The organism is Streptomyces sp. NPDC048659 (genome assembly GCF_040650575.1).
GTDB lineage: Bacteria > Actinomycetota > Actinomycetes > Streptomycetales > Streptomycetaceae > Streptomyces.
The window spans coordinates 56,245-112,898 of record NZ_JBEZHM010000019.1 but is presented as its reverse complement, the minus strand read 5'-3'; the positions used below and the strand labels follow the sequence as shown (position 1 = coordinate 112,898).

Sequence of the window (56,654 nt, the reverse complement as noted above, 5' to 3'; positions counted from 1 at the left end):
GGGTGTCGGCGGGTGCTCTCGCCGGAGCCTCGTCCCGCGCGTCCGCCGGATCGCGGTCGAGCGTGCCCGACGGCCTCCCGTCCTGTGCGTCCGCCGGGCCCGTGCCGTGAGTGCCGTGCGGGGTGTGGGCGGGCGCACCCGCCGGACTCTCGTCCCGGGCGTCCGGATCGTGGTTGAGCGTGCCCGCCGACCCGTCGTCCTGGGGGCCGGCCGGGTCGCCGTCCCCCGTGGCCGCCTCCCGCGCGCCCGCCGGACTGTCGTCGGGCCCTGACGGCTCGCCGCCGCGCGTGTCCGCCGGCCCGCCGCCCCGCGCCCCCGCCGGGCCCGTGCCGTGCATGCCGTGCGGGGTGTCGGCGGGCGTTCCCGCCCGAGCCTCGTCCCGCGCCCCCGTCGAGCCCGTGCCGTGCATGCCGTGCGGGGTGTCGGCGGGCGTTCCCGCCCGAGCCTCGTCCCGCGCGTCCGCCGGATCGCGGTCGAGCGTGCCCGCCGGCCCCCCGTCCCGCGCCCCCGCCGGACCCGCGCCGTGCGTGCCGCCCAGGGCGTCCCCGGGCGCCCCCTCCGCACCCTCCCCCCGCCCGTCCCGCCCGAACGCCAGGACCTCCTCCGCCGCCTCCGCCGTCCCCAGCAGCCGGGCCCGCAGGAGCAGCGCGCCCGTCAGTCGCCGGGCCTCCGCGTCGCCCGACACCGCGTGCAGTGCGCGGAGCCGGGCGATCGGCTCCGCGCAGGCGTCCGGGTCGCCCAGGGCGTACGCGGCGCGGGCCCGTGCGGCCCACGCTTCGCCGGGCTCGCCCGCCGCCTCGTACGCCTCGGCCGCCGCGCGGAACAGCGCCGCCGTCTCGGCCGGGTCGCCGGGGTGGGCCATCGCGCGGTGGTCGGCCAGCTCGGCAGCGCCCTTCGCGTCGGGTGTCAGCCGGCCCTCCGCCACCGCCCGGTCCGCCGCCGCCCACGCCGCCGCGGCCTCCGGGCGCCGCTCGGCCGTCAGCCGCCGGGCCTCGGCCAGCGGATCCCGCGCCTCCGGTGGGGCGGGCGGCACCGGGGCGGGCCGCCCGGCCGCCCGGACGCCCAGCGGCAGCCGCCCCAGCAGCGGCCGCGCCGCCATCCGCTCCCGTACCAGCGTGCTCACCCGGTCCGAGCCGTTGCGCGCGTCGAAGCGCGCGGCCAGCGCCTCCGCGCCGTCCCGCGCGTGCCGCGCCAGCGCCGCCGCCGTCCAGCCGTCCGCGGGCTCCGCGTCCGCCGGCCCCGGCACCTGCTGCCCGCCCAGCCCGAGCGCGACCAGCCGGTCCATCAGCAGCGCCGTCACGGCCAGGAAGTCCAGCTCGCTGTCCGGGTCGCCGTGGTCCGTCAGATACGCCGGGCGCTCCGCCAGCAGCTCCAGCGCCCGCGCCTCGTTCCCGGTCAGCGCGCAGAACTCGATGTGCAGCGCCATCGCGCCGCGCATGCTCTCCATCGGCCGCACCAGCCGGTGCCCGCGCAGGTGGTTCGCCCGCGCCCGCTCCGCCCGCCCCAGCCGCAGCAGCGGCAGCAGCGAGGAGGCGAGCACCGCGTGCGGCTCGTGGGCGCAGGAGTGCTCGCCCTCCAGGACCGGCGCCCAGGCCGCCAGCGCCGCCTCGTCGTCGCCGAGCTCGGCCTGCCACAGCCCCTGCCCGTGCAGCTCGCAGGCGTGGCAGTCGGCCATGTCGTCGCGCTCCGCCGCCAGCCAGGCCGCGTACGCGCGCCCGGCCCGGTCCAGGTCGCCGATGTGCCGCGCCACCCGGAACTCGCCCTGCCGCACGGCCCGTTCGGAGTGCCCGGCGAGCCGGTAGCGGTGCTCCATCTCGCCCAGCCACTTCTCGATCGAGGCGAGCGGGATGTGCGGCTGGTCCAGCATCCCGCTGGAGACCCACTTGAAGACCCAGTGCAGCGCGTACGTCTCGTAGGCGTCGAAGTCGCCCGGATTCCGGTCCCACATCGCCAGCAGCCGGGAGAAGGGCACGAACATCTTCGCCTTCTCCGAGCTGTAGTTGTACACCTGCAACTGGTGCCCGAGCGCCTCGATCACCGCGAGCGGCTCGCCGATCCGCTCCGCGTCCGCCAGCAGCCGCTCCGCGCGCGCGTTGCGCTCCGCGCCCTCGGGCCGGGTGTGGTTGTCCCGCATGGCCTCGCGCAGGGCCTGGAACTCCGGACTCGTCATGCCCCGGTCCCCCCGTCCGCGCCGTGCCCGGTGCCCCATTCGAGGAGGCCGAGGAAGGTGCGGTTGAGGAGGGCGTTGTCGGCGGGGCGGAGGGGGCGTTGGGCCATGAGGAGGGCTTGTCCGTAGAGGGCTTCGACGGCCGTCGTCGTCAGCCGCGGGTCGTCCAGGGCGGCGATGCGGCGGACGAGGGGGCTGTGGTGGTTGAGGACGAGGCGGGCGCGGGGCGCGCTGCCGCGCAGGGAGCCGAGGATGCCGGCCCACAGGGCGTCGGCCTGCTCCTCGGCCTCCGCGCGGGCCTGCTCGTGCCGGGCCGATCGGTCGTCCAGGTGCAGGGCGGGGACCGTCACCGGGTGGAAGGACCGCAGCGACACGTCGCAGCCCAGCGCGTCCAGCGTCGCCCGCGCCACCGTCAGGAAGCCCGTTAGGGCCAGCTCCCGCGCGGGATCGACCGCGTCCAGGTGCGCCGTCACGGTGTCCGCGTCGAGCTCGGCCACCACCGTCCCCGGCCGCACCCCGGGCAGCCGCTCGACCAGCTCGGAGTCGTAGGTGTAGCCGCCGTTGACGACGCCGATGCCCTGGGCGGCGGCGATGGCGGCGACCTGGCGGAACTCCTCGACGGTGCGGGTGAAGTGGACGACGGGGTGGCGGCGGGCGAAGGCGTCGAGGGAGAGCTGGCCGTCGGTCGTCTCGAAGGGCAGCCAGGGCAGCATCGCGGCCAGGATCCCGTCGTCGTGCCGGGCCAGCGACTTCACCCCCAGGTGGTGCACGGCCAGGAACTGCCCGAGCCGCTCCGGCGCCCCGGCGGCCAGCCCGGTCAGCCAGTCGCGGATCGCGTCGCCGAGCGCGTCCCGTACGCCCGCCAGGGCCTCGTCCTCGTAGAGGGCCTCGCGGGAGGCGGTGGGGCGGAGGGTGTCGGTGTCCAGGACGCAGCGCACGAAGAACGCCCAGTCGGGCAGCAGCCCGTCGGCCTTCTCGGTGAGCAGCATCCCCTTCAGGTGCACCCGGTGCCCGGCCCGCTGCGCCGGACTCACCGCCGACGGCAGCACGTACGCCACTCCCCGTACGCCCGCCAGCGGGAGGTCCAGGTCGATGACGTCCAGCGGCGCGAACCCGAACAGGCCCTCACAGTGTGCGGCGAGTGCGGTGCGGCGGGTGGTGGGGGTGGGGTGGGTGCGGTTCCAGGGGGCGGGGTGGTCGGTGACGGGGTGGTTGTCGACGTGGATGGGGTGGGGGAGGAGGGAGGCGTAGTGGCGGGCGAGGGTGAGGACGCGGTCGTGGGTGAGCCAGTCGGTGGTGCCGGGGCGGGCGGTGAGGTGGACGGTGGTGCCGGGTTCGGGGTGGGTGTCGTCCGGGAGTGTGGTGACGGTGTAGGAGCCGTCGTCGTGGGCGTGCCATTCGACGGGGGGTGCGTGGGGGGTGCGGGCGGAGCGGGAGGTGACGCGGATGTCGGCGGCGACGACGAAGCAGGCGAGGAGTCCGATGCCGAACTGGCCGAGGAATTCGGTGCGGGCGGTTTCGAGTCCGTGGGTGGTGTCGCGTTTGGAGCTGTTGCCGATGGTGGCGAGGAGGCTGTGGACGTCGTGTTCGGTGAGGCCGATGCCGGTGTCGGTGACGCGCAGGGTGGTGGTGCCGGTGGCGGGGTCGGTGTGGGTGTCGATGCGGACGCGGGCGGGGGCGTCGGGGTCCAGGGCGTGGCGGGCGGTGAGCGCGTCCACGGCGTTCTGGAGGAGCTCGCGGAGGTAGACCCGGGGGCTGGAGTACAGGTGGTGGGAGAGCAGGTCCACCAGGCCACGCAGATCGACCTGGAACGTGTGCGGTGTCTGGTCAGCAGTCATCGTCGCTGCGCCGGTGGGGGGACGGGCGACGGCGCGGGTCGGGCGATCCCGGCGTCCGGTGATCGCGGGGGAGGAGCGGAAGAGCGGCCATCCTAGGCGCGCCGGAGCCGACGTGACCAACGGGTTTGCGCGGCCTGTGCGACGACTGTCGGTGCCGTGGTGTGCAATGGACCGCGTGCTTGTGTCCGACGAACCACCGCAGCAGCCGTCCGGAGCCGCCGCCCGACCGCAGAAGGAGGAGCCGTGCGGCTCGAAGACCCGCTGAAGACCCTGCTCGGCGCCGCCACCGCCAAGGTGATGGCCGAGCACATGGACCTGCGCACGGTGGGCGACCTGCTCCACCACTACCCCCGGAAGTACGCCGAGCGCGGCGAGCTCACCGCGCTCTCCGACCTGCCGCTCGACGAGCACGTCACCGTGGTCGCCCAGGTCGCCGACGCCCGCGTGCACACCTTCAACAAGGGCGGCCGCGGCAAGGGCCAGCGCCTGGAGGTCACCATCACCGACGGCAGCGGCCGGATGCAGCTGGTCTTCTTCGGCCGCACGGTGCACTTCCACCAGAAGGAGCTGCTGCCCGGCCGGCGCGCCATGTTCGCCGGCAAGGTCGGCCTCTTCAACCGCAGGCTCCAGCTCGCCCACCCCGAGTACAAGCTGCTCGACGCCGAGAGCGGCACCGACACCGTCAAGGCGTTCGCGAGCGAGCTGCTGCCGCTCTACCCGGCCTGCAAGCAGCTGGAGTCCTGGACCATCGAGCAGTCCGTGGCCATCGCCCTGGACTCCATGGCCGCCACCGGCTGGTCCGGCCTCGCCGACCCGCTGCCGCCCGCCCTGCGCGAGGGCCGCGGCCTCACCGACCTCGCCGACGCCCTCGTCAAGGTCCACCGCCCGCGCACCAAGGCCGACATCGCCGACGCCCGCGACCGCCTCAAGTGGGACGAGGCGTTCGTCCTCCAGGTCGCCCTCGCCCGCCGCCGCCACGCCGACACCCAGCTCCCGGCCGTCCCCCGCCGCCCGGCCCCCGGCGGCCTGCTCGACGCGTTCGACGCGAAGCTCCCCTTCACCCTCACCGAGGGCCAGCGGAAGGTCTCCCGGGAGATCTTCGACGACCTCGCCACCGACCACCCCATGCACCGGCTCCTCCAGGGAGAGGTCGGCTCGGGCAAGACCATGGTCGCCCTCCGCGCCATGCTCGCCGTCGTCGACGCCGGGGGACAGGCCGCGATGCTCGCGCCCACCGAGGTGCTCGCCCAGCAGCACCACCGGTCGGTCACCGAGATGATGGGCGAGCTCGCCGAGGGCGGGATGCTCGGCGGGGCCGAGCACGCCACCAAGGTCGTGCTGCTCACCGGGTCGATGGGCGCCGCCGGACGGCGGCAGGCACTCCTCGACCTGATCACCGGCGAGGCCGGGATCGTCATCGGCACCCACGCCCTCATCGAGGACAAGGTGCGCTTCGACGACCTGGGCCTCGTCGTCGTCGACGAGCAGCACCGCTTCGGCGTCGAGCAGCGCGACGCCCTGCGCGGCAAGGGCAAGCAGCCCCCGCACCTTCTGGTGATGACGGCCACGCCGATCCCCCGGACGGTCGCCATGACCGTCTTCGGCGACCTGGAGACCTCCGTCCTCGACCAGCTGCCCGCCGGGCGCTCCCCGATCGCCAGCCATGTCGTCCCCGCCGCCGACAAGCCGCACTTCCTCGCCCGCGCCTGGGAGCGGGTCCGCGAGGAGGTCGAGGGCGGCCACCAGGCGTACGTGGTGTGCCCCAGGATCGGCGACGAGGAGGACCAGAAGGGGAAGGGCAAAGGCAAGGCGAGCCCCGAGGACGAGGCCGAGAAGCGCCCGCCGCTCGCCGTCCTGGAGGTCGCCGAGCAGCTGCGCGCCGGACCGCTCGCCGGGCTCCGCGTCGAGGTGCTGCACGGCAGGATGCACCCCGACGACAAGGACGACGTCATGCGCCGCTTCGCCGCCGCCGAGGTGGACGTGCTGGTCGCCACCACCGTCATCGAGGTCGGCGTGAACGTGCCGAACGCCACCGCGATGGTGATCATGGACGCCGACCGCTTCGGCGTCTCCCAGCTCCACCAGCTCCGCGGCCGGGTCGGCCGTGGCTCCGCCGCCGGCCTGTGCCTGCTGGTCACCGAGATGCCCGAGGCCAGCCCCGCCCGCCAGCGCCTCGGCGCCGTCGCCGCCACCCTCGACGGCTTCGAGCTCTCCCGTATCGACCTCGAACAGCGCCGTGAGGGCGACGTCCTCGGCCAGGCCCAGTCCGGGGTGCGCTCCTCGCTGCGGATGCTCACCGTCATCGACGACGAGGAGGTCATCGCCGCCGCCCGCGAGGAGGCCACCGCCCTCGTCCTCGCCGACCCCGACCTCACCGCCCACCCCGAGCTCCGCACCGCCCTCGACGCGCTGCTCGACAAGGACCGCGAGGAGTACCTGGAGAAGGGCTGAGCGGCGTGCGGCCCGTCCGGCGCCTCCCGGCGGGTCCGGCCCGCCCGCGCATCCCGTGGCGGCCATAAGCTGGTGCGTACAGCATCAGCTTATGGATGACGAGGAACGCAGATGACCCGCGTGATCGCCGGCAGCGCCGGCGGACGCCGACTCGCCGTGCCCCCGGGCAACGGCACCCGCCCCACCTCCGACCGGGCGCGGGAGGGCCTCTTCTCCACCTGGGAGTCGTTCCACGGCATCGAGGGGGCGCGCGTCGCCGACCTGTACGCGGGCTCCGGCGCCGTCGGCCTCGAAGCGCTCTCCCGGGGCGCCTCGCACGCCCTGCTGGTCGAGGCCGACCCGCGCGCCGCCCGGACCGTCCGCGAGAACATCGCCTCGCTCGGGCTGCCCGGCGCCGAGCTGCGCGCCGGCAAGACCGAGCAGATCGCGGCGGGCCCGGCCCCCGCCGAGCCGTACGACCTGGTCTTCCTCGACCCCCCGTACGCGGTCGAGGACACGGAACTCCGGGAGATCCTGCTCACACTCCGCTCGGGGGGCTGGATCGCCGACGAGGCGCTCGTCACCGTGGAGCGCAGCACCCGGGGCGGCGAATTCGGCTGGCCGGACGGCTTCGCACCGCTGCGGGCCCGTCGCTACGGCGAGGGAACGTTTTGGTACGGTCGCGCCGCCTCTACGTGCGAAGACGCACGATGACCGGACCGGAGAGCGAGGGACCCACGTTGCGCCGCGCCGTCTGTCCGGGGTCATTCGACCCCATCACCAATGGACATCTCGACATCATCGCCCGCGCGTCCAAGCTGTACGACGTCGTGCACGTCGCGGTGATGATCAACCAGTCGAAGCAGGGCCTGTTCACCGTCGAGGAGCGGATCGAGCTGATCCGCGAGGTGACCGCCGGCTTCGGCAACGTCGAGGTCGAGTCCTTCCACGGCCTGCTCGTCGACTTCTGCAAGCAGCGGGACATCCCGGCCATCGTCAAGGGGCTGCGGGCGGTCAGCGACTTCGACTACGAGCTCCAGATGGCGCAGATGAACAACGGGCTCTCGGGTGTCGAGACCCTGTTCGTGCCGACCAACCCGACGTACAGCTTCCTGTCGTCCTCGCTGGTCAAGGAGGTCGCGGCCTGGGGCGGCGACGTCTCCCACCTGGTGCCCCCGGCGGTCCTCGGCCGGCTCACCGAACGGCTCGCCGAGCGGCGCGCGGGCCGGTGACCGGCGGCCACCGCCACTGACGCTCCGTCACCAGGTGCCGGACGGGGTCCGACTGGCCTTACAGTCGTCCCGTCCGTCTCCATCCAGCTGTAGAGAGTGGCGAGCACCGGTGGACGTGCAGAAGAAGCTCGACGAGATCGTCGCGACGGTCCAGAGCGCCCGCTCCATGCCCATGTCGGCGTCCTGCGTGATCAACCGGGCCGAGCTGCTCGCCCTGCTCGAAGAGGTGCGCGAGGCCCTGCCCGGCTCGCTCGCCCAGGCGCAGGAGCTGATCGGTGGCCGGGAGCAGCTGGTCGAGCAGGCCCGCCAGGAGGCCGAGCGGATCATCGAGGCGGCGCACGCCGAGCGCGGCTCGATCGTCTCCGACAGCCAGGTCGCCCGGCAGTCCCAGGGCGAGGCCGACCGCATCCTCGCCGAGGCCCGCCGCGAGGCCGAGGAGGTCCGCGCCGAGGCCGACGACTACGTCGACTCCAAGCTGGCCAACTTCGAGGTCGTGCTCAACAAGACCATCGGCTCCGTCGACCGGGGCCGCGAGAAGCTGCTCGGCCGGGGCCCGGGGCTGGACGCGGACGGGTACGCCGACGAGGACGCCCCCGAGTACAGCGCGGACCCGCAGACGCTGATCCACCGCGCGGACGCGTACGTGGACGCCAAGCTGGGCGCCTTCGAGGCGGTCCTCGCCAAGACCCTGGAGGCGGTCGGCCGGGGCCGGCAGAAGCTGCACGGCCGGATCGCCACCGACGACCTCGCCGAGCACATGGCCGCGCAGGACGCCGCCGGGACCTCGCTGCGCACCAGCGACGCCGACTACCTCGCCGGACTCGCCGAGCTGGCCGACCCCGAGCCCGCCCGGATCCCGCAGCAGGCCCCGCCGCAGCAGCCGCAGCACGACCCGCACGACCCCTACGGCTACGCGGCCCAGCAGCAGGTGCCCCAGCAGGTCCAGCCCGTCCAGGTGCCGCAGCCCGACCCGCACGACCCGTACGGCTACGCGGCCCAGCAGCAGGACCCGTACGCGTACCAGCAGCCGGTCGCCGACCCGTACGGCTACCAGCAGCAGTACGGCTACGAGCAGCAGCAGCCCCACCAGCCCCAGCAGCCCGCGCACCAGCCGGGGGCCGCCGCGCTCGACGAGACCAGCTTCTTCGACACGAGCATGATCGATCTGGAGCAGCTGCGCCGCTACGAGCAGGGGCACTGAGTCCGGACCGACCCGGATTGGGCCCTGAGCGAAGCGTCCAGTATCCTGGCTCTTCGGTCGCGCGTATTCCGCGATCCTCGCTGCCCTCGATCGGCAGCCCCCCTCACGAACGATCCGAAAGCAGGAAGAGCCCTGAGCACGCGCCTTGACCACCGCGACCCCCTCGTGTTCGACACGCACGAGCTGGGGCGGCGTCCTGGCGCCCTCCAGCGGATCTCCCGCACGGTCGACGCCCCCAGGGACCTGGGTGTCGCGGGGGTCATCGGAGTGCCCGAGGGCGCGCCGGTGGAGATCGAGCTCCGACTCGAGTCGGTCATGGAAGGGGTGCTTGTCACAGGCACCGCCCGTGCATCGGCCGAGGGGGAGTGCGTAAGGTGTCTGGAGTCCGTCGAGCTTGAGCTCGACGCCGACTTCCAGGAGATGTTCTCGTACCCCGACTCCGACGACCGGGGCCGCTCTCGGGCGGCCGCGGACGACGAAGCCGAGGCCGACGAGGACATGATCCCCCTCGAGGACGGCTTGTTCGACCTCGAACCCGTGCTGCGCGATGCGGTGGTGCTCGCACTGCCGATGCAGCCGGTGTGCCGGGAGGACTGTGAAGGTCTGTGTTCCACCTGTGGAATCAACCTGAACGAGAACCCGGACCACCACCATGAGGCCGTCGACATTCGTTGGGCGGCTCTGCAGGGACTCGCCGGTTCGCAGGGAACCGATGAGAAGGACAACATGAGCGGCTCCTCTGACGGTGACGTCCGAAGCGCCGCCGAGAAGCAGGAGAAGTAGCCGTGGCTGTTCCGAAGCGGAAGATGTCGCGCAGCAACACGCGCCACCGCCGGTCGCAGTGGAAGGCTGCGGTCCCCACCCTGGTTTCGTGTGAGCGTTGCCAGGAGCCGAAGCTGCAGCACATCGCGTGCCCGAGCTGCGGCACCTACAACAAGCGCCAGGTCCTCTCGGTCTGAGTGGCTGGTGAGAGGCACGATGTCTGACCACGTCAACACAGCCTCGTCCCACACGCTTCTGGAAGGGCGGCTCGGGTATCACCTCGAGTCCGCCCTTCTGGTGCGTGCGCTCACCCACCGTTCGTACGCGTACGAGAACGGCGGTCTGCCCACCAACGAGCGGCTGGAGTTCCTCGGGGACTCCGTGCTCGGCCTGGTGGTCACGGACACGCTCTATCGCACCCACCCCGATCTGCCCGAAGGCCAGCTGGCCAAGCTGCGGGCCGCGGTGGTCAATTCGCGTGCGCTGGCGGAGGTGGGCCGCGGCCTCGACCTCGGCTCCTTCATCCGGCTCGGCCGGGGCGAAGAGGGCACGGGCGGCCGGGACAAGGCGTCGATCCTCGCCGACACCCTCGAAGCGGTGATCGGCGCGGTCTATCTCGACCAGGGTCTCGAAGCGGCGTCCGAGCTGGTGCACCGGCTCTTCGACCCGCTCATCGAGAAGTCCTCGAACCTCGGCGCCGGCCTGGACTGGAAGACCAGTCTCCAGGAGCTGACCGCGGCCGAGGGCCTGGGTGTGCCGGAATACCTCGTCAGCGAGGAGGGTCCGGACCACGAGAAGGTCTTCACGGCTGCCGCCCGCGTCGGTGGTGTCTCGTACGGCACCGGCACCGGCCGCAGCAAGAAGGAAGCGGAACAGCAGGCGGCGGAGTCCGCGTGGCGCGCCATCCGCGCGGCCGCGGACGAGCGTGCGGCGGCCGAGGCCGCCGCGCACACCGCGCAGACCTCCGGCGACGGAGGGGAGGGGGCCACCGGCTCCCCTTCCGCCAAGGACCAGGCCCCGGCCTGAGCCCTCGCTTCCCGAGCGCTTCGCGAAGCCCCCGCCCCCTTTCCGGGGACGGGGGCTTCGTCGTACCCGGGCGGTTGTAGGCTGCGGACATCAGCCGCAGGACCGTTCCGGAGGAGTGCCGTGCCCGAGTTGCCCGAGGTCGAGGTCGTACGACGCGGTCTTGAGCGGTGGGTCGCCGGCCGGACCGTCGCCGGGGTCGAGGTCCTGCACCCGCGCGCCGTGCGGCGCCACGCGGAGGGCGGCACGGACTTCGCCGCCCGGCTCCGGGGGCAGCGCTTCGGCACCGCCCGGCGGCGCGGCAAGTACCTGTGGCTGCCGCTGGAGGGCGCCGACGCCTCCGTGCTCGGCCACCTGGGGATGAGCGGGCAGCTGCTCGTGCAGCCCGAGGACGCGGCGGACGAGAAGCACCTGCGGATCCGGGTCCGGTTCGCCGACGCGGCCGGCACCGAGCTGCGCTTCGTCGACCAGCGGACCTTCGGCGGGCTCTCGCTGCACGACACCGTCCCGGGCAGCGCGGACGGGCTGCCCGACGTCATCGCGCATATCGCGCGCGACCCGCTGGACCCGCTCTTCGACGACGCGGCCTTCCAGACCGCGCTGCGGCTGCGGCGGACCACGGTCAAGCGGGCGCTGCTGGACCAGTCGCTGATCAGCGGCGTCGGCAACATCTACGCCGACGAGGCGCTGTGGCGCTCGAAGCTGCACTACGACCGGCCGACCGCCACCCTCACCCGGCCCCGCTCGGCGGAGCTGCTCGGGCACGTCCGGGACGTGATGAACGCGGCCCTCGCGGCCGGCGGCACCAGCTTCGACTCGCTGTACGTCAACGTGAACGGCGAGTCCGGCTACTTCGACCGCTCGCTCGACGCCTACGGGCGCGAGGGCGAGCCCTGCCACCGCTGCGGCACCCCGATGCGCCGCCGCGCCTGGATGAACCGGTCCAGCTACTTCTGCCCGCGCTGCCAGCGCCCGCCGCGCCTCACACCGTGACGGCGCGCTCCGCGTCGTAGCTCTCCCGGGCGGCCAGCACCTGGTCCATCCGGCCCTCGACCAGGTGGATCAGGCCCAGCAGCCGCTCGGCCACCTCGTGGCCCAGCGGGGTGAGCCGGTAGTCCACGCGGGGCGGGTTGGTCGGCTGCGCCTCGCGGTGCACCAGTCCGTCGCGCTCCAGCGCGTGCAGCGTCTGGGACAGCATCTTCTCGCTGACGCCGTCCACGCGGCGGCGCAGCTCGTTGAAGCGGAAGCTGCCCTCGTGCAGCGCGCCCAGGGTCAGGCTGCCCCAGCGGCCGGTCACGTGCTCCAGGGTGGCCCGGGACGGGCACGCCTTGGCGAAGACGTCATAGGCGAGGTCGTCGGCGTCGGTCATGCACCCACCGTACTCCCGCACAGCGCTTACGGCCATGTAAGCGCTGTGTACTGGTATGCGCACACTAGGGGTTTGCGCTATCTAAAAGTTAGTGCTCTACTTCTGGTGTCCCCGGGCGGTGTCCCCACCCCCCGACCCCGTTGTTCGAGGAGTCCCCTGTGACCACGCCCGTCGTCGCCATCGCCTACCACTCCGGCTACGGCCACACCGCCGTCATCGCCGAGGCCGTCCGGGACGGCGCCGCCGACGCCGGCGCCACCGTCCACCTGATCAAGGTCGACGGGATCACCGACGCCGAGTGGGAGCTGCTCGACGCCTCCGACGCGATCGTCTTCGGCTCCCCGACCTACATGGGCACCGCCTCCGGCGCCTTCCACCAGTTCGCCGAGGCCAGCTCGAAGCGCTGGTTCGCCGACGCGTGGCTGGACAAGCTGGCGGCGGGTTTCACCAACTCCGGCTCCAAGAGCGGTGACAAGCTGCACACCCTGCAGTTCTTCCAGACCCTCGCCGGCCAGCACGGCATGACCTGGGTCAACCTGGGCCTGAAGCCCGGCTGGAACAGCAGCACCGCGTCCGAGAACGACATCAACCGCCTCGGCTTCTTCTCCGGCGCCGCCGCCCAGACCCCCAGCGACCTGGGCCCCGAGGCCGTCCACAAGGCCGACGTCGCCACCGCCGAGCACCTCGGCCGCCGCGTCGCCGAGACCGCCCGCGTCTTCGCACTCGGCAAGGCCGCTGCCTGAGCCCCGCCCGCATCGGAAAGGCCCCGTCACCGCAAGGGTGACGGGGCCTTTCCCGTACGCGCTGAGTGCCCGGAGTCCGCTCAGAAGCCGAAGTCCTGGGTCCACCACGGACCGCCGTCCGCGAGGTGGACCCCCACGCCCAGCGTCCGGTAGTCGCAGTTCAGGATGTTCGCCCGGTGTCCGTCGCTCGCCATCCAGGACTTCATGACCGCGGCGGCGTCCACCTGCCCGCGGGCGATGTTCTCGGCGCCCAGGCCGCTCACCCCCGCCTTCTCGGCGCGGGCCCACGGGGTCAGGCCGTCGGGGTCGGTGTGGTCGAAGAAGTTCCGGGCGGCCATGTCGGCGCTGAAGGCGCCCGCCAGCGCGGCCAGCTCCGCGTCGGAGCGCACCGGGACGCAGCCCACCTTGGCGCGCTCGGCGTTCACCAGCCGCACGACCTCCGCCTCGGCGGCCGTCTCGCGGCCCGCCACGGGGCGCGCTGAGGCCGTCGGCGCGGCGGCGGGGGTGCTCGGGGCCGCGCTCGGGCGGACCGTCCGCACCGGCGCCGGCTCCGCGGGCTTCGGGCTCGGCTTCGCGGAAGCCTTCGGGGCGGGCTTGGGCGCGGCCTTGGGGGCGGCCGACTTCGGCGCAGGCGTCGCCGGGGTCTTCGGGGCCGCCGGGGGAGCGGACGGGGAGACAGCCTTGCCGTTCCCGGCGCCGGTCCCGGTGCCCTGGGAGGCGGGGCGGTCGGCGGGGCTCGCCGAGGCGCCGCCCTGCGTCGTCAGGCTCGGCGCCTCGCGCGCCTGCACCTGCTCCTTGCCGCCCGCACCCGTGCCGCCGGCCGTGACGGTGTCGCCGCCGGGCAGCAGCCCCGTCGCGACCGCGACCGCGCCGAGAGCGACCGCGGCGGAGACGCCGAGGAGCCCGGTGCGTACCGGCGCGCCGCGTCGCGCGCCCCGATGGCGTCCCATTCGCCCTGCCTCCCTGACCCGACACTTTCGACAGCACGCTTTGCTGATCTTTGCGTCTGTGTGGTTTCGTTCGTCGGGACTGTACGCCATGGCCGGAGGGGCCGACGTGCCCCTTCCGTGATCCGCCCGTTAGCGTTCAGCCATGGATGACGACGTACGGATGACCGCCTGGGTGCGCGGCCGGGTACAGGGAGTGGGCTTCCGCTGGTTCACCAGGGCAAACGCGCTGGAGATCGGCGGGCTGGTGGGCTTCGCCCTGAACCTCGACGACGGCCGGGTGCAGGTCGTGGCCGAGGGCCCGAGTGAGAATTGCCACCGTCTGCTCGACTGGCTCCGGTCCGGCGACACGCCCGGGCGCGTGGACGGGGTGACTGAGATCTGGGACACGCCCAGGGGCGGATACGAGACCTTCGCGATCCGCTGAGACCCCCTCGGCGGGCACTCCCGGACGCCCCTCACGACGGCCCGGAAGGGGCGCGCGGGGGGCGCTCAGGGCGTACGCGCGAAGGCCCTCCAGAAGCGGAAACCCCCTGGTGGTTGCCAATGAGGGCTTGCCGTGCCAGGCTGCGCGGGTAAGGATGATCTCCACGCCCCTCGGGTACCGAGCAGTGAGGCGCCGCCACCCTTCGCGTGTGGCCGCGGACCCCCCGGTAGCCCTGGATACGGGGTGTGATCGTGTTGACCGTCAAACTTTTTGGTGAGACTCTGGAAGCCCCGCGCATCCCAGCTGTTCGACCGTGAGAACCGGCACGACAAAGAGCATGGTCGGCACCGCGGGTGCGAATCCCTCACGACCCACACCGCATTCGGTCGGTCACTCAGTGTGGAGGACCATCCATCATGGCAAAGGCGCTTCTCGGTTACGTCGGCGGCTCCGACCCGCGACTCCTCGCCGAGATGCGACGGCTTCAGCAGCGAGTCCAGGACCTCGAGTCCGAGCTGGTTCGGATCCAGTCCGAGAACGACTCGCTCGCTGCCGCCGCCGCACAGCACGGAGACTCGCTGCTGGACAGCATCGACCTCGACGTACCCAAGGCGGAGCCCGCGCTCACCTGACGCCCCGTGCCGGGGCCCGGTGGGAGACACTCTCGCCAGCACGGCCAGATATGCAAGGGGCGCCCAGGCGTCCCTTCTTTCTTGGGGCTTTCCCGGCGGCTTCTCCGGCGGACTTTCCCGCGGCTCTTCTTTCGGCGTCCCCGCGCGGGGCACCGACTCCTCGTGTCATCCCCCGACCCCCGCCGTCCCCCGTGTCACATTCCTTGGGGGAGGGTGTGCCCCGCACGTTCACGGGTGAAACACGAGACCCCGGGTAGAGTCCGCTGGCGTGCACCTCAAGGCCCTGACGCTCCGCGGTTTCAAATCGTTCGCATCCGCCACCACGTTGCGGTTCGAACCCGGGATCACCTGCGTCGTCGGCCCCAACGGCTCGGGCAAGTCCAATGTCGTGGACGCCCTGTCCTGGGTGATGGGCGAGCAGGGCGCCAAGTCGCTGCGCGGCGGCAAGATGGAGGACGTCATCTTCGCCGGCACCACCGGGCGGCCCCCGCTCGGCCGCGCCGAGGTGTCGCTGACCATCGACAACGCGGACGGCGCGCTGCCCATCGACTACGCCGAGGTCACGATCACCCGGATCATGTTCCGGGGCGGCAGCAGCGAGTACCAGATCAACGGCGACACCTGCCGGCTGCTCGACATCCAGGACCTGCTCTCCGACTCCGGCATCGGCCGCGAGATGCACGTCATCGTCGGCCAGGGACAGCTCGACTCCGTCCTGCACGCCGACCCCATGGGCCGCCGCGCCTTCATCGAGGAGGCCGCCGGCGTCCTCAAGCACCGCAAGCGCAAGGAGAAGGCGCTGCGGAAGCTGGACGCGATGCAGGCCAACCTGGCCCGCGTCCAGGACCTCGCCGACGAACTGCGCCGCCAGCTCAAGCCGCTCGGCCGGCAGGCCGCCGTCGCCCGCCGGGCCGCCGTCATCCAGGCCGAGCTGCGCGACGCCCGCCTGCGGCTGCTCTCCGACGACCTCGTCCGCCTGCGCGAGGCGCTGCGCGCCGAGGTCGCCGACGAGGCCGCCCTGCTCGCCCGCAAGGAGTCCGCCGAGGCGGCCCTGAAGGCGGCGCTCGCGCAGGAGGCCGCCCTCGAAGAGGAGGTGCGCCGCCTCGCGCCCCGGCTCCAGCGCGCCCAGCAGAGCTGGTACGAACTCTCCCGGCTGGCCGAGCGGGTCCGCGGCACCGTCTCGCTCGCCGACGCCCGGGTCACCAGCGCCACCGGCCGGCCCGCCGACGAGGAGCGGCGCGGCCGCGACCCCGAGGACCTGGAGCGCGAGGCCGCCCGGATCCGCGAGCAGGAGGCCGAGCTGACGGCCGCTCTGGAGGCCGCCGAGCGCGCCCTGGAGGACACCGTCGCCCACCGCGCCGAACTCGAACGCGCCCTCGCCGTCGAGGAACGGCGCCTCAAGGACGCGGCCCGCGCCCTCGCCGACCGCCGCGAGGGCCTGGCCCGGCTGCACGGGCAGGTCGGCGCCGCCCGCTCCCGGGCCGCCTCCGCCCAGGCCGAGATCGACCGGCTGGCCGCCGCCCGCGACGAGGCGGCGGAGCGCGCGGTCGCCGCGCAGGAGGAGTACGAGGAGCTCAGGGCCGAGGTCGACGGGCTGGACGCCGGGGACACCGAGCTGGGGGAGCGCCACGAGGCCGCCCGCGAGGAGCTCGCGGCGGCCGAGACCGCGCTCGCCGCCGCCCGCGAGGCCGTCGGCGCCGCCGAACGCGCCCGCGCCGCCGCCGGGGCCCGCCGCGACGCCCTCGCGCTCGGGCTGCGCCGCAAGGACGGCACCGGCGCGCTGCGCGCCACCGGACTCGACGGGCTCCTCGGCCCCGCCGCCGAGCTGCTGACCGTCGCCCCCGGCTACGAGGTCCCGGTCGCCGCCGCCCTCGGCGCCGCCGCCGACGCCCTCGCCGTCAGCGGCCCCGGGACCGCCGCCGAGGCCCTGCGGCTGCTCCGCAAGCAGGACGCGGGCCGGGCCTCGCTGCTGCTCGCGGGCGCCCCCGGGCCGGGCGTCCCGGACGCGCCGCCGCCCCCGGGCGCCCGGCCCGCCGCCCCGCTGGTCTCGGGCCCCGACTCCCTCCTGGGCGCCGTGCGCCGGCTGCTCGCGGACGTCGTCGTGGTCGCCGACCTCGACGCGGCCGTCGCGCTGGTCCGCGCCCGCCCCGACCTGACGGCCGTCACCGCCGACGGGGACCTGCTCGGCGCCCACCTCGCCCAGGGCGGCGCGGCCGGCGCGCCCAGCCTCCTGGAGGTGCGGGCCTCGGTCGACGAGGCGGCGGCCGAGCTGGCGGAGCTGGAGGTGCGCTGCGCGGAGCTGACGGCCGGACAGGAGGCCGCCTCCGTACGCCGGAGCGAGTGCGCGCGCCTGGTGGAGGAGCTGGCCGAGCGGCGCCGGGACGTAGACCGGGAGAAGTCGGCGGTCGCCCAGCGGCTCGGCCGGCTCGCCGGACAGGCCAGGGGCGCCGCGGGGGAGGCCGAGCGGACCGCCGCCGCGGCCGCGCGCGCGGCGGAGGCGCTGGAGCGGGCCCTGGCGGAGGCGGAGGAGCTGGCCGAACGCCTGCTCGTCGCCGAGGAGGCGTCCCCGGGCGACGGCACGGACGAGGAGCCGGACGGCTCGGTCCGCGACCGGCTCGCCATCGACGGCTCCAACGCCCGCCAGACCGAGATGGAGGCCCGCCTCCAGGTCCGCACCCACGAGGAGCGGGTCAAGGGGCTGGCCGGGCGCGCCGACTCGCTGGACCGGGCCGCCCGAGCCGAACGCGAGGCGCGCGCCCGCGCGGAGCAGCGCCGGGCCCGGCTGCGCCACGAGGCCGAGGTCGCCGCGGCCGTCGCCTCGGGCAGCCGCCAGCTCCTCGCGCACGTGGAGGTCTCGCTGGGCCTCGCCGAGCGGGAGCGCGCCCTGGCGGAGGCGGCGAAGGGCGCCCGCGAGGAGGGGCTCGGGGCGGCCCGTACCCAGGGCCGCGACCTGAAGCAGGAGCTCGACAAGCTTACCGACTCGGTGCACCGGGGCGAGGTCCTGGGTGCCGAGAAGCGGCTGCGGATCGAGCAGTTGGAGAGCCGGTCGCTGGAGGAGCTGGGCGTGGAGCCGGCCGCGCTGATCGAGGAGTACGGTCCCCACCAGCCCGTACCGCCGTCGCCGCCGGCCGAGGGCGAGGCGGTGGCCGAGGGTGCCGAGGGTCCCGAGGACCCGGGTGCGCGGCCCCGCCCGTTCGTGCGTTCGGAGCAGGAGAAGCGGCTGAAGGCCGCCGAGCGGGCCTACCAGCAGCTCGGCAAGGTCAATCCGCTCGCCCTGGAGGAGTTCGCGGCCCTGGAGGAGCGGCACCGCTTCCTCTCCGAGCAGCTGGCGGACCTGAAGAAGACCCGGACCGACCTCCTCCAGGTGGTGAAGGAGGTGGACCTTCGGGTCGAGCAGGTCTTCACCGAGGCGTACCGGGACACGGCCCGCGAGTTCGAGGGGGTGTTCTCGCGCCTCTTCCCCGGCGGCGAGGGGCGGCTGGTGCTCACCGACCCGGACGACATGCTCCGTACCGGCATCGACGTGGAGGCCCGCCCGCCGGGCAAGAAGGTCAAGCGGCTGTCGCTGCTGTCCGGCGGCGAGCGCTCGCTGACGGCGGTGGCGCTGCTGGTCGCCATCTTCAAGGCGAGGCCCAGCCCGTTCTACGTGATGGACGAGGTCGAGGCCGCGCTGGACGACACCAACCTCCAGCGGCTGATCCGGATCATGCGGGAGCTCCAGGAGTCCTCGCAGCTGATCGTGATCACGCACCAGAAGCGCACGATGGAGGTCGCCGACGCGCTGTACGGGGTCTCCATGCAGGGCGACGGGGTCTCGAAGGTGATCAGCCAGCGGTTGCGCTGAACCGGTGAACGGGCCCCGGTTGAAGTGGTGGACGGCGGGAAGGTGTGCGCCACTGGAAGCCCCGGAAACCCCGGATGTCCGGCCGAGCACCGGCGGTCCGGGGCGCCCGGCGGAAGGACCGCCCTCCCGAGGAGCCCATGTGACCAGCACCGAACAGGCGCCCCCGCCGTCGTCCGAAGGGCGGCCGGCCCCGCCGGAGCACATCGGACACATCATCTTCATCACGGCCTCGGCCGCGATGGGCGGCTTCCTCTTCGGCTACGACAGCTCCGTCATCAACGGCGCCGTCGAGGCCATCCGCGACCGCTACGACATCGGCTCCGCGGCCCTGGCCCAGGTCATCGCCATCGCCCTGATCGGCTGCGCGATCGGCGCCGCCACCGCGGGCCGGATCGCCGACCGCATCGGCCGCATCCACTGCATGCGGATCGCCGCCGTGCTCTTCACCATCAGCGCCGTCGGCTCCGCGCTGCCCTTCGCCCTGTGGGACCTGGCCTTCTGGCGGATCATCGGCGGCTTCGCCATCGGCATGGCCTCGGTGATCGGCCCCGCCTACATCGCGGAGGTCGCCCCCGCCGCGTACCGGGGCCGCCTCGGCTCCTTCCAGCAGGCCGCGATCGTCATCGGCATCGCCATCTCCCAGCTGGTCAACTACGGCATCCTCCAGCTCGCCGACGGCGACCAGCGCGGCAAGATCGGCGGCCTGGAGGCGTGGCAGTGGATGCTGGGCGTGATGGTCGTGCCCGCCCTCCTCTACGGCCTGCTCTCCTTCGCCATCCCCGAGTCGCCGCGCTTCCTGATCTCCGTGGGCCGGATCGACCGCGCCAAGGAGGTGCTCGCCGAGGTCGAGAGCAAGGACGTGGACCTGGACCAGCGGGTCGCCGAGATCGACCGGGCCATGCGCAGCGAGCACAAGTCCACCTTCAAGGACCTGATGGTGCCCGGCACCCGGTTCAGGCTGCTGCCGATCGTCTGGGTCGGCATCGGGCTCTCCGTCTTCCAGCAGCTCGTCGGCATCAACGTCGCCTTCTACTACTCGGCGACGCTCTGGCAGTCCGTCGGCATCGACCCGTCGAGCTCGTTCTTCTACTCGTTCACCACGTCGATCGTGAACATCGTCGGCACCGTGATCGCGATGGTCCTGGTCGACCGGGTCGGCCGCAAGCCGCTCGCCCTCGTCGGCTCCTGCGGCATGGCGGTCGCCCTCGCCTTCGAGGCGTGGGCGTTCTCCGCCGACCTCGTCGACGGCAAACTGCCCACCACCCAGGGCGCGGTGGCGCTCGTCGCCGCCCACGTCTTCGTGCTCTTCTTCGCCCTCTCGTGGGGCGTGGTCGTCTGGGTCTTCCTCGGCGAGATGTTCCCCAACCGGATCCGGGCCGCCGCCCTCGGCGTCGCCGCCTCCGCGCAGTGGATCGCCAACTGGGCCATCACCGCCAGCTTCCCGTCCCTGGCGGACTGGAACCTGTCCGGCACGTACGTCATCTACACGGTCTTCGCCGTGCTCTCGATCCCCTTCGTGCTGCGGTTCGTCAAGGAGACCAAGGGCAAGGCGCTGGAGGAGATGGGCTGAGCCGGGCCCCGGCCGCCCCCGCTATCCCTTGAGCCGGGGCAGCACGCTCTCGCCGAACAGGCGGACGCTCCGCCAGCCCTCCTCGACCGGCATCCCGCCGCACAGCGGGTGCAGCACCAGGCTGTCCAGCTCCCGCCCGAGCGCCACGCACTCGTCCGGGGTCACCACCCGGTAGACCCCCTCCGCGCGCAGCTCCGCCACGCTCCCGGCGCCCGAGCGGACCGCCGAGCGGATGTCCTTCGACTGCCAGGAGGCGTAGGTGCGGGCCTCGTGCAGGAAGTGCTCCCCGTACGCGGCCCAGGTCCGGTCCGGGTCCTCGGAGACGTGCAGCAGCGGGGTCTCGCGCGCGGGCATCATCACCCAGCCCTCGGTGCCGTGCGCGGCGCACTGGTCCTGGTAGTACGTCTCCAGCTCCGGCAGGTGCGCGCTGGGGAAGAACGGCAGCCCCAGCCGCGCCGCCCGCCGCGCCGCCGCCTTCGAGGAGCCGCCGACCAGCAGCATCGGGTGCGGCCGGGTGAAGGGCCGCGGGGTGATCCGTACCGTACGGCCCTGGTACGTGAAGGGCTCGCCCGACCACGCGGTCAGCAGGGTCTCCAGGAGCAGGTCCTGGAGCCTGCCGCGGCGCCCCCAGTCGACCCCGCGCTCCTCGTACTCCTCCGGGCGGTAGCCGATGCCCGCGACCGTCACGAGCCGGCCCGCGCTCAGCAGGTCCAGGACCGCGATCTCCTCCGCGAGCCGCAGCGGGTCGTGCAGCGGGCCGATGATCGCCGAGACGGTGACGGCGATCCGCCGCGTGGCGCCGAAGACGGCCCCGGCGAAGGCGAAGGGGGAGGGGAGCCAGTTGTTGGCGGCCCCGTGGTGCTCCTCGGTCTGCACGGTGTCGACGCCGTGCGCGTCGGCGTGCGCCGCCATCTCGACGGCCGCCCGGTAGCGGGCCGAGAGGGAGACGGGGTCCGCGTGCGGGTCGACGAGGTTGAACCGGACGACGGTGAACGGCATGGGAAGTCCCCCTCCACGGGTGCGTCGGAGGGGGACGTTAGCTGACGTTGCGTCAGATGGAAACGGGCGTGCGCCGCTCGTCGGGCTCCTCGCCGGCCACCGGGGCGGGCCGCGCCGCGCGCTCCCGGGGCAGCACCGCGTACAGCACACCGGCCACCACGATCGTCGCCGCCCAGCCCAGGCCGTTGCGCCCGATCCAGGAGCCGGCCAGCGGACCGGAGAACCAGTCGACCTTGGTGAACAGCAGGCCCGCCACCAGGGCCACGCCCCAGGCCGTCATCGCCTGCCAGGCGAAGCCGCCCCGGTACCAGTAGGCGCTGGTCCGGGTGGTGTCCATCAGCGCCGCCGCGTCATAGCTCCGGCGGGTCAGCATGTCCACGCCGAAGACACCGATCCACGCCGAGAACGCCACCGCGAGCAGCGTCAGGAAGGAGATGAACGAGCCGATGAAGCTGGTCGCCACCACCATCAGCAGGAAGCCGAAGACCAGGCTGATCACCGCGTTCACGCTGACCGCCGCGGCCCGCGAGACCTTGATGCCGAGGGTCTGCGCGGTGAAGCCCGCCGAGTACATCGACATCGAGTTGATCAGCAGCATCCCGATCAGCGCGATCAGCAGGTACGGCACCGAGATCCAGGTGGGCAGCAGCTCGCCGATGAAGGAGACCGGGTCCTGCGCCGAGGCCAGGTCCGGCGTCGAGACCGCCATCACCGCGCCCATCAGCACCATCGGCAGCACCACGATCCCCGCGCCGCCGACCGTCGTGCCGACCAGGCCCTTCGAGGAGGCGTTCCGCGGCAGGTAGCGGGTGAAGTCGGGACCGGAGGGCACCCAGCTGATGCCGCCCGCCGCGATGGTGCCCACACCGGCCACCAGCATCGCCGTCGAGCCGGCCGGCTTGGCGAAGACCGCCGACCAGTCCGTGTTCGCCACCAGATAGACCAGGACCAGCACCGAGAAGGCGCCGAAGAGATACGTCGACCACTTGCTGCAGACCCGCAGCGCGTTGATCCCGAGCCCGGAGACCAGGAAGGTGCAGGACACGAAGAGCAGCAGCGTCACCACGATGAGCGCCGTGTTCGACTTCACACCGAAGAGCAGGTCCAGCACGGTCAGCACCGCGTACGCGCCGGTGACCGCGTTGATGGTCTCCCAGCCCCAGCGGGCCACCCAGATCAGCGCGCCGGGGAACAGGTTCCCGCGCTGCCCGAACACCGCGCGGGACAGCGCCATGCCGGGCGCCCCGCCGCGCTTGCCCGCGATCGAGATCAGCCCGACGATCCCGTACGAGAGGACCGGCGCCGCCGCCGCGACGAACAGCACCTGCCAGAAGTTCAGGCCGTTGAAGACGATCAGACCCGCGCCCATGGTGAGCAGCAGCACACTGATGTTGGCGGCGACCCAGGTGGGGAACAGCTCGCGGACCCGGCCGGAGCGCTCGGCGTCGGGGACGGGTTCGAGGCCGCGGCTCTCCATCGTGGCGCCGCTCTGCGCGCCTTCGGTCTCGGCGGCGTGGGGCATGGGGACACTCCGTACAAATGTGGGGGACCCACCCAGACTACGTGCTCCTCGAACAGTGCTCCCGTGGCCGATACTGGTCAGGTTATGGAACTCATCCTTGCTGTAGTCATCGCTCTGGTCGTCGCGGTCGCCGTGACCAGCGGACTCGTGATCAGCGGTCGCAAGAAGAAGCAGCTGCCGCCCGCCGAGCCGCCGTCCACCACGCCGACCATCACCGCTCCGCCCGCCGAACCGCACGTCGGCGACGAGGCGGAGACGCCGCGGGAAGAACCACGCCGCACCGTCGAAGAGGTCACCCTCCCCGCCCCCGAGACCGCCGAGGCCCCGGCCGCCGAGGCACCCGAGATCGAGGTGCCCGAGCCGACCGCCGGCCGCCTGGTGCGGCTGCGGGCCCGGCTCGCCCGCTCCCAGAACTCGCTCGGCAAGGGGCTGCTCACGCTCCTGTCCCGCGAGCACTTGGACGAGGACACCTGGGAGGAGATCGAGGAGACCCTCCTCACCGCCGACGTCGGCGTCGCCCCCACCCAGGAGCTCGTCGAGCGGCTGCGCGAGCGGGTGAAGGTGCTCGGCACCCGCACCCCCGACGAGCTGCGCGGGCTGCTCCGCGAGGAGCTCGTCGCCCTGCTCGGCGCCGAGGTGGACCGCTCGGTGAGGACCGAGAGCCCCGAGGACGTCCCCGGCGTCGTGATGGTCGTGGGTGTCAACGGCACCGGCAAGACCACCACCACCGGCAAGCTGGCCCGGGTGCTCGTCGCCGACGGCAAGTCCGTCGTCCTCGGCGCCGCCGACACCTTCCGCGCCGCCGCCGCCGACCAGCTCCAGACCTGGGGCGACCGGGTCGGCGCGCGCACCGTGCGCGGCCCGGAGGGCGGCGACCCGGCGTCGATCGCCTACGACGCGGTCAAGGAGGGCATCGCCGAGAAGGCGGACGTCGTCCTCATCGACACCGCCGGCCGGCTGCACACCAAGACCGGCCTCATGGACGAGCTCGGCAAGGTCAAGCGGGTCGTCGAGAAGCACGGCCCGCTCGACGAGATCCTCCTCGTCCTCGACGCCACCACCGGCCAGAACGGGCTGATCCAGGCCCGCGTCTTCGCCGAGGTGGTCGACATCACCGGCATCGTGCTGACCAAGCTGGACGGCACCGCCAAGGGCGGCATCGTCATCGCGGTCCAGCGCGAGCTGGGCGTCCCGGTCAAGCTGATCGGCCTGGGCGAGGGCCCCGACGACCTGGCCCCGTTCGAGCCGGGCGCCTTCGTGGACGCCCTGATCGGCGACTGACCCGCCGCACCCGCTCACCACGAAGGCCCCCGCCGATCCGGCGGGGGCCTTCGTCGTACGGACGGGGGAGGGGGCGGTACGGGGGAGGGGCGGGCGGTCAGAAGTGGGTGCGGTGGCAGATGTACGCGAGGGTCCCGAGCAGCAGCCGGGCCTGCGGCGGGGCGCCCGCCGTGTCCAGCGTCGGCGGACGCAGCCAGCGCACCGGCCCGAGCCCGCCCAGGTCCGAGGGCGGGGCGGTGACGTAGGAGCCCGGGCCCAGGCAGTGCAGGTCCAGATCGGCGTCGTCCCAGCCCATCCGGTAGAGCAGCCGGGGCAGCTCGGCCGCGGCGCCGGGGGCGACGAAGAACCGCGCCCGGCCCGTCGGCGTCACGCTCACCGGGCCCAGCGGCAGCCCCATGCGCTCCAGCCGGACCAGCGCCCGGCGGCCCGCCGCCTCGGCGACCTCGATCACGTCGAAGGCCCGGCCGACCGGCAGCAGCACCGCCGCGCCCGGGTACTCCGACCACGCCTTGGTCGCGACGTCGAGGCCCGCGCCCGCCGGGACCGGCTCGGCGAAGGAGAGCGGATGCGCCCCCGGCGCCGTACAGCCGAGGTCGCCGCAGGAGCAGCGGCCCGCGACCGCCCTCGCTCCCGGGACGACGTCCCAGCCCCACAGTCCGGTGTACTCGGCCACCGCTGTGCACTCCGTGGTCCGTGCGCGCCGACGTGAGCCGGAACGCATCTCACGAATGCCGCCGATCGTGAAGCCCATGCCCCCTCCAACGGGTCGGACGCGCCGGTGGTTACGGACCGGGTGGTCTCCGTCACGCTCCGCTTCCCCGAGGGGCGCGCGGTGGCGCGGGGGGTGGTGCGCACCGTTGCGCGCGCCTGCCCGCGCTCCGGTTCGCCTCGCCGGTTCCGTCGCATGTCAAGTGAATCGCGTTCCGCGCGGGGGGAGTTCATTCGAAGGGGTGGCGAATGGTGGCGTTTCTTGAATCGCCATGCCGGTCCGGGTGATCGTAGGATTACCTTCGGTACGCGAACCCGGGGCGGGTCGCACCCACGGGTATGCCGGGGGCAAGCCGGTTTTCCGTTCGAAGGAGTACAAACCCCGGACGGGAGCCGTGAAACACGGCATTCTGGCAGGGGTTCGCAGGACGACATCAGGTGGATGGGGGCGTTCCAGTGGGCGGCAACGGCGCGGACGGTACGACTGCCGGCAAGCGCCCGAACGAACAGCTGAGCTCGTGGTTCGTGCGCAGTGGCTGGTCGAAGGGCGAGCTGGCGCGCCAAGTGAACCGCCGGGCCCGCCAGATGGGCGCGCACCACATCTCCACCGACACCTCCCGGGTGCGCCGCTGGCTCGACGGCGAGCAGCCCCGCGAACCCATCCCGCGGATCCTCTCCGAGCTGTTCTCCGAGCGCTTCGGCTCCGTCGTCGCCGTCGAGGACCTCGGCCTGCGCACCGCCCACCAGTCGCCCTCCGTCTCCGGCGTCGACCTGCCCTGGGCCGGACCCCAGACCGTCTCGCTGCTCAGCGAGTTCTCCCGCAGCGACCTGATGCTCGCCCGCCGGGGCTTCCTCGGCTCCTCGCTCTCGCTCGCCGCCGGGCCCTCGCTCATCGAGCCCATGCAGCGCTGGCTGGTGCCCACCCCGGCCGGCGAGCCGCAGCCCGGACCCGCCCCCGACGAGCGGCGCGCGCACCGGCTCTCCCCGGTCGAGCTCGACCTGCTGGAGTCCACCACCGCGATGTTCCGCCAGTGGGACGCCCAGTGCGGCGGCGGACTGCGCCGCAAGGCCGTCGTCGGGCAGCTCCACGAGGTCACCGACCTGCTCCAGGAGCCACAGCCCGCCGCCACCTCCCAGCGCCTCTTCAAGTGCGCCGCCGAACTGGCCGAGCTGGCCGGCTGGATGAGCTACGACGTGGGCCTCCAGCCCACCGCCCAGAAGTACTTCGTGCTCGCCCTGCACGCCGCCAAGGAAGCCGGCGACAAGCCCCTCGGCTCGTACATCCTGTCCTCGATGAGCCGCCAGATGATCCACCTCGGCAGACCCGACGACGCGCTCGAACTCATCCACCTCGCCCAGTACGGCAGCCGGGACTGCGCCACCCCCCGCACCCAGGCCATGCTGTATGCGATGGAGGCCCGCGCCTACGCCAACATGGGCCAGCCCTCCAAGTGCAAGCGGGCCGTGCGCATGGCCGAGGACACCTTCTCCGACGTCGGCCTCGACGGCGAGCCCGAGCCCGACTGGATCCGCTTCTTCTCCGAAGCCGAGCTCAACGGCGAGAACTCCCACTCCTACCGCGACCTCGCCTACGTCGCCGGCCGCTCCCCGACCTACGCCTCGCTCGCCGAGCCCGTCATGGAGCGGGCCGTCGACCTCTTCGAGAAGGACCCCGAGCACCAGCGCAGCTACGCCCTCAACCTCATCGGCATGGCCACCGTCCACCTCCTCAAGCGCGAGCCCGAGCAGTCCGTCGTCCTCGCCGAGAAGGCCCTGGGTGTCGCCCGCAAGGTCCGCTCCGAGCGGGTCAACACCCGGCTCCGCAAGACCGTCGACACGGCCGCCCGCGACTTCGGCCACGTCGCCGAGGTCCGCCACCTCACCGACCGGCTCACCGCGCTGCTCCCCGAGACCGCCGAGGCCGTCTGAGCCCCGCCGCGCGGCACCCCACCGACCCCGGCCGCGCCGGCCGTCCCGTACAACCCGACTCGGCTCCCCCGCCGCAAGGTCATACGGACGCCGGCGCGGCCGGTCCGTTTCCCGGGCCCGCTCCTGGGCCCCGCGTGGCCCCGGAAGGCCCGGCCCGCGCCGGAGAGTACGCCCGTAACCGCACCGTGACTCCGGCGTTCACGGTCGCGTAACACTCCCCACCCCTTCGTCACCGCCGCGAAACATCGAGCGGCATCGGCGGAAACCGGCCTGCGCGAATCTCTGGCGCATAACCGGCCACCCCTCACGGCCAAGCCGCTCCGGCCCCGCCCCGCACAGGCCGCATTCGACGACGAGGAGACGCCGATGGCATCAGCCATCACGACCCTGGCGGCAGACGCGCCCGCGCTGTCCGCCGCCAACACCGGGTTCATGCTCATCTGCTCCGCCCTGGTCATGCTGATGACCCCGGCCCTCGCCTTCTTCTACGGAGGCATGGTCCGCGTCAAGTCCACCCTCAACATGCTGATGATGAGCTTCATCAGCCTCGGGATCGTCACGATCCTGTGGGTGCTCTACGGCTTCAGCATCGCCTTCGGCACCGACTCCGCCTCGCTCGTCGGCTGGTCCTCCGACTACGTCGGCCTCAGCGGCATCGGCCTCACCGAACTCTGGGACGGCTACACCATCCCGGTGTACGTCTTCGCCGTCTTCCAGCTCATGTTCGCCATCATCACCCCCGCCCTGATCAGCGGCGCCCTCGCCGACCGGGTGAAGTTCACCGCCTGGGCCCTCTTCGTCACCCTCTGGGTCACGATCGTCTACTTCCCCGTCGCCCACTGGGTCTGGGGCTCCGGCGGCTGGCTCTTCGAGATGGGCGTCATCGACTTCGCCGGCGGCACCGCCGTCCACATCAACGCGGGCGCGGCGGCCCTCGGCGTCATCCTCGTCATCGGCAAGCGCGTCGGCTTCAAGAAGGACCCGATGCGTCCGCACAGCCTCCCGCTGGTCATGCTCGGCGCCGGACTGCTCTGGTTCGGCTGGTTCGGCTTCAACGCCGGCTCCTGGCTCGGCAACGACGACGGCGTCGGCGCCGTGATGTTCGTCAACACCCAGGTCGCCACCGCCGCCGCCATGCTCGCCTGGCTCGCCTACGAGAAGCTCCGCCACGGCTCCTTCACCACCCTCGGCGCCGCCTCCGGCGCGGTCGCCGGCCTCGTCGCCATCACCCCCTCCGGCGGCTCCTGCTCCCCGCTCGGCGCCATCGCCATCGGCGCCGTCGCCGGACTCCTGTGCGCCATGGCCGTCGGCCTCAAGTACAAGTTCGGCTACGACGACTCCCTCGACGTCGTCGGCGTCCACCTCGTCGGCGGCGTCGCCGGCTCCCTCCTCGTCGGCTTCTTCGCCACCGGCGGCGTCCAGTCCGACGCCAAGGGCCTCTTCTACGGCGGCGGCCTCGACCAGCTCGGCAAGCAGGCCATCGGCGTCTTCTCCGTCCTCGCCTACTCTCTGATCGCCTCCGCGGTCCTCGCCCTGATCATCGACAAGACGATGGGGATGCGGGTCCCCGAGGACGACGAGGTCTCCGGCATCGACCTGGTCGAGCACGCCGAGACCGCGTACGACTTCAGCGGAGCGGGCGGCGGCAGCTCCGCGCGCGGCACCGCCGTGCCCGCCCCGGCCCCGACGGAGAACAAGAAGGTGGACGCATGAAGCTCATCACCGCGGTCGTGAAGCCGCACCGGCTCGACGAGATCAAGGACGCCCTCCAGGCATTCGGCGTCCACGGCCTCACCGTCACCGAGGCCAGCGGCTACGGCCGCCAGCGCGGCCACACCGAGGTCTACCGCGGCGCCGAGTACACCGTCGACCTCGTCCCCAAGATCCGCATCGAGGTCCTGGTGGAGGACGAGGACGCCGAACAGCTCATCGACGTCGTCGTCAAGGCCGCCCGTACCGGCAAGATCGGTGACGGAAAGGTGTGGAGCGTCCCGGTCGAGACCGCCGTACGGGTCCGCACCGGCGAACGCGGCCCGGACGCCCTGTAGGACGACCGGACGACGACGCGAAAAGGAGCCGCCGGGTGACCAGCCTCGACCTCAACACGGAAACCGACGACACGGGACCCAGCGGCTACGCGGCGGCCCGGCTGCGCCTTCTCACCGAGAAGACGCGGTCCGGGCCGCCGCGCCGTTCCGGGCTCTCCCGCCTCACCGACGCCTGGCTGGCCGCGCTCCTCGCCGCCGGCCTCGGCTCCGCCGGACGCCCGCCACGAGGGGTGGCACTCGTCGCCGTCGGCGGCTACGGGCGCGGCGAACTCTCCCCCCGCAGCGACCTCGACCTGCTGCTCCTGCACGACGGCGGCGCCGAACCCGGCGCCGTCGCCGCCCTCGCCGACCGGGTCTGGTACCCCGTCTGGGACCTCGGCCTCGCCCTCGACCACTCCGTCCGCACCCCCGCCGAGGCCCGCAAGGCCGCCGCCGACGACCTCAAGGTCCAGCTCGGCCTCCTCGACGCCCGCACCGTCGCCGGGGACGCGGGCCTCGTCACCGCCCTGCGCACCACCGTCCTCGCCGACTGGCGCAACCAGGCCGCCCGGCGGCTCCCCGAACTCGACGCCCTCTGCCGGGAGCGCGCCGAACGCAGCGGCGAGCTCCAGTACCTCCTCGAACCCGACCTCAAGGAGGCCCGCGGCGGACTGCGCGACGCCCAGGCCCTGCGCGCCGTCGCCGCCTCCTGGCTCGCCGACGCCCCCCGCGAAGGACTCGACGACGCCCGCCGCCGCCTCCTCGACGCGCGCGACGCCCTCCACCTCGCCACCGGCCGCGCCACCGACCGCCTCGCCCTCCAGGAACAGGACGCCGTCGCCGCCGAACTCGGCCTCCTCGACGCCGACACCCTGCTCCGCGAGGTGTACGAGGCCGCCCGCACCGTCTCGTACGCCTCCGACGTCACCTGGCGCGAGGTCAACCGGGTCCTCAAGGCCCGCGCCGGACGCCCCCGGCTGCGCGGCCTGCTCGGCGGGCGCGGGGCCCGGCCCGGCGGCGCGAAACCCGGGACGGCGGCCGAGCGCACCCCGCTCGCCGAAGGTGTCGTCGAGATGGACGGCGAGGCCGTCCTCGCCCTCGGCGCCCGCCCCGAACGCGACCCCGTCCTCCCGCTGCGCGCCGCCGCGGCCGCCGCCCAGGCCGGACTCCCGCTCTCCCCGCACGCCGTCCGCCGCCTCGCCGCCACCGCCGCGCCGCTGCCCACCCCCTGGCCCGCCGAGGCCCGCGAGGAGCTCGTCACCCTGCTCGGCGCGGGCGAGCCCACCGTCCCCGTCTGGGAGGCCCTGGAGGCCGAAGGGCTGGTCACCCGGCTGCTGCCCGACTGGGAACGGGTCCGCTGCCGCCCCCAGCGCAACCCCGTCCACACCTGGACCGTCGACCGGCACCTCGTCGAGACCGCCGTCCGCGCCGCCTCCCTCACCCGCCGCGTCCACCGCCCCGACCTGCTGCTCGTCGCCGCCCTCCTGCACGACATCGGCAAGGGGTGGCCCGGCGACCACGCCGTCGCCGGGGAGACCATCGCCCGCGACGTCGCCGCCCGGATCGGCTTCGACCCCGCCGACACGACCGTCCTCGCCACCGTCGTCCGCCACCACCTGCTGCTCGTCGAGACCGCCACCCGGCGCGACCTCGACGACCCCGCCACCGTCCAGTCCGTCGCCGCCGCCGTCGGCACCCTCGGCGCCCTGGAGCTCCTGCACGCCCTCACCGAGGCCGACGCCCTCGCCACCGGCCCCGCCGCCTGGTCCGCCTGGCGCGCCTCTCTGGTCGCCGACCTCGTCAAACGCGTCACCGGAGTCCTCGCGGGGGAGGAGCCGCCCGACCCCGAGGCCGCCGCGCCCAGCGCCGAACAGGAACGGCTCGCCATCGAGGCGCTGCGCACCGGCGACCCCGTCCTCGCCCTGCGCACCGAGCCCGTCGTCGCCGGGCCCGGGGAGCCCGAGCCGGTCGGCGTCGAACTCCTCGTCGCCCTGCCCGAACGGCCCGGCGTGCTGCCCGCCGTCGCCGGGGTCCTCGCCCTGCACCGGCTCACCGTCCGCGCCGCCGAGCTGCGCGCCGTCGCCCTGCCCGCCGAGCTCGGCAAGGGACCCGTCCTCGTCCTCGACTGGCGGGTCGCCGCCGCGTACGGCTCGCTGCCCGAGGCCCACCGGCTCCGCGCCGACCTCGTCCGCGCCCTGGACGGCTCCCTCGACGTGCCCGCCCGGCTCGCCGAACGGGACGCCGCCTACCCGCGCCGCCGCGGGGTCGCCGCCCCGCCGCCCCGGGTCACCGTCGCCGCCGCCGGCTCCCGGCTCGCCACCGTCCTGGAGGTCCGCGCCCAGGACGCCCCGGGCCTGCTCCACCGCATCGGGCGCGCCCTGGAGGGCGCCGAGGTCCGGGTCCGCAGCGCCCACGTCTCGACCCTGGGCGCCAACGCCGTCGACACCCTGTACGTGACCAGGCCGGACGGCTCCCTCCTCGGCTCGGAGGAGGCGGCGGGGCTGGCGAAGACGCTGGAGGACGCGCTGCGCTGACAGCGTGACCTGCGGTCTCGCGGCTCGTTGAGCACTGCGTGCTCCCCATGCGCGCGGGGATGTTCCTGAGGAGCTTGTGGGCATCCTCGGCGGCGACACCTGCTCCCCATGCCCGTGGGGATCGCGCTCCTTCGCCCGCCGGATGTGGCGGGCGAAGGAACGTACGTTGAGCGGCCGGATACCCTGGAGGGCAGTCCCCCCGCCCGCTCCCGACACCGAGGATCCGCGACCACCGTGTTCGATACCCTCTCCGACCGCCTCGCAGCGACTTTCAAGAACCTCCGCGGCAAGGGTCGCCTGTCCGAGGCGGACATCGACGCCACCGCGCGCGAGATCCGTATCGCCCTCCTTGAGGCCGATGTCGCCCTGCCGGTCGTCCGTGCGTTCATCAAGAGCGTCAAGGAGCGGGCGCTCGGCGCCGAAGTCTCCAAGGCGCTCAACCCGGGCCAGCAGGTCATCAAGATCGTCAATGACGAGCTGATCACGATCCTCGGCGGCGAGACCCGCCGCCTGCGGTTCGCCAAGACCGCGCCGACCGTGATCATGCTCGCCGGTCTGCAGGGTGCCGGTAAGACCACCCTCGCCGGAAAGCTCGGTCTCTGGCTCAAGGGCCAGGGCCACTCCCCACTGCTCGTCGCCTGTGACCTCCAGCGCCCCAACGCCGTCACCCAGCTCTCGGTCGTCGCCGACCGCGCGGGTGTCGGTTTCTACGGCCCGCAGCCCGGCAACGGGGTGGGCGACCCGGTCCAGGTCGCCAAGGACTCGATCGAGTACGCGCGCGGCAAGCAGTACGACATCGTCATCGTCGACACCGCCGGCCGCCTCGGCATCGACCAGGAGCTGATGCAGCAGGCCGCGGACATCAGGGACGCGACCTCGCCCGACGAGATCCTCTTCGTCGTCGACGCCATGATCGGTCAGGACGCTGTCAACACGGCCGAGGCGTTCCGTGACGGCGTCGGCTTCGACGGCGTGGTGCTCTCCAAGCTGGACGGCGACGCCCGAGGCGGTGCGGCGCTCTCCATCGCGCACGTCACCGGCAAGCAGATCATGTTCGCCTCCAATGGCGAGAAGCTGGACGACTTCGACGCGTTCCACCCGGACCGCATGGCGTCCCGCATCCTCGGGATGGGCGACATCATGTCGCTCATCGAGAAGGCCGAGCAGACCTTCAGCCAGGAAGAGGCCGCCAAGATGGCCTCCAAGCTGGCGTCCAAGAAGGGCCAGGAGTTCACGCTCGACGACTTCATGGCGCAGATGGAGCAGGTCCGCAAGATGGGCTCCATCTCCAAGCTCCTCGGGATGCTCCCCGGCATGGGGCAGATGAAGGAGCAGATCGCCAACATCGACGAGCGCGAGGTCGACCGCGTCGGCGCCATCATCAAGTCGATGACCCCGGCCGAGCGCCAGGACCCCACGATCATCAACGGCTCGCGCCGCGCCCGTATCGCCAAGGGCTCCGGCGTCGAGGTCAGCGCGGTCAAGGGCCTGGTCGAGCGGTTCTTCGAGGCCCGCAAGATGATGTCCCGCATGGCCCAGGGCGGCGGGATGCCGGGCATGCCCGGGATGCCCGGCATGGGCGGCGGCCCCGGCCGCCAGAAGAAGCAGGTCAAGCAGGCCAAGGGCAAGCGCAAGAGCGGCAACCCGATGAAGCGCAAGGCCGACGAGCAGGCCGCCGCGGAGCGCCGCGAGCAGGGCCAGGCGGGCGGCGCCTTCGGGCTGCCGGCGGCGGGCCAGGGCCCGGCCGACTTCGAGCTGCCCGACGAGTTCAAGAAGTTCATGGGCTGAGTGCCCCAAGAGGAGGGGCCCGTGGCGGTGCGAAACCGCCGCGGGCCCCTTTTCATCCCCCCGGTCCACCCGTAATGCCGGGAATGACCCGCTCTTCGATACTGGGGCCACTGCCCGCCCCGAGGAGAGCACGTGGCCAACCCCGTACCCCCGCGCGACCGGACCGACCAGCCCTGGCGCTCGGAAGGGGCCCCGCCCACCCCGCCGCCGAAGAAGCGGATGCCCGGCGGCTGGGGCAGCCTCATCCTCACCGCGCTCGCCGTCTACCTGATCACCAACCTGGTGCTCGGCTTCTTCAACGAGGGCGACGGCCCGACCATCTCGTACACCGAGTTCGACAAGCAGGTCGCGGCCGGAAACGTCACCAAGATCTACTCCAAGGGCGACGCCATCCAGGGGCAGCTGAAGAACAAACAGCCCGTCCCCGACGGCGAGGGCGACTACACCAAGTTCCAGACCCAGCGCCCCGCCTTCGCCGACGACGACCTGTGGGCGCAGCTCACCAAGCAGAAGGTCACCGTCACCGCCAAACCGGTCGTCGAGGAGCGCAGCTTCCTCGCCAACCTGCTCATCTCGCTCGCCCCCATGCTGCTGCTCGTCGTCCTGTGGGTGTTCATCGCCCGCCGGATGAGCGCCGGCATGGGCGGCGCGGGCGGGATGCTCGGCCGCAAGGCCCCGCCCAAGCCCGTCGAGCTGGAGGGCGTCAAGCGCACCACCTTCGCCGACGTCGCCGGCATCGACGAGGTCGAGGGCGAGCTCAACGACGTCGTCGACTTCCTCAAGAACCCCGGCGCCTACCGCGCCATGGGCGCCAAGATGCCCCGCGGCGTGCTCCTCGCCGGGCCGCCCGGAACGGGCAAGACGCTGCTCGCCCGCGCGGTCGCGGGGGAGGCCGGGGTGCCCTTCTTCTCCGCCTCCGCCTCCGAGTTCATCGAGATGATCGTCGGCGTCGGCGCCTCCCGCGTCCGCGAACTCTTCGCCGAGGCCCGCAAGGTCGCCCCCGCGATCATCTTCATCGACGAGATCGACACCATCGGGCGGGCCCGCGGCGGCGGCGCCGGGATGGGCGGCCACGACGAGCGCGAGCAGACCCTCAACCAGATCCTCACCGAGATGGACGGCTTCACCGGCTCCGAGGGCGTCATCGTCATCGCCGCCACCAACCGGGCCGACGTCCTCGACCCCGCCCTCACCCGCCCCGGCCGCTTCGACCGGGTCGTGCACGTCAACCCGCCCGACCGCGCGGGCCGCGAGGCCATCCTGAAGATCCACACCCGGGAGATCCCGCTCGCGCGGAACGTGGACCTCCAGCAGGTCGCCAGGACCACCCCCGGCATGACCGGCGCCGAACTCGCCAACCTCGCCAACGAGGCCGCCCTGCTCGCCGTCAAGCGCCAGCAGAAGGCCGTCACCCAGACCGACCTCTCCGACGCCCTGGAGAAGGTCCAGCTCGGCGCCGAACGGCCGCTGGTGATGCCCGCCGAGGAGCGCCGCCGCACCGCCTACCACGAGAGCGGCCACGCCCTGCTCGGGATGCTCCAGCCCGGCGCCGACCCCGTCCGCAAGATCACCATCGTCCCGCGCGGACGCGCCCTCGGCGTCACCCTCTCGACCCCCGACGCCGACAAGTACGCCTACACCGAGGAGTACCTGCGCGGCCGGATCATCGGCGCCCTCGGCGGCATGGCCGCCGAACAGGTCGTCTACGGGGTCATCACCACCGGGGCCGAGAGCGACCTGGAGCAGGTCACCAACATCGCGCGCGGGATGGCGGGCCGCTGGGGCATGAGCGAGCGCGTCGGCCGGCTCACCGCGATCCCCGCCGACGCCCAGCAGGCGTACGGACTCTCCGCCGCGCCCGCCACCCTCGACACCGTCGACGCGGAGATGCGCAGGATCGTCGACGAGTGCTACGAGAGCGCCCTGCGCCTGCTCCGCGAGCACCGCGACAAGCTGGACGCCCTCGCCGAGGCGCTCCTCGCCAACGAGACCCTGGAGGAGGACGCGGCCTACCGGGCGGCCGGAATCCCGCGCCTCAAGAAGGAGCAGTAGCCCTCCCGCGCGGGAGCCGCGCGAGCCCGCGCGCCCGCGCGCGGGGCGCGCCGCTACGGCAGCCGGGCGACCACGTACCGGAAGTCGTTCGGCATCCACACCGTGCCGTCCGCGCGGGCGTACGGCTCCAGCACCTCCAGGAGCTCCTTCTCCACCCGCTCCGGGGCGGCCTCCCGCACCGCCGCGTCGAAGTCGCCGGTCGACAGCAGCCCGCGCACCGCGCTGTCCCGGCTCGCGTAGCCGAACGGGCAGGCCACCCGGCCCGAGCCCTCCCAGCGCAGCCCCGCCGCCGCGACGAAGCCGTCCAGGTCCTCGCGCCGCGGCGGACGCCGGCCGGTCAGCCGCGCCGCGACGCGCAGCACCGACGCCGTGGCGCAGCGCTCCGGCGGCCCCCAGCCCGCCACCACGACCGCCGCGCCCGGCTGCGCCGGAAGGGTGAAGCCGCCCGCCCGCGCGGCGAGCGCCCCCGTCCCGTGGAAGGCCGTGATCACGTCGTACGGTGCTCCCCGCGGCGGCCCGGCCGCGCTCACCGTGCCCTCCGGCAGGCGCTCGCGCGCCAGCGCCAGGCGCGCGAGGTCCTCGTCCACGCCGGCCACCCGCGCGCCGCGCGCCGCCGCCATCAGGAGGGCGAGACCGGAGCCGCAGCCCAGGCCGAGCACCGAGGAGCGGGAGTCCACGCCGAGCCGGTCGTACACCGCCTCGTAGAGCGGTGCGAGCATCCGTTCCTGGATCTCGGCCCAGTCGCGCGCGGGGTGGTGCGGGACGAGCGTAGGTGTCATGGAAAGCGCCCCAATCGGTGCCTGGACGACAACCCCCCGTAGTCAGGGAACTGCGCATCCAGGCCCGCGTCCAGTGCTCGCGCCGTACGACTTCCGGACAGGGCCGGGGGCGGTTTCCCGACGGGCGGGGGCCGGTGCCCGACTTCGGGCAGGGGCCCGGTACTGTCCCTCCCACCAGCCCCCGGCGCGTGTGCCGACACCGTGCGCCGGGGCGTATGCGCCGCTACGCACCGGCTTGGCGGGCCTTGGCGGGCAAGCAGGGCAACTGACGGGTACGTGCAAATTATTTGGGATGCCCCGGAATGGAACCCGGAAGGGATCCGGCTCGTTGTACCCGACGTGAGCACGACACCCCCTGTTCTCGCCGCAGAGCTGGCACAGGCGTGGGCCGACATTCAGCGGTACCACCCCGAGCTGCCCGACCTTGCCGCGCCCGAGTCCCTGATCGGTGAGTCCTCGTCCGCCTGTGGCGCCGAGCTCTCCTTCGAGCGACTGCTCCATGAGGCAGTCCACGGCATCGCCGCCGCCCGAGGTGTCCGCGACACCTCCCGGGCCGGCCGCTATCACAACCGCAGATTCCTCGCGATCGCCGAGGAGCTGGGCCTCGACCATCCCGAGGAGCCGCACGCCAGCAGCGGCTTCTCCCTGGTCACGCTGAACGCGGAGGCCAAGCGCCGCTACCGCCCGACCATGGAGCGGCTCCAGCGCGCGCTCAAGGCGCACACGGTCGCGACCGCCGCCGACACCAAGCGCTCCTTCCGCGGACCGGCCGCCCGGCACGGCTCCTCGGGCGGCGGCGTGCGGGTCAAGGCCGTCTGCGACTGCGGGCGCAACGTGCGCGTCGTCCCGTCCGTGCTCGCCCAGGCGCCGATCGTCTGCGGCGGCTGCGGCAAGCCCTTCCGCATCCCGGAAGCGGTGGGCGCCGCGAGCTGACCTCGCGGTCTGTGGCACAATGGTCAGCTGTACTCGACAGTCGCACAGGACCCCTCTCTCCTCCGGCTGACGCGTCCTCCGGGCCCCTCGGGTTCCGCAACCCCACGTGGCATCCGCAGGTGCCCCACCACGTCAAGACCAGGAGACACCACTCCAGTGGCAGTCAAGATCAAGCTCAAGCGCCTCGGCAAGATCCGCCAGCCGCACTACCGCATCGTCGTCGCCGACTCGCGCACCCGTCGTGACGGTCGCGCGATCGAGGAGATCGGCCTCTACCACCCGACGTACAACCCGTCGCGTATCGAGGTCGACTCCGAGCGTGCGCAGTACTGGCTGTCCGTCGGCGCCCAGCCGACCGAGCCGGTTCTCGCCATCCTGAAGCTCACCGGCGACTGGCAGAAGGCCAAGGGCCTGCCGGCTCCGGAGAAGCCGCTGCTCGCCCCGGCGACCAAGGAAGCCAAGCGCGCCACGTTCGACGAGTTCGCGAAGGCGCTCGAGGGCGGCGACGCCAAGGGTGAGGCCATCACCCCGAAGGCCAAGAAGGCTGACAAGAAGGCGGACGAGGCCGAGGCCGAGTCCACCGAGTCGACCGAGGCCTGACATGCTCGAGGAGGCTCTCGAGCACCTCGTGAAGGGCATCGTCGACAACCCTGACGATGTGCAGGTCGCCTCGCGCAACCTGCGTCGCGGCCGTGTGCTCGAGGTTCGGGTCCATCCCGATGACCTCGGCAAGGTGATCGGCCGCAACGGCCGCACCGCGCGTGCGCTGCGTACCGTCGTGGGCGCCATCGGCGGCCGTGGCATCCGCGTCGACCTCGTCGACGTGGACCAGGTGCGCTGAGAAGAGAACACCGGCACGGGCCGGGGAGGGCCTAGCGCCCGCCCCGGCCCGTTGTCGTTGGCACGGACAAGCACAGGCAAGCACAGGCAAGCACGGACAGGCACAGACAGGAGAGAGTGGAGAAGTGCAGCTGGTAGTCGCGCGGATCGGCCGCGCCCACGGCATCAAGGGCGAGGTCACCGTCGAAGTGCGGACCGACGAGCCCGAGCTCAGGCTCGGCCCCGGCGCCGTCCTGCTCACCGATCCGGCCGCCACCGGGCCGCTCACCATCGAGACCGGCCGGGTGCACAGCGGCCGTCTCCTGCTGCGCTTCGAGGGCGTCAAGGACCGCACCGCGGCCGAGGCCCTGCGCAACACCCTCCTCATCGCCGAGATCGACCCGGAGGAGCTGCCGGAGGAGGAGGACGAGTACTACGACCACCAGCTCATGGACCTCGACGTCGTCCTCGCCGACGGCACCGAGGTCGGCGTGATCACCGAGATCTCCCACCTGCCGTCCCAGGACCTCTTCATCGTGGAGCGGCCCGACGGCAGCGAGGTGATGATCCCGTTCGTCTCCGAGATCGTCACCGAGATCGACCTGGAGAACCAGCGGGCCGTGATCGCCCCGCCGCCCGGCCTGATCGACGACCGCGCGGAGATCGCCTCCGGCCGCGAGGACGCCGAAGAGCCCGACGAGTCCGACGCGTCCGACGAGTCCGGGGACCGCGCATGAGGCTCGACGTCGTCACGATCTTCCCCGAGTACCTCGAACCGCTGAACGTCTCCCTGGTCGGCAAGGCCCGCGCCAACGGCAGGCTGGACGTGCACGTCCACCACCTGCGCGACTGGACCTACGACCGGCACAACACCGTCGACGACACCCCGTACGGCGGCGGCCCCGGCATGGTCATGAAGACGGACCCCTGGGGCGACGCGCTCGACCAGACCCTCGCCGACGGCTACGAGGCCGGCGCCCGCGGCCCGGTCCTCGTCGTGCCCACCCCCAGCGGGCGGCCCTTCACCCAGGAGCTCGCCGTCGAGCTCTCCGAGCGGCCCTGGCTGGTCTTCACCCCGGCCCGCTACGAGGGCATCGACCGGCGCGTGATCGACGAGTACGCCACCCGGATGCCCGTCTACGAGGTCTCCATCGGCGACTACGTGCTGGCCGGCGGCGAGGCCGCCGTGCTGGTCGTCACCGAGGCCGTCGCCCGGCTGCTGCCCGGCGTCCTCGGCAACGCCGAGTCGCACCGGGACGACTCCTTCGCCCCCGGCGCCATGGCCAACCTGCTGGAGGGCCCCGTCTACACCAAGCCCCCGGAGTGGCGCGGCCGGGGCATCCCCGACGTCCTGCTCAGCGGGCACCACGGGAAGATCGCGCGCTGGCGGCGCGACGAGGCGTTCCGGCGCACCGCCGCCAACCGGCCGGACCTCATCGAGCGCTGCGATCCCGCCGCCTTCGACAAGAAGGACCGCGAGATCCTCTCGATGATGGGCTGGGCCCCCGAGCCCGGCGGCCGATTTTGGCGCAGGCCCCAGGACGTGGAAGAATAGGCCGCTGTCGTACGTCCGGCGCGCGCCCCTGCCACAGGGGGACGACGCCCGCCAGAGACGCGCGACGCTCTCCATTCGTTCGTACGTACCGCTGATGACCTGTGGCATCAGCGAGGAAAGAGACCTCCATGGCCTCCCTGCTCGACCAGGTCAACGCCGGTTCGCTGCGTTCCGACGTTCCCGCCTTCCGTCCCGGTGACACCGTGAACGTCCACGTTCGCGTCATCGAGGGCAACCGCTCGCGTATCCAGCAGTTCAAGGGCGTCGTCATCCGCCGCCAGGGCTCCGGCGTCTCCGAGACCTTCACCGTCCGCAAGGTCTCCTTCTCCGTCGGCGTCGAGCGCACCTTCCCGGTGAACAGCCCGATCTTCGAGAAGATCGAGCTCGTCACCCGCGGTGACGTCCGTCGCGCGAAGCTGTACTACCTCCGTGAGCTGCGCGGCAAGGCCGCGAAGATCAAGGAGAAGCGCGACCGCTGACCCTCGGTCCACAGGGTGGCGGGATAAGCTCTGCCCCCGATGGACACCGAAGCACAGCACACGGAGCGCGATCGCTCCTCCGAACAGGAGGAGCGGTCGCGCTCCGCGCGCGTTTCCGGGGCCTTCGCGGGCGCCGGTGTGCTCACCTGGCGCCGCACCGGGCTGATCGGCGCCGCCTGCATGGTCTTCCTGCTGGTCTTCAGCCATTTCGTGCTCCAGCCGTTCCTGATCCCCAGCGGCTCCATGGAGCCCACCCTCCGGGTCGGCGACCGGATCCTGGTGAACAAGCTGGCGTACCGTTTCGGCGACGAGCCGCGCCGCGGTGACGTCGTCGTCTTCGACGGCACCGGCTCCTTCGTACGCGAGCAGCCCGGCGGCAATCCGGTGACCGGGTTGCTGCACGGGGCCGCCGCCGCGCTCGGCCTGGCCGAACCCGCCGAGACCGACTTCGTGAAGCGGGTCGTCGGCACCGGCGGCGACCGGGTGGTCTGCTGCGACAAGGACGGCCGGATCAGCGTCAACGGCGTCCCCGTCCAGGAGCGGTACGTGATGCTGGGCGACCAGCCGTCCAAGGTGCCCTTCGACATCGTCGTACCGCCCGGCACCCTGTGGGTCATGGGCGACCACCGCAGCCAGTCCAGCGACTCCCGCGACCACCTCGGGCAGCCCGGCGGCGGCATGGTCCCGGTCGACAAGGTCATCGGCCGCGCCGACTGGATCGGCTGGCCCTTCGCCCGCTGGTCCACGGTCCCCGCGACCGACGCCTTCGCGGCCGTGCCCGGCTGGGCTGACGGAGGGGCCGGCGGGGCCGGCGGGCACGCGGGGAGTTCCGGGCGCGGCCATGGGTAGGCGCGGCAGGGCGCCCGGCGAGGGCGGCCACGGCGCGGTCGCCGGGCCCGCCGGTGCCGACCGCCCCACCGAGGAGGCGGCGGACGGCGGCGGCGCCGCGCCGCCCGGGCGCGCCGAGCGGCGCCGGCTGGCCCGCCGGGTGAAGCGGCGCCGGCAGCGCTCCGCGATCAAGGAGATCCCGCTCCTGGCCACCGTCGCGGTGCTGATCGCGCTGGTCCTCAAGACCTTTCTCGTCCAGGCGTTCGTGATCCCGTCCGGGTCGATGGAGCAGACGATCCGGATCGACGACCGGGTGCTGGTCGACAAGCTCACGCCCTGGTTCGGCTCCCGGCCGCAGCGCGGCGACGTCGTGGTCTTCAAGGACCCGGGCGGCTGGCTCCAGCAGGAGGCCGGGCCGCCGGCCGACGACCCGGTGGGCGTCAAGCAGGTGAAGCAGGCCCTGACCTTCATCGGGCTGCTGCCCTCGGCCGACGAGCGGGACCTCATCAAACGGGTCGTCGCGGTCGGCGGTGACACGGTGAAGTGCTGCGGCGCGGACGGGCGGATCACCGTCAACGGCGTACCGTTGGACGAACCGTATCTGCACCCCGGGAACGCGCCTTCGACGATCCCCTTCGAAGTGAAGGTCCCGCAGGGGAGGATCTTCGTCATGGGCGATCACCGCGCCAACTCGGCCGACTCGCGCTACCACCTCGACGACGAGGACCACGGCACGGTCTCCGAGGACCAGGTCGTGGGCCGTGCCGTCGTCATCGCCTGGCCCGTCGGTCACTGGCGGCGGCTGGAGGAGCGCTCGGTCTTCGCCACCGTGCCTTCCGCGCCCGGAGGCGGCGTGGTGGACGGGGTCGAATCGAGGGGTCTGTCGCATAGTGTGTCCCAGCGCGATCTGAACGGATTGCCCGGGCTCCCGACCCCTGCGGAACTCCCGCTCGTTATGGGAGTGGTGGGCCTGTCCCTGTTCCGGGACGGGCGATTGCACGGATTGAGGAGTGGATGTGGGGGATTTGGCCGTCGGCGCACGATCCGGACACGACGAGCCCGAGAAGAGGCCCGACGGGGCCGCCCATCAGGTGGCGGCCATGACGGATGACTCCTCGGGCCGCCGGGACGCTGACCCGGGCTCAGGTCAGGGCCCGGACCAGGGCGCCACCCCGACCGGCGACAACGCCGACGGTGCCGGTGACGGTCGCGCCGGTGACGGCGGGGACGGCGCGGGTCACGGCGGCAGGAAGCCGAAGCCGCAGCGCTCCTTCTGGAAGGAGCTGCCGCTGCTCGTCGGCATCGCCCTGATCCTCGCGCTGCTGATCAAGACCTTCCTGGTGCAGGCGTTCTCGATCCCCTCGGACTCGATGATGAACACCCTGCAGCGCGGTGACCGGGTGCTCGTCGACAAGCTGACCCCGTGGTTCGGCTCGGAGCCGGAGCGTGGCGAGGTCGTCGTCTTCCACGACCCGGGTGGCTGGCTGGAGGAGGGCAAGACGCCCGAGCCCAACGTGGTGCAGAAGGTCCTCAGCTTCATCGGCCTGATGCCGTCCGCCGAGGAGAAGGACCTGATCAAGCGGGTCATCGCGGTCGGCGGCGACACGGTCTCCTGCAAGGAGGGCGGCAAGGTCACCGTCAACGGCAAGGAGCTCGACGAGACGGCGTACCTGTACCCCGGCTCGGTGCCCTGCGAGCCCGTGTTCGGCCCGATCAAGGTCCCCGAGGGCCGCATCTGGGTCATGGGCGACAACCGGCAGAACTCCCTGGACTCCCGCTACCACCAGGAGCTCCCGGGCGGCGGCACCGTCTCCAACGACGAGGTCGTCGGCCGCGCGGTCGTCATCGCCTGGCCGGTGACCCGCTGGGCCACCCTGCCGGTCCCCGGCACCTTCGACCAGCCCGGCCTCAGCCAGGCGCTGGCGGTCGCCCCGGGCGCGGCGGGTGTCGCGGGCGCGCTGCCGCTGGTGCTGTGGCGCCGCAAGAAGCGCGCCGCACGTCATACCGCGGAGTAGTGACCCGCGGGTAGGGTGCCCTCCCGGACCGTCGCACGGACGGTCCGCGGACCCCTGAGGTGCCCATGAGCGTCAAAACGCGTAGCGACGGCCGCGGCCGTCTCGGCAGTGTGCTGTCGGGACTGGCCGTGGCCGTCGGCTGTGTGCTCTTCCTCGGCGGCTTCGCGCTCGGCGCCGTGCTCTACCAGCCCTTCACCGTGCCCAGCGACTCCATGACCCCGACCCTCGCGGTCGGCTCCAAAGTGCTCGCGGAGCGGATCGACGGCTCCGACGTGCGGCGCGGCGACGTCGTCGTCTTCCGCGACCCGCTCTGGGGCGACGTGACCATGGTCAAGCGGGTGGTGGGTGTCGGCGGCGACACCGTCACCGGCGCCGACGACGGGCGGCTGCTGGTCAACGGCAAGCCGGTCGAGGAACCGTATCTGCCGAAGGGGCAGCCCGCCTCGAACTACGCCTTCTCCACCACCCTGCCGCCCGGGAAGCTGTTCCTCCTCGGCGACGAGCGGCGCAACTCGGTGGACTCGCGGGCCCACCTCCAGGACTCCGGGCACGGCGCCGTGCCCGTCTCCGCCGTGGTCGGCCGGGTCGACGCCGTCGCCTGGCCCTCGCCCGCGGTGCTGGAGCGGCCCGCCGGCTTCGCGGCGCTGCCCGGCGGCGTCTCCGCGCCGGGACCGGTCGTGCCGCTCTTCTCCGCGATCGTCGCCGGGTGTGTACTGATCCTGGCCGGCGCCGCGTACGGGCCGCTGGCCCGGCTGGGCGCCCGGAAGCCGGCGCCGGCCGCCGGGAAGGCGCGGGACGGGGCGGGCGTATGACCGAAGGGCGCGAGGGATCGGCCGGTCCGGAGGCGGCGGGCGTGGCCGAGGGCGCCGCCGCGAGCGCTGCTGAGGGTGCCGCCGGGGGTGTGGCGGCGCGGCGGGTGGCCCGGATCGTGCTGCTCGATCCCGACGACCGCATCCTCCTCGTCCACGGCTTCGAGCCCGCGGACCCCGGGCAGACCTGGTGGTTCACCCCCGGCGGCGGCCTGGAGGGCGACGAGACCCGGGAGCAGGCCGCGCTGCGCGAGCTCGCCGAGGAGACCGGCATCACCGAGGTCGAGCTGGGGCCCGTGCTGTGGCGGCGCTACTGCTCCTTCCCCTTCGACGGACGGCGCTGGAACCAGGACGAGTGGTACTACCTCGCCCGCACCGCGCAGACCGTCACCGACCTCGCCGGGCTCACCGAACTGGAGGCCCGCAGCGTCGCGGGCCTGAGGTGGTGGACTTCCGCCGAACTGTCGGCGGCCCGTGAGACGGTGTACCCCGACAGACTGGCCGAGCTGCTGCGCACGCTGCTCGACGAAGGACCTCCCAGCGCGCCGCTCGATCTCGCCCCGGAAATCGTTCAGGGGCTTGTGTGACTGGCGCACAATAGGGGGACGCACGGCTGAAGGGGAACATGCCATGAGTGCCGAGGACCTCGAGAAGTACGAGACCGAGATGGAGCTCAAGCTCTACCGGGAGTACCGCGATGTCGTCGGGCTGTTCAAATACGTGATCGAGACCGAGCGGCGCTTCTACCTCACCAACGACTACGAGATGCAGGTGCACTCGGTCCAGGGCGAGGTGTTCTTCGAGGTCTCGATGGCCGACGCCTGGGTCTGGGACATGTACCGGCCGGCCAGGTTCGTCAAGAAGGTCCGCGTCCTGACCTTCAAGGACGTGAACATCGAGGAGCTCAACAAGAGCGACCTGGAGCTCCCCGGCAGCTGACGGACCACCGGCCCGCCCACCCTCACGGGTGAGCGGGTTGTCCACAACGGGCTCCTCCTCCACAGCCCCGCACGCGGAGCGTCACCGTGCGTCACAGTCGGTGCCGGAGGTGGTACCGAATGAACGCGACCCGAGCACTCGGGCGGTACGGGGAAGAGCTCGCCGCCCGCCGGCTGTCCGACACCGGCCTGCGCGTCCTCGCCAGGAACTGGCGCTGCGGCCGGACCGGAGAGATCGACATCGTCGCCCGCCAGGGCGACACCCTCGTCGTCTGCGAGGTGAAGACCCGCCGCGAAGGGGTCTTCGAACACCCGATGGCCGCGGTGACCCCGCGCAAGGCCGAGCGGCTCCGGCGGCTCGCCGCCTGCTGGCTCGACCGGCACGGCGGCCCGCCCGGCGGCGGCGTCCGCATCGACCTCGTCGGCGTCCTGCTGCCCCGGCGCGGCGCACCCGTCCTCACCCACGCGCGGGGGGTGGCCTGATGGGATTCGCCCGCACCTGCTCCGTCGCCCTGGTCGGCGTCGAGGGCGTCGTCGTCGAGGTCCAGGCCGACCTCGAAGCCGGGGTCGCCGCCTTCACCCTCGTCGGACTCCCCGACAAGAGCCTCGTCGAGAGCCGCGACCGGGTCCGCGCCGCCATCGTCAACTCCCAGGCCGAATGGCCCCAGAAGAAGCTCACCGTCGGACTCAGCCCCGCCTCGGTCCCCAAGAGCGGCTCGGGATTCGACCTGGCCGTGGCGGCGGCCGTACTCGGCGCCGCCGAGCGCATCGACCCGCGCAGCATCGCCGACCTCGTCCTCATCGGCGAGCTCGGACTCGACGGGCGGGTCCGCCCCGTCCGCGGCGTGCTGCCCGCCGTGCTCGCCGCCGCCGAAGCCGGCTACCGGCAGGTCGTCGTCCCCGAACGGACCGCGAGCGAGGCCGCCCTGGTCCCCGGCGTCTCCGTCCTCGGCGTCCGCAGCCTGCGCCAGCTCATCGCCGTCCTCGCCGACGAACCCGTCCCCGACGAGGAGTCGCTGGAGGCCGGCCGGCCCGACCCCATGCTCGCCGGACTCCTCGTGCCCGGCGCCGGTGTCGGCACCGGACTCGCAGCCGACCCCGCCGACGGGCCCGACCTGGCCGACGTCGCCGGACAGCACCCGGCCCGCCGCGCCCTGGAGGTCGCCGCCGCCGGCCGGCACCACCTGCTGCTCTCCGGACCGCCCGGCGCGGGCAAGACCATGCTCGCCGAGCGGCTCCCCGGCATCCTGCCGCCGCTCACCCGCCAGGAATCCCTCGAAGTCACCGCCGTCCACTCGGTCGCCGGGATCCTCCCGCCCGGCGAACCCCTCGTCCACCGCCCGCCCTACTGCGCGCCCCACCACTCCGCGACCATGCAGTCCCTCGTCGGCGGCGGCAACGGACTGCCCCGCCCCGGCGCGGTCTCGCTCGCCCACCGCGGCGTGCTCTTCCTGGACGAGGCACCGGAGTTCTCCACCAAGTCCCTGGACGCCCTGCGTCAGCCCCTGGAGTCCGGGCACGTCGTCGTCGCCCGCGCCGCCGGAGTCGTCCGGCTCCCCGCCCGCTTCCTCCTCGCCCTCGCCGCCAACCCCTGCCCCTGCGGCCGGCACACCCTCCACGGGGCCGGCTGCGAATGCCCCGCCTCCGTCATCCGCCGCTACCAGGCCCGGCTCTCCGGCCCCCTGCTCGACCGCGTCGACCTGCGCGTCGAGGTCGAGCCCGTCACCCGCTCCGACCTCCTCGGCCAGGGCGGCCGGGGCGAGACCAGCGCCGCCGTCGCCGACCGCGTCCGCGAGGCCAGGGCCCGCGCCGCCGCGCGGCTCGCCGGCACCCCCTGGACCGTCAACAGCGAGGTCCCCGGCCAGGAGCTCCGCACCCGCTACGTCACCGTGCCCGGCGCCCTCGCCGCCGCCGAGCGGGACGTCGAGCGGGGCCTGCTCACCGCCCGGGGGCTCGACCGGGTGCTCCGCGTCGCCTGGACCGTCGCCGACCTCGCGGGCCACGACCGGCCCCGCGCCGAGGACCTCGCCCTCGCCCTCGAACTGCGCACCGGCATCACCCGGGGCGTCCCCGCAGGGGCGGGGGAGCGGCGGTGACCGCCCCGCCGGGCGACCGGCTCGCCCGCGCCGCCCTCAGCCGGATCGTCGAACCGGGCGACGAGCACGCCGGGCGCGCCCTGCGCCGCCACGGGCCCGCCGGACTCCTCGGGCTGCTGCGCGCGCCCGAAGGAGCCGGACCCGACACCTTCCCCGGCACCGGGCCCCGGCGCGTCGAGGGCTGGCGGCACCGGGCCCGCACCGCCGAGCCCGAGCGGGACCTCGACCACGTCGGCCGGCTCGGCGGACGCTTCCTCGTCCCCGGCGACCCCGAGTGGCCCCGGCAGCTCGACGACCTCGACGACACCCGGCCCCTCGGCCTCTGGGTGCGCGGACCCGCCGACCTGCGCGGCTGGGCGCTGCGCTCCGTCGCCGTCGTCGGCGCCCGCGCCTGCACCCCCTACGGGGCGCACACCGCAGCCGCCCTCGCCGCCGGGCTCGCCGAGCGCGGCTGGGTCGTCGTCTCCGGAGCGGCGTTCGGCGTCGACGGCGCCGCCCACCGCGGCGCCCTCGGCTCCGGCGGCGCCACCGTCGCCGTCCTCGCCTGCGGCGTCGACGTGCCCTACCCCCGCGGCCACGCCGGACTCATCGGACGCATCGCCGAGCAGGGCCTCGTCGTCGGCGAGCTCCCGCCCGGCGCCCACCCGACCCGCGGCCGCTTCGTGCTGCGCAACCGGGTCATCGCCGCCCTCACCCGCGGCACCGTGGTCGTCGAGGCCGCGTACCGCAGCGGCTCCCTGGTCACCGCCCGCGTCGCGGCCCGGCTCGGCCGGCACACCATGGGCGTCCCGGGACCCGTCACCAGCGGACTCTCCGCCGGGGTCCACGAACTCCTGCGCGGCGAGGCCACCCTCGTCACCGACGCCGCCGAGGTCGTCGAACTGGTCGGCGCCGTCGGTCAGCTCGCCCCGCCCCGCCGGGGCCCCGTGCTGCCCCGCGACCTGCTCGCCCCCGGCACCGCCCGCGTGCTGGAGGCGCTCCCCGGCCGAAGTCCCGCCGCCCTGTCGGAGATCGCCGTCCGCGCCGGAGCCCACCCCGACCACACCCTCGCCAAGCTGTACGAACTCCACTCCCTGGGCTTCGTCGAACGGTGCGGGGACGACTGGCAGTTGACGAACACGAGGGGAGAAGGCTCGAACACCCGGCATGGCGGTACTTGACCTGGAGCATTCGGGTGAAAGGGTGATGAGGATGAGCAATCGAGTTCTCTCGGTCACACCCGAGGGGCCGACACGCGCCGCGGCCCCCGTTCGAAGGTGTGGCCGACGGTGCCCACCCGGACCGGCGCGATCCGCCGACGTTCGCTCACCGCGACAGCCCACTCACGCTACGCTCACGAGGATCCCCCTCCCGACAGACGGAACCGCTCCCCACCCGACGACAGCGACAGCAGAACGGCTCAAGGCGACCCATGCCCCAGCACACCTCCGGGTCTGACCGCGCTGCGGTGCCCCCAGCAGCCCGGGGCACCGTGCGACCGCCCGCACCGACCTCGCTCGACGAGCTGTGGCGCTCGTACAAGGACACCGGCGACGAGCGGCTGCGGGAGCAGCTGATCCTGCACTACTCGCCCCTCGTGAAGTACGTCGCCGGACGCGTCAGCGTCGGCCTGCCGTCCAACGTCGAGCAGGCGGACTTCGTCTCCTCCGGGGTCTTCGGACTCATCGACGCGATCGAGAAGTTCGACGTCGAGCGGGCCATCAAGTTCGAGACGTACGCCATCACCCGCATCCGCGGCGCGATGATCGACGAGCTCCGGGCCCTGGACTGGATCCCCCGCTCCGTGCGCCAGAAGGCCCGCAACGTCGAACGGGCCTACGCCACGCTGGAGGCGCAGCTCCGGCGCACCCCCACCGAGCCCGAGGTCGCCGCCGAGATGGGCGTCACCCTGGAGGAACTGCACTCGGTCTTCAGCCAGTTGTCCCTGGCCAACGTGGTCGCCCTGGAGGAGCTGCTGCACGTCGGCGGCGAGGGCGGCGACCGGCTCTCCCTCATGGACACCCTTGAGGACACCGCCGCCGACAACCCCGTCGAGGTCGCCGAGGACCGCGAGCTGCGCCGGCTGCTGGCGCGGGCGATCAACACCCTCCCCGAGCGGGAGAAGACCGTCGTCACGCTCTACTACTACGAGGGCCTCACGCTGGCCGAGATCGGACACGTCCTCGGGGTCACCGAGAGCCGGGTCAGCCAGATCCACACCAAGTCCGTGCTCCAGCTCCGCGCCAAGCTGGCCGACGTGGGCCGCTGACCGGGCGGGCCGCTCCCGCCGTAGAGTGGATCCGTGCCAAGGATTCGAGCGGCCTCGGTGGCCGAGCACCGGACGATGCAGCGCGGCGCCCTGCTGGACGCCGCGCGCTCCCTGCTGTCCGAAGGCGGGACGGACGCGCTGACCTTCCCCGCCCTCGCCGAGCGCACGGGCCTGGCCCGTTCCTCGGTCTACGAGTACTTCCGCTCCCGCGCCGCCGTGGTCGAGGAGCTGTGCGCGGTCGACTTCCCGGTCTGGGCCGCCGAGGTCGAGGCCGCCATGGCCGGTGCCGAGACCGCCGAGGGCAAGGTCGAGGCGTACGTCCGCAGCCAGCTCGACCTGGTCGGCGACCGGCGGCACCGCGCGGTGGTCGCGATCTCCGCGAGCGAGCTGGACGACGGCGCCCGCGAGAAGATCCGCGCCGCGCACGGCGGCCTCGTCACCATGATCGTCGACGCCCTGACCGCCCTGGGCCGCCCGCAGCCCCGGCTGGAGGCGATGCTCCTCCAGGGCGTGGTGGACGCGGCGGTCCGCCGGATCGAGCTCGGCGCGGCCGAGGACCCGGCCGTCATCGCCGAGGCCGCGGTCTCCATGGCGCTGGGCGGCGTCCGGGGCGTCTGAGCCCCCGGACCCGGCACCGGCACCGGCAGCAGCCGGGACGGCCCGCCGCGCAGCAGGCGCAGCGGGTCCAGGTAGGCCGTGCCGCGCAGCAGCCCCCAGTGCAGACACGGGCGCGCGCAGTGCCCGCCGGGCGCGACCCGGGCCACCACCTCGCCCGCCCGCACCGCCGCACCCGCCCGGACCAGCGGCTCCACCGGCCCGAAGGTCGTGCGCAGCGGTGGCGCGCCCGTCCCCGTCCCCGTCCCCTTCAGGGTGATCGTGAGGACGCCCCGGCCGCCGACCGGGCCCGCGAAGGCGACCGTGCCCGCCGCGGGCGCCCGCACCGGGGCGCCCGGCGGGGCCGCCAGATCGACGCCGCGGTGCCCCGCCGCGTACGGCCCGGGCGGCGGCTCGAAGCCGCGCAGCACCTCGGGGCGGGGCGGCCCGACCGGCCAGACCGCCGTGAGCAGGGACAGCAGGGGCAGCAGGAGAAGCGTGACGTGGCGCATGGCGGCAGGCTGCCCGCCGCGGCCCCGCCGTGACGGGCCCCGGCCCGATCTGTGGACAACCGGCCGGTTGTGGACAGGCCCGTCACCCGACGCCTCCGGGGTCCCGTACACTTTCTGTGGCGACCCGGGTCACCGGGTCGACTTCGCACGCCCCGCCATCGGTCCTCGTGACGGATGGCAGCGCCTTTCGGTCCCTCGTGGCACGGCGCGTCCGGGCGTCAGGAAAACAACCGAGAAACCACAAGGAGATGGCCATGGCCGTCGTCACGATGCGGGAGCTGCTGGAGAGCGGCGTCCACTTCGGTCACCAGACCCGTCGCTGGAACCCGAAGATGAAGCGCTTCATCTTCACCGAGCGCAACGGCATCTACATCATCGACCTGCTCCAGTCGCTGTCGTACATCGACCGCGCCTTCGAGTTCGTCAAGGAGACCGTCGCGCACGGCGGCTCCATCATGTTCGTCGGTACGAAGAAGCAGGCCCAGGAGGCCATCGCCGAGCAGGCGACGCGCGTCGGCATGCCGTACGTCAACCAGCGCTGGCTGGGCGGCATGCTCACCAACTTCTCGACCGTCTACAAGCGTCTGCAGCGCCTCAAGGAGCTTGAGCAGATCGACTTCGAGGACGTCGCCGCCTCGGGTCTCACCAAGAAGGAGCTCCTGGTCCTCTCCCGCGAGAAGGCCAAGCTGGAGAAGACCCTCGGTGGTATCCGCGAGATGTCCAAGGTGCCCAGCGCCGTCTGGATCGTGGACACCAAGAAGGAGCACATCGCCGTCGGCGAGGCGCGCAAGCTCAAGATCCCGGTCGTCGCGATCCTCGACACCAACTGCGACCCCGACGAGGTCGACTACAAGATCCCGGGCAACGACGACGCGATCCGCTCCGTCACCCTGCTCACCCGCGTGATCGCCGACGCCGTCGCCGAGGGCCTCATCGCCCGCTCCGGCGCCGCGACCGGCGACTCGAAGCCGGGCGAGAAGGCCGCCGGCGAGCCCCTCGCCGAGTGGGAGCGCGACCTGCTCCAGGGTGAGAAGAAGGCCGACGACGCCGAGGTCCAGACCTCCGCCGAGACCGAGAAGGTCGCGGACGCCGAGGCTGCCGACGCCACCGCCGAGGTCGTCGCCGAGGCCGTCGAGGCCGAGGCTCCGGCCGAGCAGGGCTGACCCTTCAGGACCCTGAGGACCTTCGGGTGACGACGGCGGGGGCCCACGAAGCCCCCGCCGTCCACCCGTGGACCCGCCCGATCTTTCAGACTTCGAGAGAGAAACAGACTCATGGCGAACTACACCGCCGCTGACGTCAAGAAGCTCCGCGAGCTCACCGGCGCCGGCATGATGGACTGCAAGAAGGCCCTGGACGAGGCCGACGGCGACGTCGACAAGGCCGTCGAGGCGCTCCGTATCAAGGGCCAGAAGGGCGTCGCCAAGCGCGAGGGCCGCTCTGCCGAGAACGGCGCCGTGGTCTCCCTCATCGCCGACGACCACACCTCGGGCACCCTCGTCGAGCTGAAGTGCGAGACGGACTTCGTCGCCAAGGGTGACAAGTTCCAGGCCGTCGCCGCCGAGCTCGCCAAGCACGTCGCCGCCACCGCCCCGGCGGACCTCGACGCCCTGCTCGCCTCCGAGATCGAGGCCGGCAAGACCGTCCAGGCGTACGTCGACGAGGCCAACGCCAACCTCGGCGAGAAGATCGTCCTCGACCGCTTCGCGCAGTACGCGGACGGCTTCGTCTACGCGTACATGCACCGCACGATGCCCGACCTGCCCCCGCAGATCGGTGTCCTCGTCGAGTTCGACAAGGCCGACGCCGAGGTCGCCAAGGGTGTCGCGCAGCACATCGCCGCGTTCGCCCCGAAGTACCTCACCAAGGAAGACGTGCCGGCCGAGGTCGTCGAGACCGAGCGTCGCGTCGCCGAGGAGACCACCCGCGCCGAGGGCAAGCCCGAGGCCGCGATCGCCAAGATCGTCGAGGGTCGCGTCAACGGCTTCTTCAAGGACGCCACGCTGCTCGGCCAGCCGTACGCCCTGGACAACAAGAAGTCCGTCCAGAAGGTCCTGGACGAGGCCGGTGTCACCCTGAAGCGCTTCACCCGCATCAAGGTCGGCATCTGAGTCCGTCAGCAACGGACACCGGACCCCGGTAGGGTCTGAGGCAGCCGCCCGCGTTCGCGCGGGACGGCCGCAGATCTGACGAGGAGGCCATTGCCGTACGGGAAGCCGCAAGGACCCCAGGCAATGGCCTTCTTCGTATGTGCACGAGGAGACCTCCATGAATCAGGGCGCCGCACAGGGCGACGACAACATCGGCAAGAAGACCGGCCGCTACATGCTGAAGCTGTCCGGGGAAGCCTTCTCCGGCGGCACCGGGCTGGGGGTCGACCCGGACGTCGTGCACGCCATCGCGCGTGAGATCGCCGCCGTGGTCCGCGACGGCGCGGAGATCGCCATCGTCATCGGCGGTGGCAACTTCTTCCGCGGCGCCGAGCTCCAGCAGCGCGGCATGGACCGGGCCCGTTCGGACTACATGGGCATGCTCGGCACCGTGATGAACTGCCTCGCCCTCCAGGACTTCCTGGAGAAGGAGGGCATCGACTCCCGCGTGCAGACCGCCATCACCATGGGTCAGGTCGCGGAGCCGTACATCCCGCTGCGCGCCGTGCGCCACCTGGAGAAGGGCCGCGTGGTCATCTTCGGCGCCGGCATGGGCATGCCGTACTTCTCCACCGACACCACCGCCGCGCAGCGCGCGCTGGAGATCGACGCCGAGGCCCTGCTCATGGGCAAGAACGGTGTCGACGGGGTCTACGACTCCGACCCGAAGACCAACCCCGACGCGGTCAAGTTCGACGCGCTGGAGTACGGCGAGGTGCTCTCCCGCGACCTCAAGGTCGCCGATGCCACCGCCATCACGCTGTGCCGGGACAACAACCTCCCGATCCTCGTCTTCGAACTGCTCGCCGAGGGCAATATCGCGCGCGCGGTGAAGGGTGAGAAGATCGGCACTCTCGTGAGCGACCAGGGCACCCGGGCCTGACCCGAACCGGGAACCGCCCCGCGAGGGGATGGACAGAGCCCTGCCGGTCGTACAGCCGTGCAGGACACAACGCGACGACACGCAGGAGCAAGTGGTGATCGAAGAGACCCTCCTCGAGGCCGAGGAGAAGATGGAGAAGGCCGTCGTGGTCGCCAAGGAGGACTTCGCCGCGATCCGCACCGGCCGTGCGCACCCGGCGATGTTCAACAAGATCGTGGCGGACTACTACGGTGCCATCACCCCGATCAATCAGCTGGCGTCGTTCTCGGTGCCGGAGCCGCGCATGGCCGTGGTGACCCCGTTCGACAAGAGCGCGCTGCGCAACATCGAGCAGGCCATCCGCGACTCGGACCTGGGCGTCAACCCCAGCAACGACGGCAACATCATCCGTGTGACGTTCCCGGAGCTGACCGAGGAGCGCCGCCGCGAGTACATCAAGGTCGCCCGCGGCAAGGCCGAGGACTCCAAGGTCTCCATCCGCGCCGTGCGCCGCAAGGCCAAGGACGCCCTCGACAAGCTCGTCAAGGACAAGGAGGCCGGCGAGGACGACGTGCGCCGCGCCGAGAAGGAGCTCGACGACCTCACCGCGAAGTACGTCGCGCAGGTGGACGAGCTCCTGAAGCACAAGGAAGCCGAGCTCCTCGAGGTCTGATGAACGACTCTTCCTGGGGGGCCCCGGCCGGAACCGGCTTCGGGGGACCCGACCAGGGGCCTGCCCCGGCGGGTCCCGCCTACGAAGGGCAGTGGGCGGCGCAGACTCGGCCCATGCCCATCGTGTCCGACGACGTTCCCGCCGACGGCAACCAGGACGATCACGACCGGGGGGCCGCCCAGCAGGGCGGTCCCCCGTTCCGTGACGTGACGCCGCACGAGCACCCGCAGGAGCCCATGTCCAGCCCGTCCCAGCCCGCGTCCGCGCCCTCGCCCCGGCAGCAGCCGCGGCAGAAGAAGAGCGCGGGCCGAGACCTGGGCGCTGCCATAGGGGTCGGGGTCGGGCTCGGCGTCGTCATCATCGCGTCGCTGTTCATCTGGAAGCCCGCGTTCGTCGGCGTGATAGCGGTCGCCGTGGTCGTCGGCCTGTGGGAGCTCACCTCCCGCCTGCAGGAGCGCAAGGCCATCAAGGCCCCGCTGGTCCCGCTCGCGGTCGGCGGCGCCGCCATGGTCGTCGCCGGGTACGTGCGCGGGGCGGAGGGCGCCTGGGTCGCGATGGCCCTGACCGCGCTCGCCGTGCTCGTCTGGCGGATGACCGAGCCGCCCGAGGGCTATCTCAAGGACGTCACCGCGGGGGTCTTCGCCGCGTTCTACGTGCCGTTCCTCGCGACCTTCGTGGCGATGCTGCTGACCGCCGACGACGGCCCGTGGCGGGTGCTGACCTTCCTGATCCTCACGGTGGTCAGCGACACCGGCGCGTACGCCGTGGGCTGGCGCTTCGGCAAGCACAAGCTGGCCCCGCGGATCAGCCCCGGGAAGACCCGCGAGGGACTCTTCGGCGCGGTCGCCTTCGCCATGGCGGCCGGCGCGCTGTGCATGGAGTTCCTGATCGACGGCGGCACCTGGTGGCAGGGCCTGCTGCTCGGCCTCGCGGTCGCGGCCAGCGCCACCCTGGGCGACCTGGGCGAGTCGATGATCAAGCGCGATCTCGGCATCAAGGACATGGGCACACTGCTGCCCGGGCACGGCGGCATCATGGACCGGCTGGACTCCCTGCTGCCGACGGCGCCGGTGGTCTGGCTGCTGCTCGTGGTCTTCGTGGGCAGCGGCTGAGCCCCGCCGTCCGCCCGTGAGGGCCCGTCGTCCCTGTGGGGGCGGCGGGCCCTTCGCCGTTGCGCCGGGCGGGGGACCTCTGCGCGGGGCGCAGGGACCGGACGGGCCGGGCGGGAAGGCTCCGCCCATGACACCGAAGGCCCGCTCGGCCGGGAAGCCCCCGGGGTCCCTGACCGTCCTGCTGACCCTCGCCTCGGGACAGTTCCTGATGGCGCTCGACAGCTCCGTCATGAACGTGTCCATCGCGACCGTGGCCGCGGACGTCGGCACCACCGTGACCGGCATCCAGGGCGCCATCACCGCGTACACCCTGGTGATGGCGATGTTCATGATCCCCGGCGGCAAGATCGGGGCGCTCATCGGCCGCAAGCGCGCCTTCATGATCGGCTGCTGTGTCTACGGCGCCGGCTCGCTCACCACCGCCCTCGCCCCCAGCCTCACGGTGCTGCTGATCGGCTGGTCCTTCCTGGAGGGCGTCGGCGCCGCGCTGATCATGCCCGCGATCGTCGCCCTGGTGGCCGGGAACTTCCCCACCGGGCGGCGCCCCTTCGCGTACGGAGTCGTCGCCGCGGCCGGAGCCGTCGCCATCGCCCTCGGCCCGCTCATCGGCGGCGTCGCCACCACCTACTTCTCCTGGCGCTGGGTCTTCGCCGGGGAGGTCCTGCTGGTCCTCGTCATCCTCGCGTGCGCCCGCTCCATCGCCGACGCCGCCGCCGAGGAGCGCACGCGGCTCGACCTGGTCGGCGCGGTGCTCTCCGCCGCCGGTCTCGGGATCTTCGTGTACGGCGTGCTGCGCTCCGACGAGTGGGGCTGGGTGCAGCCCAAGCCCGACGCGCCCTCCTGGCTCGGGGTGTCCCTGGTGGTGTGGACGACGCTCGCCGGACTGCTGCTGATCTGGCTCTTCCTGCGCTGGGAGGCGCGCCTGGTCGGGCGCGGCCGGGACCCGCTCGTCCACCCGGACCTGCTGCGCAACCGGCAGCTCACCGGCGGCCTGATCATGTTCTTCTTCCAGTACCTCGTCCAGATGGGCGTCTTCTTCGTCGTCCCGCTCTACCTCTCCGTCGCCCTCGGCCTGTCCGCGCTGGCCACCGGCGCCCGGATCCTGCCGCTGTCGCTGACCCTGCTGGCCGCCGCCCTGCTGATCCCGCGCTTCCTGCCCGAGGTCTCGCCGCGCCGGGTCGTGCGCCTCGGGGTGCTCGCGCTGCTCGCCGGGGCCGTCGTCCTGATGGCGGCGCTGGACGCCGACGCGGGCGCGGAGATCGTCACGATCCCGCTGCTGCTCATCGGCCTCGGCATGGGCGCGCTCGCCTCCCAGCTCGGCGCGGTCACCGTCTCCGCCGTCCCGGACCGGCGGAGCGCCGAGGTCGGCGGCATCCAGAACGCCGTCACCAACCTGGGCGCCTCGCTCGGCACCGCCCTCGCCGGCTCGCTCATGATCGCCGCGCTGACCTCCTCGTTCCTGACCGCCGTCGAGCGGAACCCGGCCGTGCCCAGCGAGGTCAAGAGCACCGCCTCGGTCGAGCTGGCGAGCGGCGTCCCGTTCCTCTCCGACACCCAGCTCACCGCCGCCCTCGACCGGGCCGGGACCAGCCCGGAGGTGACCGACGCGGCCCTGGAGGCCAACGCCGCCGCCCGCCTCGACGGCCTGCGCGCCGCCCTCGCGATCCTGGCCGGCGCCTCGGTCCTGGCCCTCTTCTTCACCTCCCGGGTGCCGAGGACCCAGCCGGGGGCCCCGGTCCCCTGACCCCGGAGGGCCCGGGGGGAACGGGCGCACCGGCCCGCGTCTGCGACACTGGTAGGACCATGCCCAAGCCCGGAGAACTCACCGGGAGCGGGTGCGAAAAGGGCCTCTGACCAGCACTTTGTGTGTTACTCAGAGGCCCTTTTCAGGTCACTGGGCCGTCTCTGGGCCGTCCAGAGTGCGGGGGCCGGGCAAGAACACCCTGTCCACGACCTTCCGGGCCCGCTCCGACGTCGACGGCATGAGGTGCGCGTACACCCGCAAGGTCAGCGCGGGGTCCGAGTGCCCCAGGAGCTCGCAGACGACCTTGATGCTCTCACCGGCATCCAGCAGGACGGAGGCGAGGAAGTGCCGGAGCGCGTGCATCCCGTGCTCGCGCGCGGAGGCGTACGGCTTGCCCTTCTCCGGCACCGGGATGACGCCGGCCGCCGCGAGCGCGGGCTTCCACTCCTGGATGTTGAAGTTGCTCCGCCAGATCACCCCGCC

The 56,654-nt window shown here is 72.9% G+C and carries 52 protein-coding genes and 1 pseudogene (2 of these 53 only partly in view); 43 read left to right on the top strand and 10 right to left on the bottom strand.

Annotated features, from left to right (window positions below):
• Together AB0C99_RS17405 and AB0C99_RS17400 are read right to left on the bottom strand one after the other, a co-directional pair.
• Positions 1-2,170, bottom strand: the 5' portion of a protein-coding gene (locus AB0C99_RS17405) for a tetratricopeptide repeat protein (protein ID WP_362475694.1). The gene continues 1,268 nt to the left of window position 1, outside the view; the window shows 2,170 of its 3,438 coding nt (coding positions 1-2,170); it begins with the start codon at positions 2,168-2,170; its stop codon lies off the left edge, out of view.
• Positions 2,167-4,005, bottom strand: coding sequence for an HSP90 family protein (locus AB0C99_RS17400; RefSeq protein ID WP_362475692.1), 1,839 nt, complete (start codon positions 4,003-4,005; stop codon positions 2,167-2,169). The genes AB0C99_RS17405 and AB0C99_RS17400 overlap by 4 nt, the downstream gene beginning before the upstream one ends.
• A 243-nt stretch (positions 4,006-4,248) precedes the next feature.
• On the opposite strand from AB0C99_RS17400, the gene recG reads away from it, so the two are divergent.
• The 8 genes from recG to mutM all read left to right on the top strand — a co-directional run bounded on the left by recG (position 4,249) and on the right by mutM (position 11,646).
• Positions 4,249-6,456 (top strand): ATP-dependent DNA helicase RecG, encoded by a 2,208-nt coding sequence (gene recG / locus AB0C99_RS17395; protein WP_362475690.1) that lies wholly within the window; start codon positions 4,249-4,251, stop codon positions 6,454-6,456.
• 111 nt (positions 6,457-6,567) lie between these two features.
• A complete protein-coding gene (rsmD, locus tag AB0C99_RS17390) occupies positions 6,568-7,149 on the top strand; it encodes a 16S rRNA (guanine(966)-N(2))-methyltransferase RsmD (RefSeq protein ID WP_362475688.1) in 582 nt (193 codons plus the stop codon).
• A 26-nt stretch (positions 7,150-7,175) separates the two neighbouring features.
• A complete protein-coding gene (gene coaD, locus AB0C99_RS17385; protein ID WP_362475725.1) occupies positions 7,176-7,667 on the top strand; it encodes a pantetheine-phosphate adenylyltransferase in 492 nt (163 codons plus the stop codon).
• Positions 7,668-7,776: 109 nt separating this feature from the next.
• A complete protein-coding gene (locus AB0C99_RS17380; RefSeq protein WP_362475686.1) occupies positions 7,777-8,868 on the top strand; it encodes a cell division initiation protein in 1,092 nt (363 codons plus the stop codon).
• Between the two features lie 132 nt (positions 8,869-9,000).
• Positions 9,001-9,651, top strand: a complete 651-nt coding sequence (locus tag AB0C99_RS17375; protein ID WP_362475723.1) for a DUF177 domain-containing protein — start codon at positions 9,001-9,003, stop codon at positions 9,649-9,651.
• Positions 9,652-9,653: 2 nt separating this feature from the next.
• A complete protein-coding gene (gene rpmF / locus AB0C99_RS17370) occupies positions 9,654-9,827 on the top strand; it encodes a 50S ribosomal protein L32 (RefSeq protein ID WP_015036448.1) in 174 nt (57 codons plus the stop codon).
• A gap of 19 nt (positions 9,828-9,846) precedes the next feature.
• Entirely contained in the window at positions 9,847-10,656 is an 810-nt protein-coding gene (gene rnc, locus AB0C99_RS17365; RefSeq protein WP_362475684.1) for a ribonuclease III, read from the top strand.
• Between the two features lie 120 nt (positions 10,657-10,776).
• Positions 10,777-11,646, top strand: a complete 870-nt coding sequence (gene mutM / locus AB0C99_RS17360) for a bifunctional DNA-formamidopyrimidine glycosylase/DNA-(apurinic or apyrimidinic site) lyase (protein ID WP_362475682.1) — start codon at positions 10,777-10,779, stop codon at positions 11,644-11,646.
• On the opposite strand, the gene AB0C99_RS17355 is transcribed toward mutM, so the two are convergent.
• On the bottom strand, positions 11,636-12,022 hold the full coding sequence (locus tag AB0C99_RS17355; RefSeq protein ID WP_362475680.1) for a helix-turn-helix domain-containing protein: 387 nt from the start codon (positions 12,020-12,022) through the stop codon (positions 11,636-11,638). The two genes, mutM and AB0C99_RS17355, sit on opposite strands and share 11 nt — an antisense overlap.
• A 158-nt stretch (positions 12,023-12,180) precedes the next feature.
• On the opposite strand from AB0C99_RS17355, the gene AB0C99_RS17350 reads away from it, so the two are divergent.
• The gene (locus tag AB0C99_RS17350; protein ID WP_362475678.1) at positions 12,181-12,765 is read left to right on the top strand and encodes a flavodoxin family protein; all 585 of its coding nucleotides are present in this window, start codon (positions 12,181-12,183) and stop codon (positions 12,763-12,765) included.
• An 80-nt stretch (positions 12,766-12,845) separates the two neighbouring features.
• Here AB0C99_RS17350 and AB0C99_RS17345 read toward each other — a convergent pair whose 3' ends face one another.
• Positions 12,846-13,715 (bottom strand): CAP domain-containing protein, encoded by an 870-nt coding sequence (locus AB0C99_RS17345; protein ID WP_362475676.1) that lies wholly within the window; start codon positions 13,713-13,715, stop codon positions 12,846-12,848.
• Positions 13,716-13,857: 142 nt separating this feature from the next.
• On the opposite strand from AB0C99_RS17345, the gene AB0C99_RS17340 reads away from it, so the two are divergent.
• From AB0C99_RS17340 to AB0C99_RS17325, 4 genes are all read left to right on the top strand, one after another.
• Positions 13,858-14,139: an acylphosphatase gene (locus tag AB0C99_RS17340; protein WP_362475674.1), complete on the top strand. Its 282-nt coding sequence runs from the start codon at positions 13,858-13,860 to the stop codon at positions 14,137-14,139.
• Between the two features lie 416 nt (positions 14,140-14,555).
• Positions 14,556-14,771: a hypothetical protein gene (locus AB0C99_RS17335; protein WP_362475673.1), complete on the top strand. Its 216-nt coding sequence runs from the start codon at positions 14,556-14,558 to the stop codon at positions 14,769-14,771.
• Between the two features lie 268 nt (positions 14,772-15,039).
• Positions 15,040-18,615 carry a chromosome segregation protein SMC gene (gene smc / locus AB0C99_RS17330; RefSeq protein ID WP_362475671.1) on the top strand — a complete coding sequence of 1,192 codons (3,576 nt, stop codon included), beginning with the start codon at positions 15,040-15,042 and terminating at the stop codon, positions 18,613-18,615.
• Positions 18,616-18,754: 139 nt separating this feature from the next.
• Positions 18,755-20,185, top strand: coding sequence for a sugar porter family MFS transporter (locus AB0C99_RS17325; protein ID WP_362475669.1), 1,431 nt, complete (start codon positions 18,755-18,757; stop codon positions 20,183-20,185).
• Between the two features lie 21 nt (positions 20,186-20,206).
• Here the strand turns inward: AB0C99_RS17325 and AB0C99_RS17320 are convergent, their stop codons facing one another.
• Both AB0C99_RS17320 and AB0C99_RS17315 read right to left on the bottom strand, forming a co-directional pair.
• Positions 20,207-21,184: an LLM class flavin-dependent oxidoreductase gene (locus AB0C99_RS17320; RefSeq protein ID WP_362475667.1), complete on the bottom strand. Its 978-nt coding sequence runs from the start codon at positions 21,182-21,184 to the stop codon at positions 20,207-20,209.
• 52 nt (positions 21,185-21,236) lie between these two features.
• Positions 21,237-22,706 (bottom strand): cytosine permease, encoded by a 1,470-nt coding sequence (locus tag AB0C99_RS17315; RefSeq protein ID WP_362475665.1) that lies wholly within the window; start codon positions 22,704-22,706, stop codon positions 21,237-21,239.
• An 84-nt stretch (positions 22,707-22,790) separates the two neighbouring features.
• On the opposite strand from AB0C99_RS17315, the gene ftsY reads away from it, so the two are divergent.
• On the top strand, positions 22,791-23,987 hold the full coding sequence (gene ftsY, locus AB0C99_RS17310; protein WP_362475663.1) for a signal recognition particle-docking protein FtsY: 1,197 nt from the start codon (positions 22,791-22,793) through the stop codon (positions 23,985-23,987).
• 97 nt (positions 23,988-24,084) lie between these two features.
• Here ftsY and AB0C99_RS17305 read toward each other — a convergent pair whose 3' ends face one another.
• Complete coding sequence (locus tag AB0C99_RS17305) at positions 24,085-24,738, bottom strand: bifunctional DNA primase/polymerase (RefSeq protein WP_362475661.1); 654 nt, start codon at positions 24,736-24,738, stop codon at positions 24,085-24,087.
• Between the two features lie 413 nt (positions 24,739-25,151).
• Between AB0C99_RS17305 and AB0C99_RS17300 the strand changes: the two genes are divergently transcribed.
• From AB0C99_RS17300 to ftsH, 6 genes are all read left to right on the top strand, one after another.
• Positions 25,152-26,624: a hypothetical protein gene (locus AB0C99_RS17300; RefSeq protein WP_362475659.1), complete on the top strand. Its 1,473-nt coding sequence runs from the start codon at positions 25,152-25,154 to the stop codon at positions 26,622-26,624.
• A gap of 366 nt (positions 26,625-26,990) precedes the next feature.
• A complete protein-coding gene (locus AB0C99_RS17295) occupies positions 26,991-28,337 on the top strand; it encodes an ammonium transporter (RefSeq protein WP_362475657.1) in 1,347 nt (448 codons plus the stop codon).
• A complete protein-coding gene (locus tag AB0C99_RS17290) occupies positions 28,334-28,672 on the top strand; it encodes a P-II family nitrogen regulator (protein WP_329424608.1) in 339 nt (112 codons plus the stop codon). Before AB0C99_RS17295 ends, AB0C99_RS17290 begins: the two co-directional genes overlap by 4 nt.
• Positions 28,673-28,707: 35 nt before the next feature.
• A complete protein-coding gene (locus tag AB0C99_RS17285) occupies positions 28,708-31,185 on the top strand; it encodes a [protein-PII] uridylyltransferase (RefSeq protein ID WP_362475655.1) in 2,478 nt (825 codons plus the stop codon).
• Positions 31,186-31,419: 234 nt separating this feature from the next.
• Complete coding sequence (gene ffh, locus AB0C99_RS17280) at positions 31,420-32,973, top strand: signal recognition particle protein (RefSeq protein WP_362475653.1); 1,554 nt, start codon at positions 31,420-31,422, stop codon at positions 32,971-32,973.
• Between the two features lie 132 nt (positions 32,974-33,105).
• Positions 33,106-35,025 (top strand): ATP-dependent zinc metalloprotease FtsH, encoded by a 1,920-nt coding sequence (gene ftsH / locus AB0C99_RS17275; protein WP_362475651.1) that lies wholly within the window; start codon positions 33,106-33,108, stop codon positions 35,023-35,025.
• A gap of 53 nt (positions 35,026-35,078) precedes the next feature.
• On the opposite strand, the gene AB0C99_RS17270 is transcribed toward ftsH, so the two are convergent.
• The gene (locus AB0C99_RS17270) at positions 35,079-35,804 is read right to left on the bottom strand and encodes a methyltransferase type 11 (protein WP_362475649.1); all 726 of its coding nucleotides are present in this window, start codon (positions 35,802-35,804) and stop codon (positions 35,079-35,081) included.
• Between the two features lie 339 nt (positions 35,805-36,143).
• On the opposite strand from AB0C99_RS17270, the gene AB0C99_RS17265 reads away from it, so the two are divergent.
• The 17 genes from AB0C99_RS17265 (at position 36,144) to AB0C99_RS17185 (ending at position 49,142) form a co-directional block, all read left to right on the top strand.
• Entirely contained in the window at positions 36,144-36,737 is a 594-nt protein-coding gene (locus tag AB0C99_RS17265) for a hypothetical protein (protein WP_362475647.1), read from the top strand.
• 156 nt (positions 36,738-36,893) lie between these two features.
• The gene (gene rpsP / locus AB0C99_RS17260) at positions 36,894-37,337 is read left to right on the top strand and encodes a 30S ribosomal protein S16 (protein ID WP_362475645.1); all 444 of its coding nucleotides are present in this window, start codon (positions 36,894-36,896) and stop codon (positions 37,335-37,337) included.
• Between the two features lies 1 nt (position 37,338).
• Positions 37,339-37,578, top strand: a complete 240-nt coding sequence (locus tag AB0C99_RS17255; RefSeq protein WP_005311361.1) for an RNA-binding protein — start codon at positions 37,339-37,341, stop codon at positions 37,576-37,578.
• A 124-nt stretch (positions 37,579-37,702) separates the two neighbouring features.
• Positions 37,703-38,293, top strand: a complete 591-nt coding sequence (rimM, locus tag AB0C99_RS17250) for a ribosome maturation factor RimM (RefSeq protein WP_362475643.1) — start codon at positions 37,703-37,705, stop codon at positions 38,291-38,293.
• Entirely contained in the window at positions 38,290-39,111 is an 822-nt protein-coding gene (gene trmD, locus AB0C99_RS17245; RefSeq protein ID WP_362475641.1) for a tRNA (guanosine(37)-N1)-methyltransferase TrmD, read from the top strand. The genes rimM and trmD overlap by 4 nt, the downstream gene beginning before the upstream one ends.
• A gap of 128 nt (positions 39,112-39,239) precedes the next feature.
• Positions 39,240-39,590: a 50S ribosomal protein L19 gene (gene rplS, locus AB0C99_RS17240; RefSeq protein ID WP_362475639.1), complete on the top strand. Its 351-nt coding sequence runs from the start codon at positions 39,240-39,242 to the stop codon at positions 39,588-39,590.
• A 39-nt stretch (positions 39,591-39,629) separates the two neighbouring features.
• Positions 39,630-40,439 (top strand): signal peptidase I, encoded by an 810-nt coding sequence (gene lepB, locus AB0C99_RS17235; RefSeq protein ID WP_362475637.1) that lies wholly within the window; start codon positions 39,630-39,632, stop codon positions 40,437-40,439.
• Complete coding sequence (gene lepB, locus AB0C99_RS17230; protein WP_362475636.1) at positions 40,432-41,529, top strand: signal peptidase I; 1,098 nt, start codon at positions 40,432-40,434, stop codon at positions 41,527-41,529. The genes lepB (AB0C99_RS17235) and lepB (AB0C99_RS17230) overlap by 8 nt, the downstream gene beginning before the upstream one ends.
• Positions 41,444-42,433, top strand: coding sequence for a signal peptidase I (gene lepB, locus AB0C99_RS17225; RefSeq protein ID WP_362475721.1), 990 nt, complete (start codon positions 41,444-41,446; stop codon positions 42,431-42,433). The genes lepB (AB0C99_RS17230) and lepB (AB0C99_RS17225) overlap by 86 nt, the downstream gene beginning before the upstream one ends.
• Before the next feature lie 65 nt (positions 42,434-42,498).
• Complete coding sequence (gene lepB, locus AB0C99_RS17220) at positions 42,499-43,245, top strand: signal peptidase I (protein ID WP_362475634.1); 747 nt, start codon at positions 42,499-42,501, stop codon at positions 43,243-43,245.
• Positions 43,242-43,829 carry an NUDIX hydrolase gene (locus AB0C99_RS17215; RefSeq protein WP_362475632.1) on the top strand — a complete coding sequence of 196 codons (588 nt, stop codon included), beginning with the start codon at positions 43,242-43,244 and terminating at the stop codon, positions 43,827-43,829. Before lepB (AB0C99_RS17220) ends, AB0C99_RS17215 begins: the two co-directional genes overlap by 4 nt.
• 43 nt (positions 43,830-43,872) lie before the next feature.
• A complete protein-coding gene (locus tag AB0C99_RS17210; protein ID WP_329098825.1) occupies positions 43,873-44,181 on the top strand; it encodes a DUF2469 domain-containing protein in 309 nt (102 codons plus the stop codon).
• 119 nt (positions 44,182-44,300) lie between these two features.
• A complete protein-coding gene (locus AB0C99_RS17205) occupies positions 44,301-44,663 on the top strand; it encodes a YraN family protein (protein WP_362475630.1) in 363 nt (120 codons plus the stop codon).
• Positions 44,663-46,276: a YifB family Mg chelatase-like AAA ATPase gene (locus AB0C99_RS17200; protein ID WP_362475628.1), complete on the top strand. Its 1,614-nt coding sequence runs from the start codon at positions 44,663-44,665 to the stop codon at positions 46,274-46,276. The genes AB0C99_RS17205 and AB0C99_RS17200 overlap by 1 nt, the downstream gene beginning before the upstream one ends.
• On the top strand, positions 46,273-47,436 hold the full coding sequence (gene dprA / locus AB0C99_RS17195) for a DNA-processing protein DprA (protein WP_362475626.1): 1,164 nt from the start codon (positions 46,273-46,275) through the stop codon (positions 47,434-47,436). Before AB0C99_RS17200 ends, dprA begins: the two co-directional genes overlap by 4 nt.
• A gap of 251 nt (positions 47,437-47,687) precedes the next feature.
• Positions 47,688-48,524 (top strand): RNA polymerase sigma factor WhiG, encoded by an 837-nt coding sequence (gene whiG / locus AB0C99_RS17190; protein ID WP_362475624.1) that lies wholly within the window; start codon positions 47,688-47,690, stop codon positions 48,522-48,524.
• 57 nt (positions 48,525-48,581) lie between these two features.
• Entirely contained in the window at positions 48,582-49,142 is a 561-nt protein-coding gene (locus AB0C99_RS17185) for a helix-turn-helix domain-containing protein (protein ID WP_362475719.1), read from the top strand.
• Positions 49,143-49,264: 122 nt separating this feature from the next.
• Here AB0C99_RS17185 and AB0C99_RS17180 read toward each other — a convergent pair.
• Positions 49,265-49,630, bottom strand: a pseudogene (locus AB0C99_RS17180) (M23 family metallopeptidase); the annotation flags it as partial.
• A 254-nt stretch (positions 49,631-49,884) separates the two neighbouring features.
• Here AB0C99_RS17180 and rpsB point away from each other — a divergent pair.
• The 6 genes from rpsB (at position 49,885) to AB0C99_RS17150 (ending at position 56,171) form a co-directional block, all read left to right on the top strand.
• Positions 49,885-50,793, top strand: coding sequence for a 30S ribosomal protein S2 (gene rpsB / locus AB0C99_RS17175; protein WP_362475622.1), 909 nt, complete (start codon positions 49,885-49,887; stop codon positions 50,791-50,793).
• A 111-nt stretch (positions 50,794-50,904) separates the two neighbouring features.
• Complete coding sequence (gene tsf, locus AB0C99_RS17170) at positions 50,905-51,741, top strand: translation elongation factor Ts (RefSeq protein WP_362475620.1); 837 nt, start codon at positions 50,905-50,907, stop codon at positions 51,739-51,741.
• A 157-nt stretch (positions 51,742-51,898) separates the two neighbouring features.
• Positions 51,899-52,663, top strand: a complete 765-nt coding sequence (pyrH, locus tag AB0C99_RS17165; RefSeq protein WP_362475618.1) for a UMP kinase — start codon at positions 51,899-51,901, stop codon at positions 52,661-52,663.
• 94 nt (positions 52,664-52,757) lie between these two features.
• Positions 52,758-53,315, top strand: a complete 558-nt coding sequence (frr, locus tag AB0C99_RS17160; protein ID WP_362475616.1) for a ribosome recycling factor — start codon at positions 52,758-52,760, stop codon at positions 53,313-53,315.
• Positions 53,315-54,427, top strand: coding sequence for a phosphatidate cytidylyltransferase (locus AB0C99_RS17155; RefSeq protein WP_362475614.1), 1,113 nt, complete (start codon positions 53,315-53,317; stop codon positions 54,425-54,427). Before frr ends, AB0C99_RS17155 begins: the two co-directional genes overlap by 1 nt.
• A gap of 127 nt (positions 54,428-54,554) precedes the next feature.
• Positions 54,555-56,171 carry an MFS transporter gene (locus AB0C99_RS17150; RefSeq protein ID WP_362475612.1) on the top strand — a complete coding sequence of 539 codons (1,617 nt, stop codon included), beginning with the start codon at positions 54,555-54,557 and terminating at the stop codon, positions 56,169-56,171.
• Positions 56,172-56,318: 147 nt separating this feature from the next.
• Here the strand turns inward: AB0C99_RS17150 and AB0C99_RS17145 are convergent, their stop codons facing one another.
• On the bottom strand, positions 56,319-56,654 hold the 3' portion of the coding sequence (locus AB0C99_RS17145) for a site-specific integrase (protein WP_362475610.1). Its footprint extends 924 nt past the window's final position; the window shows 336 of its 1,260 coding nt (coding positions 925-1,260); the start codon falls outside the window, past its right edge; the stop codon is at positions 56,319-56,321.

What these genes read in the sequence shown, in the direction of transcription:
- AB0C99_RS17400 (WP_362475692.1), bottom strand. Translation starts at nt 4,005, where the DNA reads ATGACTGCTGACCAGACACCGCACACGTTCCAGGTCGATCTGCGTGGC.
- rsmD (WP_362475688.1), top strand. Translation starts at nt 6,568, where the DNA reads ATGACCCGCGTGATCGCCGGCAGCGCCGGCGGACGCCGACTCGCCGTG.
- rnc (WP_362475684.1), top strand. Translation starts at nt 9,847, where the DNA reads ATGTCTGACCACGTCAACACAGCCTCGTCCCACACGCTTCTGGAAGGG.
- AB0C99_RS17355 (WP_362475680.1), bottom strand. Translation starts at nt 12,022, where the DNA reads ATGACCGACGCCGACGACCTCGCCTATGACGTCTTCGCCAAGGCGTGC.
- AB0C99_RS17345 (WP_362475676.1), bottom strand. Translation starts at nt 13,715, where the DNA reads ATGGGACGCCATCGGGGCGCGCGACGCGGCGCGCCGGTACGCACCGGG.
- AB0C99_RS17340 (WP_362475674.1), top strand. Translation starts at nt 13,858, where the DNA reads ATGGATGACGACGTACGGATGACCGCCTGGGTGCGCGGCCGGGTACAG.
- AB0C99_RS17335 (WP_362475673.1), top strand. Translation starts at nt 14,556, where the DNA reads ATGGCAAAGGCGCTTCTCGGTTACGTCGGCGGCTCCGACCCGCGACTC.
- AB0C99_RS17320 (WP_362475667.1), bottom strand. Translation starts at nt 21,184, where the DNA reads ATGCCGTTCACCGTCGTCCGGTTCAACCTCGTCGACCCGCACGCGGAC.
- AB0C99_RS17315 (WP_362475665.1), bottom strand. Translation starts at nt 22,706, where the DNA reads ATGCCCCACGCCGCCGAGACCGAAGGCGCGCAGAGCGGCGCCACGATG.
- ftsY (WP_362475663.1), top strand. Translation starts at nt 22,791, where the DNA reads ATGGAACTCATCCTTGCTGTAGTCATCGCTCTGGTCGTCGCGGTCGCC.
- AB0C99_RS17305 (WP_362475661.1), bottom strand. Translation starts at nt 24,738, where the DNA reads ATGGGCTTCACGATCGGCGGCATTCGTGAGATGCGTTCCGGCTCACGT.
- AB0C99_RS17295 (WP_362475657.1), top strand. Translation starts at nt 26,991, where the DNA reads ATGGCATCAGCCATCACGACCCTGGCGGCAGACGCGCCCGCGCTGTCC.
- AB0C99_RS17290 (WP_329424608.1), top strand. Translation starts at nt 28,334, where the DNA reads ATGAAGCTCATCACCGCGGTCGTGAAGCCGCACCGGCTCGACGAGATC.
- AB0C99_RS17270 (WP_362475649.1), bottom strand. Translation starts at nt 35,804, where the DNA reads ATGACACCTACGCTCGTCCCGCACCACCCCGCGCGCGACTGGGCCGAG.
- AB0C99_RS17255 (WP_005311361.1), top strand. Translation starts at nt 37,339, where the DNA reads ATGCTCGAGGAGGCTCTCGAGCACCTCGTGAAGGGCATCGTCGACAAC.
- trmD (WP_362475641.1), top strand. Translation starts at nt 38,290, where the DNA reads ATGAGGCTCGACGTCGTCACGATCTTCCCCGAGTACCTCGAACCGCTG.
- rplS (WP_362475639.1), top strand. Translation starts at nt 39,240, where the DNA reads ATGGCCTCCCTGCTCGACCAGGTCAACGCCGGTTCGCTGCGTTCCGAC.
- lepB (WP_362475637.1), top strand. Translation starts at nt 39,630, where the DNA reads ATGGACACCGAAGCACAGCACACGGAGCGCGATCGCTCCTCCGAACAG.
- lepB (WP_362475636.1), top strand. Translation starts at nt 40,432, where the DNA reads ATGGGTAGGCGCGGCAGGGCGCCCGGCGAGGGCGGCCACGGCGCGGTC.
- lepB (WP_362475634.1), top strand. Translation starts at nt 42,499, where the DNA reads ATGAGCGTCAAAACGCGTAGCGACGGCCGCGGCCGTCTCGGCAGTGTG.
- AB0C99_RS17215 (WP_362475632.1), top strand. Translation starts at nt 43,242, where the DNA reads ATGACCGAAGGGCGCGAGGGATCGGCCGGTCCGGAGGCGGCGGGCGTG.
- AB0C99_RS17210 (WP_329098825.1), top strand. Translation starts at nt 43,873, where the DNA reads ATGAGTGCCGAGGACCTCGAGAAGTACGAGACCGAGATGGAGCTCAAG.
- AB0C99_RS17205 (WP_362475630.1), top strand. Translation starts at nt 44,301, where the DNA reads ATGAACGCGACCCGAGCACTCGGGCGGTACGGGGAAGAGCTCGCCGCC.
- AB0C99_RS17200 (WP_362475628.1), top strand. Translation starts at nt 44,663, where the DNA reads ATGGGATTCGCCCGCACCTGCTCCGTCGCCCTGGTCGGCGTCGAGGGC.
- whiG (WP_362475624.1), top strand. Translation starts at nt 47,688, where the DNA reads ATGCCCCAGCACACCTCCGGGTCTGACCGCGCTGCGGTGCCCCCAGCA.
- rpsB (WP_362475622.1), top strand. Translation starts at nt 49,885, where the DNA reads ATGGCCGTCGTCACGATGCGGGAGCTGCTGGAGAGCGGCGTCCACTTC.
- tsf (WP_362475620.1), top strand. Translation starts at nt 50,905, where the DNA reads ATGGCGAACTACACCGCCGCTGACGTCAAGAAGCTCCGCGAGCTCACC.
- pyrH (WP_362475618.1), top strand. Translation starts at nt 51,899, where the DNA reads ATGAATCAGGGCGCCGCACAGGGCGACGACAACATCGGCAAGAAGACC.
- AB0C99_RS17155 (WP_362475614.1), top strand. Translation starts at nt 53,315, where the DNA reads ATGAACGACTCTTCCTGGGGGGCCCCGGCCGGAACCGGCTTCGGGGGA.
- AB0C99_RS17150 (WP_362475612.1), top strand. Translation starts at nt 54,555, where the DNA reads ATGACACCGAAGGCCCGCTCGGCCGGGAAGCCCCCGGGGTCCCTGACC.